Origin of the sequence: Flavobacterium soyae, from assembly GCF_021245985.1 — a bacterium.
GTDB classification, from domain to species: Bacteria; Bacteroidota; Bacteroidia; order Flavobacteriales; family Flavobacteriaceae; genus Flavobacterium; species Flavobacterium soyae.
Genome location: NZ_JAJQXA010000003.1, coordinates 287,900 through 345,570, shown reverse-complemented (window position 1 = coordinate 345,570; position 57,671 = coordinate 287,900). Strand labels below are relative to the sequence as shown.

Genomic DNA, 57,671 nt, shown 5'->3' with positions numbered 1-57,671 from the left:
GCCGGTTAAATTATTAAATCATTTTCAGTTTTAAAACAGTTACAGAATAAGCAGGAAGATTTAAATCTTGTTTTCCTTTTGCTATTTTATATTCACTTTGTTTTGGAGTTATTTTTTTTGGATCAGCAAAAGTATTTTCATCTTGTGTATTTGGACTTTCCAGTCTTATAATTGTCCCTTTTGATCCTAATTTTACTCCTTTTAAATCAACGCTGATATCTTCTGCTGATGCAGCTGTATTTACCAGTTTTACAATTATTTCTCTGCTGTTTATATCTTTTACTGCCGATGCGTATAAATTGTTTTGCCCCGTTAAAGCTTTTCCATCTTTATTAATACTTAACAAATCTGTTCCCTTATTGGTAGAAAATAATTGCTGCACATAATAATTTGCTGAACCATAAGATTCAAGATTGTTGAACCAAATCATATCAGGAGTCCACTGCCATGCATCTTCGTGAGCCATCAAAGGTGCGTAAGAGGTTAAGTGAACGACTTCTGCATTTCTTTCCAATCCAGTCATAAAAGCGGCCTCAGAAAAAGCACATTCCCAATTATTTCTGTTATTCGGATTGGCTCCTGAAACACTCTGCGCTGCATATTCTCCCGCAAATATTTTTGGGCCTTTTCTGTCATAATTATCATAGCGTCCGGCATTTTCTCTAAACCATTGCGGGCTTTTATAATAATGTTCGTCTACAAGTTCTGCATTGAGTTTTTTAAGTTCTTGCATTGCAAAATCAAAATGTTCACCATCTGGAGAAGGGCCGCTTCCAGACACAATAATGATATTTGGATATTTTGCTTTTATTGCTTTTTCAAAAACTTTGAATCGGTCAATATAATCCGGTCCCCATTGTTCGTTTCCAACGCCAATATATTTTAGATTAAATGGTTTTGGATGCCCCATATCTGAACGGATTTTTCCCCAAGTTGTCGTTACAGCCCCATTGGCAAATTCAATTAAATCTAAAGCATCCTGAACATATGGATCCAGTTCGTTTATTGGAGCCAATTCTCCGGTATTGTACTGACAAGCCATTCCGCAGCTTAAAATTGGAAGCGGTTCTGCGCCAATATCTTCTGAAAGCTGAAAATATTCAAAAAATCCTAATCCGAAACTTTGAAAATAATCCGGAGTTTGTTTGTGGTTGAATTCTACATTCCAGCGGTTCATCTTCGTTTTTCTCTCTTCTACATTTCCAACTGATTTTTTCCATTGATAACGGTCAGACAATGTTCTTCCTTCAACAATACAGCCGCCGGGAAAACGTAAAAAGCCAGGTTTCATATCATATAAAAGCTGTACCAGATCTTTACGAAGTCCATTTTTTCTATTCTTCCATGTATCTTCAGGAAACAGTGAAATCATATCTAAATCTATAGTTCCTGTCCCTTCAAAAGTAATTTTTAATTTTGCTTTTGCTTCGGTTTGAGTCGCTGTAATTTGCGATGTATAATTTGTCCATCGATCTGATTTTGGAACAATGCTTGTTTCTCCAATTACTTGCTGATCTTTATCAATAAGCTGAAATATAATCTTTTTGATTGCTGTATTATGATTAGATGCTTTTAATGAAAGGTTGTATTTTGCATCTTTCTTTACTCCCATTCCTCTAAAACCCTCATTTATTAAGGCATAACCTTTATCATTATTGATTTCTACTCTGCAAAAAACAGTATTGTCTGCCTCGATTTTGACTGGCGCAGCACTGCCCGATTCTTTGTTTAATGAAGATCTTTTTGTATTGGGCTGCTCCCATCCCATCAAAGGTTTATCAAATTCAAAAGATCTGTTTTTAATCAATTCGGCATATAACCCGCCGTCTGCAGCAAAGTTGATGTCTTCAAAAAACAACCCGAACATGGTAGGCTGAATTTTAGTAACAGTTTTTGAAGCATCTACTTCTAAAATTGTTTTTTGAGCATTCACACAAAAACTGCTTAGTGACAAACCACAAATGGTAAATATTGTAAGGATATTATTTTTCATACGTTTTGCAATGGAACTGATTATTTTTTTACTGCCTCTAATTTAGCAGGAAAAGCTGATTGTCCATCTAAGTTTGTTACAATTAATTCATCTACATTTTTACTTTCGACTGCGTATTTAAAATAATCAGGTTTATTTTTCCCCCATTGCACTGTACAATTTTGTACTTTAATACGTTCAGCCGAATCAAAATAAAATCCCGAAGTACTTCCTTTTACAAAACCTTCTACGTTAGAAGGGCGTCGGTCATAAACACCTCCGGGAAAAGATGTTGTTTTATCTATAAAAACACTCACATTGTCAAAAATAATATTTTTAATTTTATCTTTTGATTCTCCACTTACAAACACACCGTTTTCTCCTGTACACTGAATATTAGAGAAATAGATATTTTTTATTTCGCCCACTTTTCCTTCTGCTGCGCCTTTTGGAAAACGCCAGTTGGCATCTTTATGGTTTCCTTTTGCTCTGCTAAAAGCGGTTACATAAATGGGTTCTGCTTTTCCCCACCAGGTATCGGTATTCAATTTACTTTCTATAATGATATTTGAGAAAATAACATCTCTCACGGTTCCTTCATCTCTGTTCTGAATTCCTAAGGCACGATTGCTGTTTTTAATGATGCAATTATTGAATACCACTTGTCTAATCGCATCCATGTTTTCTGAACCAATTTTAATCGCGCAGCTGCTACTGGTCATGGTACAATTAGTAACTGTAATGTTTTCACAGGCACCAAATTCTTCAAATTCTCTTCGGTTTTTTAAACAAATGCAGTCATCTCCACTTTCGATATAACAATCGCTAATTCTCACATTTTTAGAATGATCCAAATCGATTCCGTCGCTGTTACGCACTTTTAAACTATTCAATAAAGTAATCCCGCTGATTACAACATCATTACAACCAATTAAATGAACTGTCCAATAAGCCGAATTTCCTATATGCACGTCTTTTATTCTAATGTTTTTTCCACCAATAATGGTCAATACGTGAGGTCGCGGATCTAAAACATTAAACGGTTTTAAAACATAAGCATCATCTTGCTCTTCGCCCATAAAAGATATTCCGTTTCCATCTATTTTTCCGCTTCCGCTAATGGTAAAATCTTCTATATTTTCTCCGCCAATCCAAATTGTCCCTTCTCCCGGATTGGTTCTAAAAGCACTTTTGGTATATAATTTTTCATCCGGACTTGCCAATAATTTTGCTCCTGCTTCAATATGAAGATCTACTTTGGATTTTACATCAAATGGTCCGGCCAAAAACGTAAACGGCGCCGGAATCAAAACTCTTCCGCCCGTTTTACTGCAGGCATCAATTGCTTTTTGAATTGCGGCTGCGTCATTGGTTTTTCCGTCTCCTTTGGCTCCATATTTCTTAACGTCGTAAACATTCTGTGCTGCAATGGTTAAGGAAATACAAAAAATTAGGATCGCGATTATAGATTTCTTTTTCATTTCTTTTATGTATTAAAAACTTTATCGAAGATATACTTCGCAAAGTTTTTGGTTTATTTATTTTAATCTCGCAATCCCGATAGCTATCGGGAGCAAAGACGCAGAGTTTTTTTTATTTTAAACATATAGATTAAACATATTATTTGTCATCCTGAGGAACGAAGGATCACACAAGAAACTCCATTTGCTATATCGCCAATCTTTGTCGAGTTTCGATTGTGATCCTTCGTTCCTCAGGATGACAAAACTGACGTAAAAACACAAGAATTTTAAAACTACCTAGCAGGTAATTCAAATTTATTTTGTTCTGGTTCTATTTTTCTTTTTAAAGATTCGCTGTCAAGATTACTCGATGAAACATCTTTAAAAACAATTTGATTCATTTTATCTGAAGGAATATCGATCGCTTTCATTGTCAGGTTTTTTACATCATCAAAAACAAAAGCGGGACGAAAATCTTCTTTCTCCAAAATCAGTTTTATATTTTTCATTTCGATTCCGTTTACGTGACGCACATAAAATCCCCACGAAGGCAATTCTCCAAACATGGTAAATTCAGGGTAACCGTTTATATTTTCTTTTACATCTTTCAATCTGCTTAAAGGATGATACGCCATTCCTTTTGAAGCTCTTCCCGGATACGTAATTTCAATATTTTCTAAAGTTACGTTTTCTATAAGATGTCCCGGAATTCCGGAAATAGAAGCAGGAAACGGATTATGGAAATAATCAACTTCTGGTCCGCGCATATCATAATCAATGTCTGGACGGCCAAAAGGAATTTGTGCTTTTAAGTTTTTAATCGATACATTTTTAATGTAACCCGGTTTATCTCCATTTCTGTGACCTAACCGAATTAATATCGCATTTCCTGTATTTACGGCCGTAATATTAGAAACTTTAATATTTTCAATTTCAGCTCCATCAACAGATTCAATCGCGATTGCCGATCTGAAAGTATCAAAAACCTTAATATTTTCAATCGTAACGTTTTTGAAACTGCCGTAAGAGCCTGTACCAAATTTAACTGCATTGGCGCTCGATCTGATCGTACAGTCTGCAATGTAAATATTATTGTTCTGCAATCCTGGTGATTCTGATTTTAGACAAATGCCATCATCTGCCGCATTTACATTACAATTGGTTATTCTAACATTTTCGCATCCGTCAACGTCAATTCCGTCATTATTCCAATAAGCGGTACTATTGACTTTCATAGAATCAATTACAATATTTTTACAATCTGTAAAACATTGTACCCAACCCGGACTGTTTTTTAATGTAATATTGATCATCGTTATAGAATCACATTTTACAAACGAAATCAGCTTTCCTCTATGGTCTTCAGGACGCATTCTTCTATAATTGTATTTGGGATCAATTAGAACTCCTGTATGATGCAGAGAATCAATTGCTAAAGCCAATTCTCTTCCTTGTCCGTCTATAATTCCTTTTCCGTTTACTGCAATATTTTTTGATTTATTAGCTATAATCAAAGCTCTTATTCCTTCATATTTCGGATAATCATCAGGATTGGTACTTCCTAACAAAATGGCTCCTTCTTCAAAAAACAATTCAACTCCGGTTTTTAAAACGATACTTCCGGATAGAAATTTACCTTTAGAAAAAACAACTCTTCCACCTTTGCTTTTATTTGCTGCGTCAATTGCTTTTTGAATGGCTTTTGTATTTAAAGTTTTGCCATCTCCTATGGCGCCATATTTTTTAATATCAAATACCTTTTGTGCCGAAACAAATAAGGAAATACAGAATATAAGTATCGCAATAATAGATTTCTTTTTCATTACTTTTTTATTTATTTAGTCTCGCAAAGTCGCGAAGTTTTTGTTTCACGCAGATGTCGTAGATTTTGGCAGATTTAATTCGATTTTTTTTTAGATATCTGCGGAATCTGCTTAAATCTTTTTTAAATCTGCGTGAAGCAAAAATCCTTTTTAATCCTACAATCTGTGGCAAAAAACTTTACGTTTCTGCGTCTTTTGAGCAATTTTGAATTATCTTTTTAAATAAACTTTGAGCCTTTGTGTCTTCGCAGCAAAATAAAATTACCAAAAAACAGTATATAAAGCCACTAATATTCCGCAGATAATAAATGAGCCGACAATAAATTCTGAAGACACTTTAAACATAGAGTTATCGACTTCTATTGCATGGATTTCAGTCTCTTGCTCTGAAAGTGGTTTTGCCAAACTAAGGCCAACCATTATAAACACAATTAAAAAGAAAACAATAGTCATTCTGTCTAAGAAAGGATAATCAGGAAAAGCGCCATCTGTCCACATTGGCAAGAATTTCAATATAGCCGCGAGTGGTACTGTTAACAATGCGCCCGCAAGTCCGGCTGATGGCGTTGTTTTTTTCCAGAACATTCCCAATAAGAAAATTGCTAAAACTCCCGGAGAAAAGAATCCCACATATTCTTGTATAAATTGATATGCCTGATCTAATGTTTTTAATGCCGGAGCTACAAAAGCTGCAATAATCATACAGACTACTACACACCATCTTCCTGTACGTACCAGTTTTTTTTCTGTTGCCTGAGAATTAAAATATTTTTTATAAATATCTAAAGAAAAAATAGTCGAAATACTATTTGCTTTTCCTGCCAAAGAAGCTACAATTGCCGCTGTCAAAGCCGCTAAGGCTACTCCTTTTAACCCAGCAGGAAGTAAATTCATTAAAGTTGGATAAGCCTGATCTGGTTTTAAAACCCCTGCGGCATCTACCATTTCCTGCTGAAACATTCCGTTTTCATGCATTACAAACATGGCAATACCCGGTAAAACGGCAATAATTGGAACTAATAATTTTAGAAAAGCAGCAAACAAAATTCCTTTGCGCGCAGTTTTTAAATCGGCACCTAAAGCTCTCTGAACAATATATTGATTACATCCCCAATAAGCCAGATTATTGATTAACATACCTCCAACCAAAACAGACATTCCCGGCAATTCATTATAATGCGGATTTGATTTGTCTAATATCATGTGTAAATGTTCCGGCGCTTCATCAGCAATGACAGCCAGTCCCTTTAAAATATCTTTTCCAAAACCAAACTGATCTGAAAGTAAGGTCAATGCCAGATATGTTGTTACTAATCCTCCAAGAATTAATACTATAACCTGAAACATATCTGTATATCCGATTACTTTCATTCCTCCTAAAGTAACAATAACAGAGAATAAACTTAATGCAATAACACAAAACTGAAAGCTTACCGGCGCAATTGATGAAATAGCCAAAGCCCCCAAATAAATGATAGATGTAAGATTTACAAACACATAGATTAACAGCCAAATAACAGCCATAATAGTACTTACTGTTCCGCTGTATCTTTTGGCCAGAAACTGCGGCATGGTAAATATCTTGTTTTTAAGATAAATTGGTAAGATAAACATGGCCACGATAATTAATGTGGCTGCTGACATCCATTCATAAGAAGCAATCGCAAGCCCGATTGCGAAGCCCGAACCGCTCATACCGATAAAATGTTCCGCTGAAATATTAGAAGCTATAAGTGATGCTCCAATTGCCCACCAGGTAAGTGATCCTTCTGCTAAAAAATATTCGTTGGAACTGGTCGCTGCGGTTTTCTTGCTTCTGTAAATATACATTCCATATGCCGTGACTATGACAAAGTAAATAAAGAAAACAATGTAATCTGCGGTTTGTAATACATTCATAATGGTGTGGTTATTGTGTGGTTAGATAGTAAAATGTATTTTAAAATAGAGCTTAATAATTTTTTAGACACATAGAAACATAGCTTTATAAACTCTATAAAGGCATTTCATTTATTCTAAATTCACATAGCTATGTGTGTTCTTATTTTCTCTTTTTTATTCTCTTGCATAAAAAATAAATCTATGTTTCTATGTGTTAAAAATTTTCTTTATTCTAAATTTTTAGAAACCATTTTCTTTTATATAAAAAGTACAGTAAAATAAGCTGTACAACTGTTACAGATAAAGCAGCAAACACTGGTTGCCAAATGAGCGGCAGAAAATTTATGAGTCCTCCAAAAACATAATCTGCCGTATGTTTAAAATCTACTAAACCTTCTGCGGCGATATAAATTAAAATAGAATTTGAACCGATTAAGATTAATGGGAATGCCCATTTATGAAATCCAAACAAATCAATTGTCAGATAAAAAAAGACAAAAAACAAAATACTGAATCCTCCAACAAAACATACAAATGAACTTGTCCATAAATGTTTATTAATTGGGAAATTAATGTCCCAAAATAATCCTGCAATAATCAGGATTACTGCTGTAAGAGCCATTAAAAGCAGCTTTACTTTTATCGAAAAAGGACATTTTGCTTTTAAAAATGTTCCTGTAAAAACACCCAATAAAGCTGTAGCAACAGCGGGTATGGTAGAAAATATTCCTTCTGGATCATAAACGGTACTGTGCAGTCTGCCCGGTAAAAGCAGGCGATCAATGTATCCTTCTAATGAACCTTCTTTAGTTAAAACTCCGGCACCAAAATCAGGTACTGGAATCCATTTCATTGCTGCGTAATAGCCAATCAAAATACCGACGAACCAGATTAATTGTTTTTTTAAATCAAAATTCAAAAAGATGATTCCGGCAAAAAACCAAGCCAGTCCAATTCTTCCTAAAACACTTGCAAAACGTGTATGATCGAAACCGTCAAATCGCAATAACCCATTTACTACAAATCCTAAAACCAGTAAAATACAGGTTCTTTTAAGCATTGATAAGTATATTTTTCGCTTTTCGTTTCCTGGTAAATCTTTTGGTGTTTTTACACCTGCCAGCTGCATTTTCTTTTCAAAAGAATACGGCATTGAAACTCCTGCAACAAACAGAAACACAGGAAAAATCATATCATAAAATGTAATTCCATTCCATTCTGCATGATGCAGCTGTGATGACATCCAGATAAAAAAAGGAATTGGGGCAGCTTTGGCCAGAGCATGAATAATATGTTCACCGCTCATAATCCAAAACATCACAAATCCGCGCAAGGCATCTAAAGAAATTAATCTTCCATTTGTAGTGTTACTCATTTTTTATAGTATTCAGTGGTCAGTTGATAGTGTTCAGTTTATATAGTGGTCAGTGGTCAGGTTTTTAGTGATCAGTTTTTTTATTAGTGGTCAGTTTTAGTCGCAGTTTTCACTGAAAACTGAGGCTGTAGACTGAGAACAGCAACTGAACACTGAAAAACTGAACACTGAACACATTTTAAAAAATTGGTTTTATAACAAATCCGTAGTTATATTCACTTTGGGTTAATACATATTGTTCGTGCGGTGGTAATCCCCAGCTGTTGTCTCCCCCTAATCCGCGCTGGGTTAAATCAACACAAACTACTACTTCATTTCTTGGAGTGATATCGCTTGAATGAATATTCTTTTTAGAAAGTCCTCCGTCAAAATCACTCGGATAATTGTTTAATGTACTCATGCCTAAAGGCTGCAGACCTTTTATTTCCAAGCCATTTCCTTTATTGGCTGACAATTTAAACCAGCGTATATCTGTCTTGTATCCATTTTCCTGCGGGCGTATATAAGGCACATACTGGTCTGCAACTTTACTGTAATAAATTCCTTTAAATGCAGCTGTTTTTCTGTCCGGATAGTTTTCTAAAGGTCCTCTTCCGTAATAATCCAGATTTTCAAACGTGTTTTTTAAGGTAAAAATCATTCCGAAACGCGGCAGTTCCGGTAACGGATTACTGCCTTTTTTATAAAACGATTGTATTTCTAAAGCACCATCATTTCCTAATGAGTACTTGATTGTATAATCAGAAGCAACATCTTTCAGTTTTAATTTAGCAATCACATATTGCTGCCCATTTTCCTCAGTCTGCTGAATATTTTCTAAATCGGTATTTTTACCCGCTGTTCTCCATACATTCGCTCTAATCTCCATTTTATTTCCCAAATCATTATCGGTTGGTGCTCTCCAGAAATTTGGTTCAGGGTATTGTTTAAAATACTCTTCTCCTTTAAAACTGTAGAATGAAATTAACCCGGTTGACTTACTAATTTTCACAATAACATTATCTGAAGTCAGCACAAACTGTTCTTTTTCATCCTGAATTTTTGCAGGATTAACTTTTTTTGATTTTACAAAATAGCTGGAGTCTTCAATTACAAACTGTTCTTTGGCAATTTCAAAATTCTGGGGCAGTAACTCTGAACCTGTTTTAGTGTAAGCAAAAACATTCAATAAATATTCTGTTCCTTCTTTTGACTGTAATTTTGGTAAATCAATCTTAAACTGTTTTTTCGTTTTAGGTTCTAAAGCAACAGCAATTGTACCTTCTTTGATTATTTTTCCGTTTTCTAAAACCTGATATTTGAAGTTGTATTTATTCAGGTTTGTAAATCCAAAATCGTTTATAATTTCAATTACTCCATTCTTGATATCAACTGCATTAAATAAAATATCCTGATATACTTTTTTAACCTCAAATGCACCGGGATTTGGTGTTCTATCCGGCATAACCAATCCATTATTGCAGTCATTTTCATCATTTGTATAATTCTGACTTCCCATATCGCCTCCGTAAGCCCAGTATTTTCTGCCGTTTTCATCTTCTCTCTCAAATCCCTGATCTACCCAGTCCCAGATAAAACCGCCCTGCATATTTTTACTGCCACGAATGATATCCCAGTATTCCTGAAAATTACCATTGCTGTTTCCCATTGCATGTGAATACTCACACATGATGTACGGACGAGTTACTTCTTTACGCGCCGCATATTCTTTCATGTAAGCAATTGTTGGATACATTGGGCAGACAATGTCAGTGTTTTCGTTTTCTTTTGCCTGTTCAAACTGAACTAATCTTGAATTATCTCTTTTTTTAATCCATTTGTATGCTTCATGAAATACAGGCCCATTGGCACTTTCATTACCTAATGACCAAATTATCACCGATGGAGCATTTTTATCTCTTTCAACAAGACTATAGATTCTATCCAGATGTGCTTCTCTCCATTCTGGAAGATGGCCCGGATTAGTTTTTGGATTCATCCAAATAAGAGGCTGTCCCTCTACTCCCATACCATGGCTTTCGATATTGGCTTCATCCACCAGAAACAAACCGTATTTGTTACACAATTTTACCCACAAAATATTGTTCGGATAATGACTGCAGCGTACTGAATTAATGTTCATCTGCTTCATCATCCTGATGTCTTTCATCATCGTAGCTTCGTCCTGATAATGTCCGGTTACCGGATTATGTTCATGAATATTTACGCCGCGAACCATCAATCGAACTCCGTTTACCAATAATTGCCCGCCTTTTAATTCTACTTTTCTGAATCCGATTTGAGAAGAAACGGTTTCTATAATATCACCTTTTGCATTTTTTAAGGTCAAAAGCAAAGTGTATAGATTTGGCGTTTCACTACTCCATAATTTCGGATTGGCTACAGTCTGAGAAAAATTAATGATCTGAATTTTAGACGCTTCAAAATTGACATTAAGCTCTTTGCTAAACACATTTTTCCCTGAAGCATCTACCAGTTTTGCTACTAATTTTTGATTGTTAACAGCAGTCGAGGTAAGATTCTTTAAACTTACTTCTATATTTAAACTTCCGTTTTTGTACTTCGCATCTAAATCAGGTCTGGCAAAAAAATCTGAAATACGAACATTATCTGTGCTGTACAAATAAACATTTCTGTCAATGCCGGAAAGTCTCCAAAAATCCTGATCTTCAAGATATGAGCCGTCACTCCATCTGTATACTTCTACAGCCAGATTATTTTTTCCGGGTTTTAAATATTTAGAAATATCAAATTCTGCCGGACTTTTGGTGTTTTCGGTATAGCCAACTTTTTCACCATTCACCCAAATATACATGGCAGATGTTCCTGCTTCAAAATGAAGAAAAACATGTCGGTTTTTCCAGTTCTCAGGCAGCACAAAATCTTTTTTATAAGAGCCTACAGGATTATCCGAATGATTGATAAAAGGCGGATTTCTTTCGAAAGGATAGGTAATATTGGTATAAATTGGTATACCGTACCCATTTAGTTCCCAATTGGATGGTACCTGAAGTTCCTTCCAGTTTAAAGTACTGAAATCTGTTTTGTAAAAATCCTTCGGGCGCTGGTCCGGTGTTGGCGACCAGGAAAATTTCCATTTACCGTTTAAAGAAAAAAACCAGGGCGAGTTTTCATATTTATCACTTATAGCCGAAGTTTCATCTGCATATGGAAGAAAAGCAGCACGAGCCGGTTCTCTGTTAATTTGAAATACATGAGGATTTTCCCAATCGTTACGATCTTTTTCCTGAGCCGAAACAGCGGTTCCGTAAAGAATCAGCAGGCATAATAAAAGTATTTTGGTTTTGGTTTTATGCATTATTTTGGTTTTAGATAGCTGGCAATTATTTTTCTAACACATAGAAACATAGTTTTCTTTGTCTCAAAAAGCGTTTCACTTATTATAAAAACACATAGCTATGTATGAGAAATTAGCTTCTTTTAATAGATCTTTATTATGCTCAAAAGAAAATCTATGTTTCTATGTGTTTATGTAACCTTTTTAAAACTTCAGCTTCTCAGGTAAATATTTAGCTACTAATTCTTTATAATAAGGAAGCAATGCTTTTACATCTGGTTTAACGGGAGCTTTAGTGTATAAATCGTACGGATTAAATTTTCTTACCCAGTCAAACATTTCGATATCTTTTTCATTCATTAAATGGGCATAAGCATTTTCTTTATGCTGTGAATAGAATGAATGATAACGAATCATATATAAAGCCGGATCCGGAAGATAATCTTTCATAATCTGATACAGATATTCGTCATGTCCCCAGCTCATTTTTACATTATCCAGTCCGCAGTTTTCTGTGTAAACACCAAATTTGGTATTGAATCTTTCGTCTGTATAATCGGGATTTTCTTTAAAAAACTCTGGGTAAACAATCTTATCTGAATAGGCACAGCCAACCGGGAATGTGTCGCCGACAACTGCCCACTGCGGTTCTCCGAACAAACATAAAATTTTACCCAAATCATGAATAAAGCCTGTAAGTACAAACCAATCCGGGTGACCGTCTGCTCTAATAGCTTCAGAAGTCTGTAAAAGGTGCTGTGTCTGATCTAAGTCAATATCCGGATCACTGTCGTCTACCAGCGTATTTAAAAAGTCAACGGCTTCCCAAATTGACATTTCTTTTTTATTGAATTGTAAAAACTCCTGTTCTTTGCTGCACACAAAATCATAAGTTTGATAGGTATGGTTTATTCTGTAAAACTCCTTAACCGTTTCTACTCTTTCAGAATCGACATAATTCCTGAATTCTTCTTTTGTTTTTTCCGGTGCACTTTCAGAAGGATCAGGATATCGCAATAACAAATCATCTTCCCATTCATCTAAATTATTCAACGGATTGTCTGTGTCTATATGCTTTTTCATAATGCTAAAAAGTTTAAAAGTTATAACACAAAAATAGAATTACATCTACCGTTCAAAATGGATTAATACATCAAAAACATGGATGATTTTGATTATTACAGGATTTTTCATGGATTATTTAGCTTTTTTTTGATTCCAGCGTATCAAGTATAGCCTGCGGTTTCAACCGCAGAAGACGTTATGAGAGAAATTAAATTGTTGATTTTTTTGCCACAGATTACACAGATTAAAAGGATTTTATTTTGTGCTGGAACATAACTTTTCAATATAGCCCGCGGTTTCAACTGCGGGAGATGTTATGAGAGAAATTAAATTGCTGATTTTTTGCCACAGATTACACAGATTAAAAGGATTTTATTTCATCTTGGAACATAGCTTTTCAATATAGCCCGTGGTTTCAACCGCGGGAGACGTCGCGAGGAAATTAGATTGCAGATATGCATTGTGTTCCCGTAGTTGAAACCACGGGCTATATTCTTCAAAATATTTACCAAAATAATTTGTGGAAATTCGTGTAATTAGCCGCGAAAGAAAAAATCCTTTTAATCTGTATAATCTGTGGCGATAAAAATTAATTAATAAGCTTACTCGGCGGGAAACCAAACTGTTTTTTAAAACATCTACTGAAATATAAAGGATCATTAAAGCCTACAAGATTGGTTACTTCAGAAACATTATATTTTTTAGTTTTGAGCAGTTCTGCCGATTTTTTTAAACGAATGGTTCTAATAAATTCGTTTGGTGCCAAATCTGTCAGTTCCTTAATTTTTCTATATAATTTTGAAGAACTCACGCCCAGTTTATCGCACAAAAAGTCTGTAGAGAGATCTACTTCACTTAAATTATCATTGATTAGATTAGTTACTTTTTCCATAAATTCTTCATCAATTGGAGAATGTGTAAGCATGCTTATTTTGCTTTCTATTTCTCCGGAGAATTTTTGTTTGAGTTCTAATCTTGATTTGATCATATTTTCAATAACCGTTTTAAGCAATAATGGTTCAAAAGGTTTAACCAGATATCCATCTGCACCCATGTCATAGCCCTTTACTTTATCCATATTTTCAGAAAGAGCAGTAAGCATCACAACCGGAATATGGCTTATAAATTCATCATTTTTAAGTTGTCTGCAAAACTCCAGTCCATCCATAACGGGCATCATTACATCGGCAACACATAAAATTGGTTTAATCTGCCTGCAGATTTTCAAACCTTCTTCTCCATTTTCTGCATCATAAACTTTGTAATAATCAGACAAATAATCAACCAGATATTTTCTAAGTTCACTATTATCTTCAATTACCAGTATTTTCTCTTTAAGATCTGTGTTCTGGATGGTTTTCTTAGCTGCTTTTTCTGGAATGAGCATACTCAGGTTGTCATTTTTAAGTGCATATTCAAACACTTCTTTATGTTCGTAAGAATTGCGGTCAATCGGAATTTCAACTGTAAATGTACTCCCTTTTCCTTGTGTACTTTCTACAGCAATAACTCCTTTATGAATTGCTACTAAAGATTTAACCAAAGACAAACCAATGCCCGATCCTGTATTATTGGCTTTACTGTTAGTTGCCTGATAAAATCGTTTGAAAATTTTCTCCTGGCTTTTTAATGGAATACCAATTCCATCATCTGTTACTTCGATTACTAAAATATCTTCGACTGTATCTTTCAGCCTGATATACAAATCGACGTTTCCATTTTTATTGGTAAACTTTAAGGCATTCGACAAGAGATTGTATAGAATTTTATCGTACTTATCATTATCCAGCCAGCCGTTTATTTCATCATCTTCAGTAATAAAATTGAGCTTGATCTTTTTATTATAAGCCATTTCCTTAAAGGAATCAAAAATATTTTTCGAGTAAGCCAGAATATCTGTTTTAGTTACTTTTAGTTTTAATTCACCTGACTGTGCTTTTCTAAAATCTAATACCTGATTTACAAGATTCAATAACCTGCTGGCGTTTTGATAAATCAGATTGTATCTGCTTTTTTCATAATCGGTTGCATTGCTGTTTTCATCTAACAGCTGTTTTGCCGGACCTAAAATTAGTGTTAACGGTGTTCTTAATTCATGCGAAATATTGGTAAAGAAACGTAATTTTTCATTGTTCAGTTTAACGTCGTGTTCTCTGTTTACTTTTTCGGTAAGGAGTTCTTGTTTTAAACGAATTCTGTTTTTTATCTCTTTTCTGATGAAATAAAAAATACCAAATAAAAGTGCTAAAAACAGTAAAAAAGAAGTTGGCGTAAGCCAGAAAGGCGGCAGGATTTTTATTTTATAAGAAACCGCTTTGCTCCAATATCCGTCGCTGTTGCTTGATCTTATTTTAAATACATAACTTCCCGGATAAAGGTTCGTATATTGAACTATTCTAGATGTACTGTTAGCAGTAATCCAATGTTTGTCAAAACCTTCGAGCATATATTGAAACTTATTCAGTTTTTCATTTGCAAAAGAGGGAGTTGAAAACTGGATCGAAAAATTGCGGTTTTTATGGGTAAGTTCTATCTCTTTTCCATAATTTAAATCTTTTGAAAGCGGGATTTCTCCATTAATCTCCATTTCCGGAAACACTTCTTCGTTCTGAATTTTAAATTCGGAAATAACAGGCAGCGGCGACCATTTGTTTCTTTTCATTCCCGGCGGCGAAAAAGAAATAATCCCATTTTTACCTCCCAGAAAAATATTAGAATTATTAAAGTAAAAAAAGCCGCTTGAACTAAAAACGTCCAATCTGTTGCCACTGTTTACATGGTAAATACTAATATCTTTTAAATTAGATTTAACGAAGGCAATATTATTGTTGTTGATATTCAGCCATAAGTTTCCATTTGCATCTGATAAGATATCGGTAATCCATTTACCTGAAAGCTCTTTAAGATTTTTTACAGGTTCAAATTCGTTCTTTTTGGAATTAAACAGACAAAGCCCAAAACGTGTTGAAGCCCATATTTTTCCCTTTACATCTACTAAAACATCACTTACATTTTCATCATGGGGCACTCCTTTTTCTTTTATAAAAAGCGACGAGTAGGTTTCTATTTTTCCTGAATTGATGTTGTATTTTACAACTCCGGTTTCTGTGGCAAACCAAACATTATTTTTAACGTCCCTTTCTATAGCATTTATCTGAAAACCTGGTAAAAGTTTCCCTTTAGAGGTTTGTACCTGCAGAGTTTTGGTATTTAATATTACTGCGCCTTCTCCAAAAGAACCTACAATCATAGAATCGTCTCCAATTTTTGCAAAAGCAAAAACGGGCGATTTTTCAAATCCTGCTTTTATTTCTCTGGAAGAATTTGTACTGTAATTGTAAACTAATATGTTCCCGTCCCAAAGGCCGCAATAAAAAGTCTTTCCATCATCAGAATAAATACTGGCGATATCTTTTCCTGTGTTGTGTAATGGAGTTGAACCTTTTGTATTCGAAATAAAAAGTCCGTTATGGTAGGTTGCTACAATCACTTTTTCGTCATACGTTTTGGCAAAACCTCTTATACGCGGTGCCTGATTACCTATGGAACGTGATATATCTTTGTTTAAAGTGAACTGATTTTCATAAGGGTCGTATTTGTCCAATCCGTCTTCTGTTCCAATCCATAAGACCCCGGAAGCATCAAAGTAAAGTGCTGAAATTAAATTATCTACAAGCGAAGTATCATCTGACAAAATTGAATAATACCATTTATAATTTCCTTTTTGAATGTCTTCTAATTGATTACAAACCAGCAATCCGCCTAAAGTCCCTACCCAATATTTTCCATCGGGAGCTCGGGCAACTGATAAAAAATACGGCCCTAAGGCACCTCTAACCTGTTTGTTTTCTATATACAAATTGACAAACTGATCGCTGGCTTTATCTAGTTTATATAAACCTTCCCGGGTTCCTACAAAAATATCCGATTTGGCGTCTTCGTAAATAAAATTGATGTATGGATTTTTTATGTTGGAATGCGGAACAGAAAGTGTGTAATTATTAATTCGTACAATTGCTCCTTTTGCATCCATCGTTATTTTTGCAACAGACGATTTTTCATAACTTCCAATCCAGACATTGCCTTTTTTGTCTTCAAAAATTTCTTTTACGTAATCGAAACCTTTAAGCTGAATTTTCTCGAACCGGTTTTCTTTCAAAAAGAACAGATACACTCCTTTTGTTTTAGTACCCACCCAGACTCTTTTAAATTTATCTACATAAACTGCTCTGACTTCATCATCGGGCAGACTATTTGGATCTTCTTTTTTATTGAAAAAAGTGGTAAAAACGTGGGTATCCATTTTGAAAAGTGTCAATCCTTTTCGGGTACCAATCCATAAGTGATTTGATGCTTCATCCAGTTCCAAAGCCGTTATGTCATCATTGTACAATTTATTCTTTCCCAGAGAAGAACTCATGTAGTTTTTGAACTGATAACCGTCAAAACGATTTAATCCTGAGAATGTTCCAAACCACATAAAACCTTTTTTATCCTGCACAATATGCCGCACTGAATTATGAGACAATCCGTTATTGTCATTATAATGCGCAAATTTTATATTCTGTGAATTAGAATGATAAAAAATGGCAAAAAACAAGAATAGTATTAAGGACTTTTGTCTCATGGAAATAAATTATAAATGCAATTTAATCTTTTTGATTTAATAAATATCAAAATTATTTAACAGATAAATTATCAATTTTGTTATTCTTCAAATCAATTTTAAAATGATCGGAAGGTTCCCCATTCATGGTTTTTAAAAATATTTCTGCCCATAAAATCAATTTTGGCTCATTTGATCTTTTTAACTGCCTGCAAACCAATTCATATTGTTTTAATTTCTTGTTCCCAATTTCTGAAATCGCCAGTTCATCGGCATTTTTTAAGCGGTAAAAATCGAAAATCATATCAAAACCAGTCCATGATTCAAAATCGGAAATCGTTAAAGAATTTGATTGCAGATCTTTATCAATTTCTGATGCATTTTTATTGATTTCTAATAAATTTTTGCCTGAAAGATTTACAATTGATTTTAAAAATTCGGCCGGAAAATCTTCGGGCAAGAACCTTAAACGTACTAATTCCTTTAAATGCCAAGCGGTAAATTCTTTATAATCTTTGGCTTTTAGGATTTCTTTATTCCAAATATGATCGCTTTTACTATTTTGCAAATGAGTATATTCTTCTTCATAAAAAGGGAATAAACTATTAAAATCAATGACTTTGCCAACTACAACAGTTTCAACTTCGAGTTCAGAATCAGAATGAATGGTCAATATTTTGTACGCCGGCATATATGCTGCAAGTGAAGGCGTCTGAATATTAAACAATGTATTACCTTTTGCTGATGTTCTTACACCCGTATCATTGATATGCATGTGTCCGCCAAAATGGACCTGAATGCCGGCATCTGCAAATTGCTGTGCTGCTGCTTCATCAGGAACTCGCTGCAATTGCATTTTATCAGCACCAAAAAGCTGTTTTAATTCCGGTGATGCATTGTCATTAAATTCAACCATCGGATAATGACTGAAAGCTATCAGTATTTTTCCTCTTTTCTTTGCTTCCGCAGAAACTTTTTTAACCCAGTTTAGCAGATGGCTTTTATAAATCAGAACGTTATTATAACCTGTATTGGCTCCCGAAAAATCATGCGGGTTATCTGGCTGGCCCGATAATTTCTCGTTCGGTACATAAGCGTTGGCATCTATTGCTAAAAGCCAGATTCCTTTAATTGGTTCGACAAGGTAACTCGCATCTGGAAGAAATAAACTGGTGTTTTTAATTGCATACGTTCTTTTTTCTAAAACTGATTCTTTTTGGGCTTCTTCAAAATTATAATGCTCATACCTGTAGTTAGAAAAAGGAGTTTCCCAATACAAATTGGTCTTTTTTGGAAAAAAACCAAAATCTCTCATTTCGTGAATGGTTTCCTTATAACCCCAGTTTTTTATATCGGCTGTGATAATAGGATCCAGTTCACTTTTACTTTTATTGAAATTGTTTTTAGAACTGCTGATGATTTGCTCTTTTCCGTCTTTACCCAGAAAATCAGTTTTAACGGCATCCTGCGAAAATGGTCTTACAACATCATGATTGCCGGTCGTTACAAAAAAGGAAATCCCGTATTTTTGAGAATATTCGTTGAGTATTTTTCTCAATCCGCGTACATGAACAGGCTGTCCGTCGTCGCTGAAATCGCCCGGAAGTACAACTTGTTTGATACCTCTTTTGACAATATCATTTAAGGCTTCTAAAAAGGCAAAATAATTTTCATTAAAAATTCTGGTTGAATGCAGCTGCGAATTCATCGTTCTGATATTGGCATATTCGCCCGTAACCGGATTTTTTATTCCCTGATAATTGTTGTCTTCAAATTTTGCAAAAATATCTTGTAAATGAACATCGGCTATAAAAGCGATTTGGGTCTTTTTCTCATCGAAATGCTGTTCTGTTTTACAGGAAATCAGAACTAAAAGTATCAATGAACAAAAGATATTTTTGAATGACATTTTTATTATTTTAATATTATCCTCTTAGGTCAGCTTTTTAATTTGAAACACATAGAAACATAGATTTCGGTACCGTTAAAAAGCGTTTCACTTGCATTAACACATCCCGATAGCTATCGGGATTATGTGCAAAAACTAGTTTTTTTAAAGTTCTTTTCTAAATTTCTAAACCTATGTTTCTATGTGTTTAAAATAAACCTATTTTTTTACTCCGTTACCTTTACCAAAGTAAAATTAATCCCTAGCGGATTTTTAGTTACTTTACAGATTAAAGGATATTCAGGATTTTTTACGATCCACATTTCAGTTTCATCAATCTGTGCGGTTACGTGTAACGCATCTATCCATTTTCCGTCAATGGAAACTCCGTTTTTATCTTCGTTTTTGTCCAGAACATAAGTCGTATTATTGTACACAAAAGAATTGTTTTTTACTAAATCCTGATAAGCCGACTGCGATATCATAAAAAAAGTTTCTGTGGGTTTTAAATTCAAAACCGGTGCGTATTCTCCCTGATTAAAACTTAAGGTATTTCCGTTTTTTACCGCTTCAGGAAGCATCACAATTTTGCTTTTTACACCTCTTGTTTCCAATTTGAAAGCCAGCGCATTATCTGCTGTTTCAGCCGTAAGCTGCAAGGTTCTGGTCTGTCCGTGAAGTTTGCAGACATAATGCAGTTCGGTATTATTTTTTAGTGTCGGAATGTAGTTCTGTGCTATTCCAGTTTTATAAACGGTACAAAAAAGAATAACTAAAATTATATTTTTCATCTTGCTGATCGTTTTATTTAGCCGGCGGTAAAACTGCAGTTCCCCAAGCCGAAGGTTTCGAATCCATTTCAAGAATCAATTCTCCTCCGTTATTAATATCATCATGTAAAATCCACGCTTTGTTATAGCTTTTTCCGTTTAAAAAAGCAGCTTTTATATATTTGTTTTTATCACTCATTTTTTTTGCTGTAATCTTAAACTTTTTACCGTTTTCTAATTGTATCGCCGTTTCTTTAATTAAGGGCGTGTTTATCAAGTAATAAGGCTGTCCGGCATTTGGATATAATCCCATCATGTGGAAAGCAAGCCACGAAGACATTGCACCTGAATCGTCGTTGCCGGGAAGTCCTTCTCTTGAAGTATTGAAATTATTTTTGATAATGGTTCTGATTCTGTCGCTGCTCAAATACGGTTTTCCGATCCAGTGATACAGGCAGGGCGTTAAAAACGACGGCTCGTTGGCAACATTATACAAATCTGAATTAAAGAAAGTATTCAATCTGTCTTCAAACGCTTTTTCTCCTCCTGATTTACGAATCAGTTCCGGAACATCGTGTGGAATGCTCAATGAATATTCCCATGAATTTCCTTCGTAAAAGAAAACGCACCAATGGCAGACATACCAAGGCGATTCGATAATTACAGGCGTATATTTAAAAGTAGGTTTCTGGATTTTTGATTCTCCGAAAACAACATCATCCAGCCATTTTCCGTCTTTGTCTTTTGGCATAATAAATCCTTTGGCTCCTTTATTTTCGTAATCAGAACGCCATAAATTCTGCCAGCTGTCGGCTTGTTTGATATACTGATTATACAAATCTGTTTTTCCTAATCCTTTTGCTACTACGGCAATATTATAATCGTTGTACGCATAATCGATTGTTCGGTTTCCTGCGCGGTCTGTGCCATAAGGAACATATCCTAATTTCAGGTAATCTATAAGTCCGCCTCTTCCTTCTTTTTCTTCATTTCCTCCCGGCGGAACTGTGGCGTCTTTGAGCATTGCCTGCAGTGCCAGTTCGTAATCTATTCCTTTTAAGTTTTTTACAAAAGCATCTGCTAAAACAACCTCAGCGTTAGAACCACCCTGAGTTCGTCCGTTATCGTTGCCGCTTCTTCCTTCGGGTAAATAACCTTCGCGTTTGTAAATGTTCAGCATGGCATTGATTATTTCTACTTTACGCTTAGAATCTATCAATGTAATTAATGGGCTTGAGGTTCTAAAAGTGTCCCAAATCGTATAAAAATCATCATAATAAGGTTCATCATTTGTCCATAACGGATTTTCTCCTGTCCGGTCAACCGGCATAATCATCGTATGATATAAACCAGTGTAGAACATTTTTTTATACTCTTCTGAAGTATCCTCAGATAATTTAATTCGGCTTAATAAGTTTTCCCATTTATTTTCTAAAGTGGATAAAACGGTATTAAAATCCCAATGCGGAATTTCAACTTCGATGTTATTTTTTGCTTTTAATTCGCTTAAAAATGAGATTCCGATTTTGACATTCAGTTCTTCTTTTCCTGTGTTTCCGAAAGAAAGCAAGGCTGCTGTTTTTTTTCCTGAATCAAATTGTGCTTTTTGATTGTTATAAAACTTTCCGTCTTTAAAGGTTACATATTTTGCAATTGGCTGATCGAAAACGGCCCAGAAGTAAACAGTATAAGCACGTCCGTTATTCCAACCTCCTCTTATTCTGCTGTATCCCCGAACTTCGGTGTCTGAAACAATTTCGATCTGAGAACCTACAAACTGCTGTGCTTCTCTGGCATCAGGAATTTTTTCTTCTCCCAGAAAAAATCCGGGGTCAATTTTTAATTCTTTGGATGTGTTTTTTGGGTAAGTAAATCTGTAAAAGGATACTTTTTCACCTGTAGTTATTTCGGTTTTGATTTTATTTTCTTTGAAAACGGTTTCATAGTACCCCAGTTTTACATTTTCTTCTGCCCTGAAAGAAGTCTGGTCCAGTTTATCTAAAGCACCGGAAAACGGCATTATCTGAATATTTCCGTATTTAGGGCCTCCGCCCGTTCCGCTCACATGCACCTGACTGAAACCTGTTACTTCTTTCGGTATTGGAAGCCAGCCGCTATTTGGACTCGAGGTACAGTCCGGGCTTGGTTTTACCATTCCGTAAGGACATGAAGGGCCAATAAAAACCCTGCCTACTCCTTCTGATCCAATCATTGGGTCTACATATTGATGTACTGTCTGCTGGGCATTAATGATTATTGTAAACAAAAATGATATTCCTAAAAGTATATTTTTACTGTATATTTTCATTACTTATTTATTTCTTTGAACTATTTTTTAGCCACAGATTTAAAGGATTACAATGATTTTAAAAATAATCCGAATAATCTGTGAAATCTGTGGCTAAAAAATTATTGCAAGCATTTAATTTGACATTTCTAAAATTAATTCACCTCCATTGGTGATCTCCTTATGCGAAAGAGTAAAATCTTTTACAATTTTATTGTTGTATTTGATGTCTTTTATATACACATTTTCAGGATTGTTATTATTTGCTTTTATCACAAATGTTTTACCTGTATAGTATTTCTGATTTAAGTCTATTGAAATTTTATTAAATATAGGGCTTCCTATTTGATAAACAGCATCTTTGTCTGTACCGCCATTCATTTGAAACAAACCCAATTTAAGCAATACATTCAGACTTCCCATTAATCCCTGATCTTCGTCTCCGTTATAACCGGTTGCGGGAGATAATCCGCTGAAAGTTTCTTTTACTACGTTTCTTGTCCAATACTGCGTTAAATCCGGTCTTCCTAATATGGTAAAAATATTAGATGTCTGCATAGAGGGCTGATTTCCAAAATTAACTGGAATTCTGCTAAACTCCGGGTGCAATTCTGCATCGTGTGATGTCCCGGAAGTATATTTTTGTTTTTTGGCTGTTTCAAACTGTGTGTTCAATTTTGCGACAGCTTTTTCTTTTCCTCCCATTAAAGCGGCTAATCCTTCAATATCATGCGGTACAAACCACGTTGACTGCGCTCCATTCGATTCTATAAATCCATTTTCGTATTGATACGGATCATAATCTTCACGCCATTTTCCTTCAACATTTTTCGGACGCATCCAGCCTATTTTTGCATCAAAAACATTTTTATAGTTTTCAGCTCTTTTCATAAAATAATTATAATCCTCTTCATGGTTTAGTTTTTTTGCCAATTGCGCCAAAGTCCAATCCTGATATGCATATTCTAAAGTCTGGCTTACACCGTCTTCATGGCTTCCGAAATTACCATCGGGAAGCGGGTACGGTACATATCCTTTTTCTAAATAATATTTTAATCCGCCGCCAATATTGGTATTATGTTCATATCCGGCTTTTTCCATAATACCGCCCGGCATATGATTTTTTTTGAGTGCAGTATAAATCCCTTCCAAATCTTCTTTGACTATTCCTTTTTGAATGGCGCTTACAATAAAAGGCGTTGCTGAGGCTCCTGTCATTACATAAGTGTCATTTCCGCCCGACGGGCCACGCGGAATTATACCGCCGTCTTTATAATACTGCATTAAAGAATACACAAATTCTTCCATAATTTCAGGATATACAAGTCCCCAAAGATTATTTATTGTCCATTGTGCTCCCCAAAAAGCATCTGAATTATAATGATTGAATTTTGGTTTTCCGTCAGCATTTAAAGGTAGATGTCCCACCCTGAATTTGGCACCTGTATTATCAGGATAAGCTCCATTTGCATCACTGATCGTTTTTCTTCCTTGCAGGGCATGCCATAGATCAGTATAAAATCTTCTCTGATCGGTTACTGTTCCTCCTTCTATTTTTATTCTTCCTAATAAATCACTCCATTCTTTTCTGGAATCAGAGATTGTTTTATTAAAATTCCAATGTGGTAATTCGGTTTCAATATTATTATTGGCATTTTCAATTGAGGTGTAGGATATTCCTACTTTCATCAATATTTTTTCGGCTGTTTTATGAAAATTAACCAAATAATTACCCGTCACATTATCTATTTCTAAAGAAGTAATGGGCTCATTTGTTTTAATTTTAAAAAATACTGTTAGTGGTTTTGGACGTCTAAAATTGGTACTCAAAACTAATGATCCGGAAAGTTCATAATCATTGTTTTTTTCTAATTTTCCGTTTGTATTTTCGCAAGGGCCTAAAATAGTGTTCAAATTAAAAAGAACTGCTTTTTGTGCCTTTATAGGAAAAGTATATTTATGAAAACCAACTCTTGGCGTGCTGGTTAATTCTGCAGTTATTTGATATCTATTTAATTTTATTGAATGATATCCTGGTGTTATAATTTCGGTTTGATGACTGAATTTGGAATAAAAATCTTTAAAAATAGTTTGTTTGTTTTCAGCAGAAACTGTTACGGGCATTACTGATACGCCTGACATCTGCCATTCGTGAATGTGGCTGAAACCTTTAACTGTATCTGTAGTATATTTATAACCGCCTCCCCAATCGCCGTTAATTTCGGTATCAGGATTTAAGTTTACCATACCAAACGGACGGCTTGCTGATGAAAAGTAAAACCATCTGGAATTTTCTGTGTCCAGCTGCGGATAAACCATATCTGATAGTTGTTTCTTTTTTAAAGAAACTTCTTTTGGGGCTTTACATGACACTAAAAAAATAAGAACTAAACTTACTCCAATGCGTCCTGTTTTATAGATTTTATTTAGTTCCATTTATTCGTTTTGTATTGTTGGGGCAATAGTTGGTTTATTTCTAAATCGAAAATATAAGGCACAGGATTTACCTGAGAATTGCTGGGTCTAATGTATTCTTAAAACATAAATTGAAGAATATTACAAAGCTTAATCTTTCATTCATTTCTGGAACGGCATTCGATTAAGCTTTGTGTTTATTCAAAAAATGAAACTAAACTGATTCTCACGATCAACTGAAAAAAGCAGTTTTCTTTTAGTAAAAAAGGAGAAGAATTTTTACTCTCCTCTCCTTTTCAAAATTTAAATTGAGCTACAATGTGTACTTAATTAAATTCATATTTTTAATATCCATCATTTTGGGTCAAAGCCGGGTTTAAAACCATAGCGTTGGTTGGGATTGGGAAAACACGACGGTAAACATCTGTATTGGTTTTGTAGCCCCATTGTCCTTCATATTTTCCAAAACGGATCATATCATTTCTATGCCATGCTTCCCAGGTAAACTCACGGCTTCTTTCTTTATAAAGTTCCTCTAAACTTACACCGCTCAAAGCTGCAGATGTTGTACGGTTAGAACGAACCATATTTACTAATGCATCAGCATTTTGTCCTAATGTTATACTTCCGCCGCGAAGAATAGATTCTGCTTTCATTAAAAGTACATCTGAATAACGCAAGAAAGGAACGTCGTTCTTTTGGTTACGATTTGTTGAAGTAGCATCCGGATAGAATTTAATATTTCTATATCCCATGTTCCAGGCAATTTCATCGTTTCCAAGATCAAATAAAGTTACACTTTGACGAAGCACAATGTTTGGTGTCAAGTCTACCTGATAGGTATATGCTGCACCTCCATCTGATCCTGTATAAAACTGATCGTATCCTTTTTTAGTTGTTGTAACCATTACCGGAGTAACACCATCATTCATGTATTGTGGACCTGTAAGCCATTGTTTGCTGCGTATATCATTTGCATCATTAAAGTATGCATAAAATTCCGGAAGAGTACTCCTAGGTGCACTTGGTGTAAAAGGAAGTCCAAATTTAGCTCTTTCAGAACGAGGCACATCGTAGCGTGCGTGATACATTTGTCCGTTAAAACCAACTGTAACTGCTGCCGGGTCATAAGGTACTGCAAAAATAAACTCTTTCATTAGCGGCCCGTTAGTCGGATAAAACATTTGAAGATAAGTTGCTCTTGGTTCAACAGCATATAAACCAGAATTAATTACCTGATCGCAAGCTGCAATACAATCATTATAGCGTTGTGTTCCTGTATATACCTCAGCGTTCAAATACAATTTAGCAAGCATTGCATTAGCAGTCTGCTTATTTGGTCTTCCATAAGTTGTAACTCCCGATGCAGCATTTAAACTAGGAACTGCATTTTTTAATTCTTTCTCAATAAAATTGAAAACGTCTTTTCTGGGAGTTTTAGCATGAGAAGAAAAATCTCCATACAATGTATCCAAAGGCACATCTCCATAACTATCCATTAACATGAAATAAGAAATAGCGCGCATTGTTTTTAATTCAGAAATCAAAGTTTGTTTATCTGAACCTTCAGGCATTGTCTGGTTCAAAATTGAAATTGCCTGATTACTGGTTCCGATAACTTTAGACGACCAGTCCCAAAGACTTCCTATGATACCATTATCTGCATTCCAGTCATGGTAATGCATGGCAATATAATTTCTGTTATCAAACCAGTTACCTCCTCTTGCCGGTAAAATAGCTTCATCTGTTGTTAAAGATTGTGACCACCACCAGGCAAATGAAAATTCACCGCGAAATGCTGTATAAACGGGCCCTGTAGTCTGAATGTACTGTGTTGAGTTTTGGGGAAAAACTTCGGGTGTTAATTGTGTTGTAATAGGCACATCTAGATCATCACAAGACCATATTAAACCAGTCATAAGTACCGGAAGCCCTAAATATTTTAATATCTTTTTCATAATTTTTAGCATTTAATTTTTAGAAGATCACATTTAAACCAAACATATAAGTTCTGGTTTTTGGATAGAAATTATTTGAATCTACACCTGGAGCTGTTCCTCCTTGTTCAACTTCCGGATCAATTCCTCTGTACTTAGTAATAACAAATACGTTATTTACTGTTTGGTAAATACGCACACTGCTTATATACCTGCCCACTTTACCAAAATTATATCCCAAAGTCATATTGTCTAATCTTACATAACTGCCGTCTTCTATAAAACGATCCGAATATTTATAAGAGTTTAAATCATTTGGTGACTCATTTCCTGCGTCGACTAAAATGTTATTGGTCATTGCAGTGCTAGGTCTGAATAAATCGGCACGCGTAGCATTGAAAATTTTATTACCAAAAACTCCTCTGAAGAAAATACTTAAATCAAATTTTTTGTATTGAAAATTATTTGCCCATCCTACTAATAATTTTGGCTGTGCGCTTCCTGCATAATGATAATCTACTCCAATTTGAGGTGTAGTAGTCAAATTACCATTTTTATCATAATACTGCGAAACTCCGGCTGCGTTTTTCCCTGCATATTTCAATGTAAAGAATTGTCCTAAAGGTTTTCCTTCTTTAAAAATCTGTAATGTACTTCCTGTTTGTCCACCACCGTCTGGCTGTACACGACGGATAGAATCTCCACCAACAAAGAATGGACTGGTTAATTTAACGATCTCATTCTTATTGTGTGCCAAATTCAGATTAGTTGTCCAGCTGAAATTTGCCGTTTTAACCGGAGTTGTGCTTAAACTAACCTCAATACCTTTATTAGACATTGTTCCTCCGTTTGCTACAATGTTTCCTACTGGTACAAGTACCGGATTTACGTTGTAGTTAAAAATCATGTCTGTTGTTTTCTTATCGTATACATCAACGGAACCTGATACTTTTCCTTTTAATATTGAGAAGTCAACACCAATATTTGCTGTAGCTGTTTTTTCCCATTTCAAATCAGGGTTAGCTGCCTGGTTAGGTCCATAAGCTCCAATTTGTTGTCCGTTATAATAGAAAGTTCCTAAACTTCCGGAAATAAACTGAGCTGTGTATGCATTAAATCCAGAAGAGTTTCCTGTTACCCCCCAGCTTCCGCGGAATTTCAAATCACTAAAAATGTTTTGATTCTGCATGAAACTTTCTTTATCTACTCTCCATGCACCACCTACAGAAGGGAAATACCCCCAGCGATTATTTGCTCCAAACATAGATCCGCCATCTCTTCTAAGTGATCCCTGTAAAAGATACCTGTCTTTGTAATTGTAATTTAAACGTCCAAAGTAGGATATTAAACGTGTTTTTTGGTATGCTTTACTGTCTCCAAAATTTACAACATAACCATTAACCGAAGTGTAATTACTTAAAGCAAGGTTGTTGTATCCTACATTATCTACCGGAAAGTTAGTTGTTGTAGCCTGAAATCCGTCTCCTAATGTATTTTCCTGCCATGAATAACCCACAACAGCTTTTATTTTATGCTCTCCTATTGATTTATCCCAAGTAAGGAAGCTTTCAATAATATTATTTCTGGTTTCGTAAGAATTTCTCAATGCTGAACCATTTATACCAAAATTAACCAATGTTTTTGTCAAAGGCGGATCTGGGTTGTTGTAAAAGTTGGCACTGTTGTATTGTGAATAATAACTGTCATAAAATTCTCCATGAGCCGACGTTAACCTTTGGTGTGCTAAATTCAAATTATAAGTAAATCCAAAAGGAAGTTTTACTTCTGCAGTAAGGTTACCTACAAGGTTTTCTGTTTTAGTTTCATCAGTACCATGTTCAATTAAAGCCACTGGGTTAAAATATCCCGGACTGGTAAAGTTTTCAAAAAAACTTCCATCAGCATTTCTTACCGGAGAAACAGGAAGATAGCTTGCTGCCTGCAAAAGAACAGTATTTCTCTGTGGTACATTTTTATATTTTGTACTAGAATTAGTAACGTTTAAACCAAATTTAACCTTATCATCAAAAGCAAATTGTTCAACAGATAAGCGGGCAATGATACGGGAAAAATCACTTTTCAGCATTATACCTTCTTTATTAAGCGAAGTAATACTTGCTGTATAGTTTCCATGATCTCCGCCGCCGCTCATCGATAAGTTATGGCTGCTTGATGCTGCATATCCTGATCTTAAAATTTCTTTTTGCCAGTTTGTATTAGCACCTTTGTCATTTTCCGGAGTAAAGTTCAAATTGTTTTTAGTTGTAAAAGCTCTAAGCTGATCTGCATCCATCATGTCCAGATTATTTGAAACTTCTTCCCAGCCAACATAACCATTGTATGCAATCTGCGTTCTGCCTTTACTTCCTTTTTTTGTCGTTACCATAATAACTCCATTTGCGGCACGGTTACCATAGATTGCCGTTGCAGCAGCATCTTTTAATACATCGATAGTTGCAATATCATCTGGGGCAATTACTGAGATATCTACTCCGGGAATACCGTCTATTACATAAAACGGTCCTTGAGAACTATTTAATGTTGAAGCTCCACGCAAAACCACAGAAGCTGTTTTTGTCGGGTCGCCGCTTGATGAAATATTCAAACCAGAAACTTTACCCTGCAAAAGCTGTCCAACATCACTGATTGCTCCCCTGTTTAAATCTTCAGCTTTAACAGAAGTTACAGCAGTAGTAAGGTTTTTACGAGATCCTTTACCATAACCAACCACTACTACTTGTTCTAAGTTGGTTGTCGTAGGCTGTAACTTAATGGTATAGTTTGTTTTTGAACCATCTAATTTTAGTGGTAAATCATTAAATCCCATAAAAGAAATAATCAGTACAGCATTTTTATTTGAGACTGAAAGTTTAAATTTCCCATCAAAATCTGTTGTTACAGTATTGGTTGTACCTTTTTCAAGCACATTAGCGGCTGGAAGAGGAATACCTTTGTCATCTAAAATTATACCGGACACTTCTGTTTTTTGGGCCCAGGTATTAATTGAGAAGCCAAGAAAGAAGGCTAATAATAAAAGTTTAAGTTTTTCCATTGTTTTTTTGGTTAATTGGTTAAAATAGTATTGACGAAATTAATGCTAAAGAAATGTTAACAAATGGACATGTTATTCAGAAACATGGATAATTTCTTTAAAGTCAATAACGACAAGGCCTCACAAAGTTGTTTTTCTAAAATTCTATAGTTAAAAACTTATTAATTAATCGATTTCGTAAAGATTTCATTTCATATATTCAGTATAGTTTAAGGTAATGGTTAAAAGTTTAAGTTATATTTTGCTTATATACGTATTAATTGCTGCCTTTGTATTTTATTTATTTACTTTCAGACCAATTAATTTCCCAATTTTTGATTAATTCACTTTCTTTTGTTTCATCAAATGGATTATTATTAACTGCTGATTTTTTTAGAGCCTCTAAAAACATTTTCCATCTTGGCCAGTAAAACCCTTTATACATTCCGTGCCATGATCTTGAAGCATAATCATTCAAATGTCCTTCTCCGCCCCAAAGTGTAATTAATGTTTTTGCATTTTTCACGTACAACTTAGATACCTCCGGAGAACTTCCGTATGCTGAGGCTGATTCTATCCAATTATCAAGACTGTTTAAAGGCTGCCCGATCATAATATTGTCAATATCCAAAGCTTGTTTTTCTATCTTTTTAAACAGCTGGTCTCCTTTTGTAATGTCTTTCTGCTGGTACGCTTTTACACATTCTATCAAATCTTCATCAATACAGAGTGAATAATAATGTCTTGAAACATCAATTAAATCGTATTGAATAAGATTCTTTTTATCGTACTTTTTAGCTTCTTTGGTTAAAATATCTAAAGCTTCTTTTAGTTTTTTCTTATCTCCGGGATTTCCTTTAAATTCTGTAATTGTCGCGGTCGGACGTTTAAAAAGCAAATACGCTCCAGCCCTATCATTCCACCAGCGGGTTTCCCAATATTTAATATTGTAAACAGATTCCAGCAATAATTGCCATGCCTGAAAAACAGAAGCAGAAGTCTTTTTCCCGTATCTCGCATCCAGATATTTATTGAGCCAGTCATCTATAGGCTGTTCTCCCTTACTCCATGCAAGATCATAGATGTATTCATAAACTATCGAATTATTATTTAAGCCTTCCGGCATAACTCCGTAGCCCACAACATTGCCTTTGTTTTTATTTTTTAGCAGACTCGTCAATTCATTTTTGTAGAAATTAAGATCTCCATAAACAGGATTTGATCCTCCATAATTATGTACATAACCATATGTCCATTGTTTTCCATAAAAGGCTTCCTGATTTTCCCATACTTTATATCTGTCATTGGCGTAGTCCTGAATGATTAGTCTGTCATTTGGTACTTTACTTAGAAATGCACTTGTGGCTTCTTTTGTCCAAAATTCTTTATCGTCTCCAAAAAGCCATCCCTGCATAACCCATACTGCACCAGGAGCTGCTTCATTAATAGTTTCATAAATTGTGCTTCCGTAATTTGAAAGTTCTTCATATTTATTATGTTCAGAAACCGGAGGCCTAATTTCATTAAAAGAATCTGCTAAATAAAAATTAGACTTTCCGTACATTTTAGTGTAAATTTCAATAAAGCGTTTTCCGATTTTTTTAAATAAAGGATCTTTAGAATCCAATAAAAAAGTACTTTCAAAACCGCCGCCAGACCATGATTTTAATTCACTTATTTTGGCTTCCGGGTGTTTTTCGGCAAAAGCTTTAGGCACATAACCACTAAAAGCAGGTACAACAGGATGCATGTCTAATGCTCTCATTCTGTCTAAGATTTTCTTTTGAAGCTCTTCTTTTTTACTGAACCATTCCTGCGGCAATGGCCCTTCAAGACTGTTGATGTTTCCCATACGCTGCCACGGCAAAAAGGCCGGTCCTGTAAAATGTGCTTCTAACTGAGTGCTGGTCAAACCGTACTCTTTCCATAATTCCTGCCACGCTGCTTCCTGGCCTTCCATTGCCGTTGGAAGATTAATGCCGTGCACTGCCATCCAGTCGATTTCCTGTTCCCAGCGTTTCCAGTCCCACCACGGAGTTGTGTAGCCAAAAGTACAGGCATTTAAATATTCTCTGTATTCAAATGGTGTATTTCCTTTTTTAGAATACTTTGGCCACGACTTTGGCAAATTGACTCTCTTTCCTTCCCAGCTTACTAAAACTGCACCAATATCCCTAAGAAAATTATAAGCGGCATAACAAATCGCAGTATTATTTGATGCTTTAATTTTTACCTGACTGCCTGTTGTTTCGATTTCAAACCAATCTGATTTATTATGCTCTTTGTTTTCAATAATACTTAATTCAAACTCGCTGGCACGATTACCTATAAGTCTTTCTATTACTGCTAATGCGCTTTTTGTTTTTTCTTCATTTTTGCAATACCCTTTGACCGCACAAAAAAACAGCAGTATAAAAATTGGTAAAGCCTTTTTTAAAGAACTATTCTTTTTAATTTTAAAATTCTCTCTTTTCATATAAATCATATATTTATTAAATCATCTCAGCCTAATACAAACAAGGGAGATTAAATAGTTAATTAATCTCCCTATCAAACAAAACAAAAATCTATTACTAGTAACTAACAATCTTATTCAATAAAACTCAAGATCAAACAACTGAGTCCTAAACTGAAAATAAAATTATACATAATGCCCTTTATTAAGATGGATTTATCAATCAAAAATATAGACATATTCTCTTAGAGTTGTTAACTTGTCACAAATAATTAATACTTTCCAGCTTTAATAATTTCCACAAAAAAGCCTGTAAACATTGAGTTTACAGGCTTTTTTTATATTAAAATCATATTTTTTGCAGCAAAAAAACATTGACTGTTCAATTGTGGTCATACAAACCTGCAAAGTCCTAAAAACAAAAGTTTTTCGAGCTTTTTTATTTTCATTTTATATCTATTTCTATCAAATTTATTTTTAATTTAGAATCAGCTGTAAATCAACAAATTAATTTCAAAATTAAGATAAAAATCAGATGCAGATTTTACCTTCCGCCAGTTTAGCTCCGTATATAAAGAATTATACTATTGTTACGATTGAAAAGGATCTTAACAATGAAGTATTTTATCCAAGCGGTTATGTAGACCTGATTATCAATATTTCTGAAGGAATGGCGGCTACTATTATCAATGGCAGACGAAAAGATACTCCGGCTATCGAGCTTCTGGGACACTTAACCCTTCCTGCCCGCCTTACCGTTGCAAAAGGGACTTCTGTACTTATAGCACGAATTTATCCGCATGCCAGTGCGTTGTTTTTCTCTGATCCATTATCAGAATTCACCAATTATGCTACAGACATGTACGATGTAGCACAAGTTGAAAACAGGGAGCTGTACGAAAAAATAATGGAGGCAGATGGACTTGCCTCCAAAATCAATATCTTAGAAAATCACTTTGTGCAGCAGCTGAAAAAATACGAAACCCGATTAAAGAAAGTATTGATGCTTCAAGGTCTCAATCAGAATCTTTTTGTTACTAATTCATTAGATTTACCTGCCTTAGCCCAAAATTCCGGATTATCAGAAAGATATATTCAAAAACTTTATCTGTCAAATGTTGGAATAAGTCCTTCGGCATTTACTTCTGTAATACGATTCAATAAAAGCCTGCATTTAGTCCTTAATACTTCTGAATCATTAACTACTATAGCCTGCGACTGCGGATATTATGATCAGGCTCATTTTATTAAAGAGTTTAAAAAATTTACTGGCATTACTCCTTTTGCATCGCGATCTTCACTGCTAAAAAATGGTGCCGATTTTCAAGAAGCTGTCAATGTTGGTTTTTAGATTTATTTTGCCGGATGGTTGCTGCTAAACATGTCGCGGTGCATTTTCCAGCCGTCTTTTGTATTCTTCCAAATAACAATCACTTTTCCATCGTCTATTTTTTTACCTTCCAGATCGGTCATCTCATAATAACTTTCTTCTGTTACAGCCGTTTTGCCGTCTCCATATAAGTTTTGAATGATAAACTTAACCTGTACTTTAGGCCCGTTTTTAAAGAATGCAGCTATTTGTGTACTTCCACATATAGGTGCAGCATTGGGCGGAAACAAACAGGCATCCTTAGTATATCTGGTGAGAATAGATCCGTCATTTTTGTTAGCGAGATCTGCATAAATTTCATTACTGGCTTCTATAATCTTTCTGACATTTTTCAATGCAGGATTTGAGGTTTGTGCATTACACCAAAAGGTAAGCATCAGTAATCCGTTTAAAATAAGTGTTCTTTTCATTTCTAATATTTTTTTTTCCAAAGTAATTCATTCCTTCAGACAGAAAATTGTAAAATAACGAACAACTTTTGTTTTCACTTTCAAACAAACTTAAAACTCAAAATAAGTTTAATTTCAACACTTAAAAAAGTATCACAATAAACCCCAAAAGTGAACTATTTTACTCCTTATTTTTCAGCATTTTTCTCTAACTTAGCGCTCTACATTTTGAAATGTAAGATTAAAATAAACTTTGTTTTTCTGCAAAACATTGATTGAAAAAGAATTACCATACTTTCTCTTACTTTTTTGCTGCAAAACATTCTTCTAATAATTTAGTTAATTAAAAACTATGAGCAAATTTGATTTTGGAATTGTAGGACTTGGTGTAATGGGCCGTAACCTACTTTTAAATATTGCAAGCCATAACTTCGCGGCGGCTGGTTTAGACTTAGACACGGAAAAAGTCAACTCTCTTCAGCAAGAAGCCGATTCTGATCATACAATTGAAGCGACTACAGATGTGAAGCATTTTGTAGAGCTTATTCAACAGCCAAGAGCGATTATGCTATTGGTTCCTGCCGGAAAACCGGTTGACAGCGCAATCGCAAGTTTATTACCCCATTTAGATAAAGGAGATATTATAATCGATGGCGGAAATACTTATTTTACCGATACTGACAGAAGATTTTTGGAATTATCTGAAAAAGGAATCCATTTCTTTGGAATGGGAATTTCAGGAGGTGAAAAAGGAGCTCGTTTCGGTCCTGCAATGATGCCGGGCGGTGACCAGAAAGCATACGAAAGACTTCGCCCTATTTTTGAAGCGATTGCTGCAAAAGTAGACGGTGAACCTTGTGTTGAATATTTAGGGAACGGTTCTGCGGGTAACTATGTAAAAATGGTTCACAACGGAATCGAATACGGAATCATGCAATTGATCTCTGAGATTTATGATTTAATGAAAAGAGGTTATAATCTGGATGACGAAACGATTCAGAAAACTTTTGAAGAGTGGAACCAAACGGATGATCTTAGATCGTATTTGATCGAAATTACCGGAAAAATCCTAAAACAAAAAGATGAAGACGGAAGTCTGCTAATCAATAAAATTTCAGATTGGGCAAAATCTAAAGGAACAGGAAAATGGACTTCGCAAAACGCAATGGATTTGCAGGTTCCGGTTCCAACTATCGATGCTGCGGTTAACATGCGCGATATGTCTAAAACTAAACCTGAAAGAATTGAAGCTGCTAAAAAATTAGTTTGGAACGCTGCAGAAAGTAATGTAAATACAAGCGAAGCAATTGCTGCCTTAAAATCGGCATTATACCTTTCTATTGTTGTGACTTATGCACAAGGACTGGCTCAGCTTCATACAGCTTCTAAAGAATATAATTACGGATTAAACTTAGAGACTGTTGCTAAAATTTGGCGCGGCGGCTGTATTATTCGTGCGACTATTTTAGAAGATTTCAGAAAAGCGTTTGTTACAAAATCAGATTTACCAAATATACTTTTAGATGCTGGAATTGCTTCTAAATTATCAGAAAACCAAGCCGGAATGAGAACTGCTGTCCAGTTTGCTGTTCAAAAAGGATTACCAGTTGCAGGATTGATGAATTCATTAGCTTATTTTGATGCTTACAGATCTGCAAATCTGCCAACAAATTTAATTCAGGCGCAGCGTGATTTCTTCGGGGCGCATACTTATGAGCGTATTGACAAAGAAGGCGTTTTCCACACACAATGGTCTGAATAAACAACTTAAAGCAACACAACTACACACAATGACTAAAAATAAACTTAAGAATCCAACAATCATTGTTATTTTTGGAGGAACCGGAGATTTAGCAAAGAGAAAGCTCTTTCCCGCATTTCAAAATCTGTACCTTGACGGACGTATGTCTGAAAAGTTTCAGATTATTGCTCTTGGAAGAGCAGAAAAAACTAATGAAGATTTTCGCAGTTATGTATTAGAAAACCTAAATACTTTTTCAAGAAGAAAAGGAGTTTCTGATCCTGAAACTGAAAAATTTCTTTCGCACATTACGTATCACAGTCTTGATATTGATAAAGAAGAATCGTATATCGGATTAAACGAGAAAATCAACAATTTTGATCTGGCTTTTGGCGAACGTGCTAATCGTCTTTTCTATCTTTCGATTACACCTTCTTTTATTTCGACGATTTCAAGCAATATCAAAAAGATTGGACTTGCTGCAAATCCGAAACAAGATCGTATTATTATCGAAAAACCTTTTGGTTATGATAAAACATCTGCAATCGAATTGAACGAAATGCTTTCTCAGACTTTCAAAGAAGAGCAGATTTACAGAATTGATCATTATTTAGGTAAAGAAACGGTACAGAATATTTTGGCTTTCCGTTTTGGAAATTCGATGTTTGAACCTTTATGGAGCCGTAATTTTATTGATTTTGTTCAGATTACCGTTGCAGAAGAAGTGGGCGTTGAAGAACGAGGAGGTTTCTACGAAGGTGTTGGTGCTTTAAAGGATATGATTCAGAACCATTTGCTTCAGATTTTATGTATGACCGCTATGGAAGCACCCGCATCATTAAGTGCAGATGACATTCGTAATCGTAAAGCTGATGTTCTAAAATCGATTCGCCGTATCAAACCCGAGGAAGTAGATCATTATATTGTAAGAGGCCAGTATGGTGCAGGTGAAATAAAAGGAATTCCGGTTCCGGGATATCGTCAGGATAAAGGAATTGCCCCGGATTCTAATACCGAAACTTATGTAGCGATGAAAATTTATCTGGACAACTGGAGATGGCAGGGAATTCCGTTTTATCTGCGTTCCGGGAAAAGAATGGAAGAAAAACAATCTTCTATTATTATACAATTTAAACCAGTGCCGCATTCTTCATTTTCTTATGGGAAAGAAGGAATGACACCAAACCGGCTAATCATCAATATCCAGCCTGCAATGGACATTAAACTGCAGTTTATGACCAAAAAGCCTGGGCTTTCGCTTTCGTTAAGACCTGCAGAAATGGTATTTGACTATTTCGCTTGTTCTACGATGTCGCCGGAAGCTTATGAAACATTAATCGCCGATGCTTTAGCAGGAGATCCTACCCTATTTATGCGCTGGGACCAGGTGGAAGAGGCCTGGGACGCTATTGACACGATTCAGCAGGTATGGAAAACTATTGCGCCAGCCAATTTTCCTAATTACAAAGCGGGAAGCTGGGGGCCAGAAGAAGCAGACGAATTATTGGCGCGTCAAGGGCATGCCTGGATTCCAAATACACAAATAATAGAAGAAATTTTAAATGATACAGATATACAATAATATAGAAGAAATTAATAGTAAAGCTGCAGATCTTTTTGCAGCATCTGCCCAGAAAGCTATTGCCGAAAAAGGCAAATTTACAGCTGTTCTTACCGGAGGTTCTTCTCCTGCAGGAATTTACAAGTTATTAGCTTCTGATGCTTACAAAACAAAAATAGACTGGAGTAAAGTTTATATATTTTGGGGAGACGAACGCTGGGTTCCGCTAAATGATGATTTGAGTAATGCAAAAATGTCTTACGCAACATTATTAAGCCACGTTCCTATTCCGGCAGAAAATATTTTTGAAATGTATAAAGATGGTGTTACGCCAGAAGATTTTGCGGTTACTTACGAGCAGTCTATTAGAACTGTTTTAGGTGATGAAGGAAAATTTGACCTTATTTTATTAGGTATGGGAGACGACGGACACACGGCTTCTCTTTTTCCTCGTGAAGCGGTATTAGACGAACAAAATAAATGGGTTGCTGCTTATTATTTAGCACCGCAAAGTATGCACCGCATTACGCTGACTGCGCCATTAATCAACAAAGCCGAAAAGATTATCGTAGTGGCTTTTGGAGAGAAAAAAGCACATGCTTTAAAAGAAGTAACAACCGGGGTATACAATCCTTCAACTTACCCAATGCAGCTGATTAAACCCGTATCTGGAGAATTATTATTTCTTGTAGATAAAAATGCTGCGGGAGCAAATTAAAATTTGTTTTACAAAATACTGAAAAGCCTGTGAACATAATGTTTACAGGCTTTTTATATTAAAATATATAATAATCTAATTTCCTAGCTCTAGTTGATTTTTTACTAAATTAAAATAATCTGATTTATTAAAAACTAATTCAGAATGGCTGCCCTGTTCAACAATTTCGCCATTTTTAAGTACTATGATATTATCTGCATTTTTTACAGTACTCAATCTGTGTGCAATAATAACAACGGTTTTTCCTTTAAAAAATTCCTGCAGATTATCATGTATAATTTTTTCGTTTTCAGCATCAAGTGCAGATGTTGCTTCATCAAAGAAAATATAATGCGGATTTTTGTAAACAGCTCTGGCAATTAAAATACGCTGTTTTTGACCACCAGAAATTCCATTTCCTGATGCCCCAATTTTTGTATTATACCCAAGTGGTAATGTTTCAATAAAATTTTCAATATTGGCAATTTTTACTGCCCTTTTCATTTTTTCCCGATCAATAATTTCTTCACCCATTGCAATATTTCTTTCAATTGTATCTGAGAAAATAAACCCTTCCTGCATAACAACGCCACAGTTTTCACGCAAACTTTTGGCCGAAATATTTTTTACATTTTCGGATTCAAATAACAGCCTGCCTTTTGTTGGTTCATAGAACTTTAATAACAATTTTAGCAAAGTAGTTTTTCCGCTCCCACTCGCACCAACAATCGCTGTAATTTTACCTTCAGGAATAACAAAATTAATATCTTTTAATACAAAGGACGATTGAGGTCCTTCATACTGAAAACTTAAATCCACCCCTCTTATTCCTAAAGGAAATTGAGTATTAATATTATTTATTTTTAAAAGATTATCATCTCCTTCTTCTGTTGGATGGTTTTGTACCTCATTCAATCTTTCTAAGCTGAGTTTTGCATCTTGAAAAGAACGAAAAAAACTAACAAGTTGATTTATTGGACTATTCATTTGTCCTACTATATAAGATACACTTAAAAGCTGCCCTAAAGTCATTTGTCCTTTTATAACAAAACTTGCTGCTAAAAAGGTGACTAAAATATTTTTAAATTGATTTAAAAACTCAAAGCCAGACAACTGGAATTGGTTTAGTTTTAAAATTCGGATATTTATTTTAAATAATTTCGCTTGGATTTCTTCCCATTCTTTTCGCTTAAAATATTCAAACTGATTTAATTTCATTTCAGTTACTCCATTGATGATTTCTAAAATGGATTCGTGGTTTTGGCTTCGCTGCTGAAAAAGAAAATAATCTAGAATTTTTCGCTTTTTGAGCCAATAAAAAGACCAGCTGATAGACATTACAGTAAGAAAAAGATAAATGATAAGAATTTTAACATCATAATAACAAAGAACTCCAAAGAACACCGAAAATGTAATCATTGAAAAAAAAGTAACTAAACTTTGAGAGGTCAAAAAATGCTCTATACGCTCATTATCTTGTATACGCTGAGTAAAGTCGCCGGTCATTTTAGTATCAAAAAACTTAATTGGCAATTGCAGTAACTTTTTTAAAAAATCAGATATAATGTTAATACTAATTTTTGTTCCTATATAAAGCATTAACCAGTTTCGAATTATTTCGATCGTTATAGACCCAAAAAACAAACCTAGCTGAGCTAAAAGAATAAGACTTATCAGGTTTAAGTTTTTCTTGCTTACACCATTATCAATAAGGCTTTGAGTTAGAAAAGGAAAAACTAAACTTAAAGCGCTCCCTAATAAAAGCATTATAAAAAGCCAGATTAATTGTTTTTTGAATGGTTTCAAATGATTAAAAATATATTTAATCTTTAATCTTTCTTCTTTAGGCGGAGTTAATTCATAGAACTTTTCAGTTGGCTCAAGAAACAAAGCAATTCCATTATTTTCATCAGATAACCAAGACTTTACAAACTTTTCTTCATTTAATACAATCAAACCGTAGCCCGGATCAGCAATTTTATACGTTTTTTTTCTTGTCAGTCTATTTTTTTTTATTTTTTCAAGGACAACGAAATGATTTTGATTCCAATGAAGAATACAAGGCAAAGGCATTTGATTAAGTCTTTCAATAGTTAATCTACCAGAAAGGACTTCAAACCCTATCTTGACCGCGGCCTCTGCAATACCTAATAAAGAAACTCCTTCCCGAGTTATAAATGAATTATCCCTCAAGTATTGTAATGAATATTTTTTACCATAAGTACTGGCTGCCATACATAAACAAGCAGGTCCGCAATCCATTTGGTCTCTTTGAGGGGTAAAAATCATAATTAACTAATAGCTACTAAAAATTTATTTTTTACAATTTCTAACTTCTTACTTTCATCAAAATCATTAACACAATAATCTTTTCCTAAATTTTCAAGTGCACTTTGAGAACATCCGCCGTTGCAGATAGGCATTATTTTACATTCTAAACAAGGAGGGTTTTTAAATTTAGCATTCATTCTTAAATCAAATTTTTCATTCCACTCAATCATTCCTTCCTCTTGTAAATCGCCTTCTTTATTTCCTGAATTAAAATCTCTTGCAGTACATTTAAAGACCTCTCCATTATAATTTATGGTGGCTTGATGCCTTTTATCTGCGTAACAAGAATCTCTTACAGAATCTATGTCTTTATTATAAGTTACATTAAAATTATTTTGCTTAAAATAAGTCATTGCATCAATCATTGCCTGATGCAAATCTTCTTTTTCCTGCCAAACACGATTAAAAGAAAAATTTAAAAACTTACGTGCAGCCTCATCCAGATCAGAAAAGTCATCTACAATTTTATTAAGATCTTCTAAAGTTTCTTTTGATATATTTAAACGACAAGTAATTGTTATTCCATTCTTAAGGGATAATTTGATGTTTTTAATGATTTCGTCATAAGAACCTTTTTCTTTCGAAATAAAACGCACCTTATTATGACGTTCTCTATGTCCATCTAGCGTAATCTGCATATGTTTTACTCCAAATTTTACGCACTTATCTAATAAATCCTGATTTATTAACAAGCCATTAGTCGTAAAATCAGAGAGCATTTTTACACCTTTATCCTTGCACAAAGCGCTTACTTTTTCTAAAATTGGCAAAACAGTTTTATTGAAATACAATAAAGGCTCTCCTCCAAACCAAGAGAGTGAAAATTGTTTTAGGCCAGGCTGATTTAAAACACGGGTTATAAAATTAAGAGTCTTTTTAATTTCTAATTCTCCCATCTTCGAATCTTTGATATGAGTTTCATAGCAATACCAACATTTGAAATTACAATTCATAGTAGGATTGATAATTACATGGAAATTACCATTATCTGCCTGATCTATTTCATAAACTAAAGATTTTACTTGTTCTAATTCGTTTACATCTTTTGAAATTACAAATCCCTTTTCTTGTAAATGGTTATAAAAATCGGGATGAACTTCTTCTAATTCAGTAATATTTTCTCTTTCTGCAGCTTGAAACAAATCATATAATTCAGGGTCAAGGATAGTGAAATCATTTTTATAAGCATTATATCCTATAATTTTATCTTCATATGGAAAAAACGAATTGAATTTACTTGTCTTCATAGCTTAATAGTTTTAATTAAAATGCGAAGGCTTTAAGCCCTCGCATTAAGGGTTATTAGTTATTACAATGTGCAACTGAATTTGTACAGTTACAATTATTACCACTGTCAGGAGCAGTTCCTCCTTTTATTTTATTTAATTGATTTGTATCTAAGGATGCAAATCCCCCAGAAAATTTCCCTTCTTTTAAAACTAATTTTTGAGGTTTATTTTTTGAATTTTTCATAATATTTAATTTTAAGGTTAAAGTTTTACAGAATCATCTTTTAGAGTCATCTGATTTCGATGCAGACTTTCCTTGCAAGGGTATTAATATTAGTTATTGCAATGTGCAGCTGAATTTGTACAGTTACAATTGTTACCACTATCCGGAGCAGTTCCTCCTTTTATTTTATTTAATTGATTTGCGTCTAAGGATGCAAATCCCCCAGAAAATTTCCCTTCTTTTAAAACTAATTTTTGAGTTTTATTTTTTGAATTTTTCATAATGTTTGATTTTAAGGTTAAAATTTCATGAAATCATCTTTTAGAGTCATATGATTTCTATATGGACTTTCCTTGCAAGGGTATTTATAAAACTGTTCTTTTGTCGTGCACTACAAATTACTTAGTTTCGATAAATTCAATAAATTAGTTGGCTCTATTACTTTCTTCTGTATTTCCTCCTTCTCTGTTTCTGACCTTTATAGATTTATTTCCGAAAGTATAATTAATAGAAAATCGAACCGATTGTGAATCATTATAAATATTGAAAGTGTATAATGTACCCTGAGTGTTTCTGGTACCTGTTGTTTTATAGGAACGAAATAAATCTCTAAATAAAAGGTTCATCTGAATTTTTTTATTCAGCATGCTGTATTTAAACCCTAAGTTCATATATGACCTTCCTTGTCTTGTATCGTAGGCATATTTATTAGGAAAATCGTAATGGTAAGTTAATTCTGCATTGAGACTTTTTTCTTGATTTAAACTAAACGTATTTACTGCATTTATGTCTCCTCCCCATCCTGAATAATAAGCTTTTAAATAGCTGCTTGTACTCTTGTTCTCCGTATAATAAACATCTACACTGGCAGTAGACGACCACCAAGGAAAAACATTAAAAGAAACATACTCTGACCAGCCCGTAGATAATGTATTTCCAAAATTTTCGCGAATACTTAATATTGTATTCTCATCTTGATTAATAGTCAGCTGTCCAGACTCTCCTTTTGTAACTGACAGCCAAAGTTCTGTATTCAGCTTATTTTTATAACTATGATTAAGTTCTATATTATGACTAAATGAAGGCTGTAAAAAAGGGTTTCCATAATTAATGAAATTTAGATTTGTGTACCACCTTGCAGGATTTAGTTCCCAATAAGCAGGTCTTTTAATCCTTTTTGAATAATTTACATTAAAATTATTGTCATCATTATGAATATAAGATATGTAAACAGATGGAAAAAACTTTATGTAATCGTTTTTATTAATAAGATTTTCGGGTTGAGAAATTCCTTTTGTATAAGTTGCTTCTGCTCTCAATCCTAATTTTACATCCCACTTTTTATTCAGTTTTCGTTGAGCAGAAATATAAAATGCCTGGTTATTCTCCACGTATTCAAAATCATTCATTTGATTTAAATAGGGTTGGTTTTCTCCCGAAATTATTTCGTAAAATTCGCCTAAAGCATTATTCTTTGTTTTTGTAAAACTAATTTTTCCTCCATAATTCAAATTTGCCCATTTAAAAGGCATATCAAAATCAACTTTAAATGAAAAATTATCTATATTCTGATGACCATAATTATAAGTATAATAATCATTAATTTCTGAATTTATATAATTCTCATTCGTCGTATAAAATGGATTATTTTTCTTTTGATCTCTTTTAAAATAATCTACATCTAAAGTAACTTGTCTGCCAAGAGTATCAAGTTTATGGGTAACATTAAAATTAAATGTATTATTATAACTATCTATATCTGAATCTCCGGTTGAATGATAGTATTTATCCAATTCTGATGATGATGAATAAATTAAGTTTTTACTTGTTTGATAATCATTTGCATTAAAATTGAATCCATTATAAAATGCACCAATTTTAGTTTTAGGAGTCAGCTGATAATTAATTTGAAAATTACCCGCTATGCTTTTTGAATTAGATCTGGTATAATCCTCTTGATTCCAGGTCTCCTGAGTAAAATAAGCATTAGGGGTGTTAGTATTAATATTTTTTCTAAATGATGATGTAATGCTAGTCGAAATATCTACTTTATTTTTCTGATATAAGAAATCGCCTCCTAATGATTCAGAAAAATAAGCAGCCTGAGTTGAAGTACTTCTCACTGTTCCATTCCAGCTATTTTTTTTAGTTTTCTTTAATATTATATTTACAATTCCGCTGTTTCCTTCTGCATCGTATTTTGCCGGAGGAGTTGTTATAACTTCAATACTTTTAATATTAGCAGATTGAATTGTTCTTAAAAAAGCAATTAAATCTTCTCCAGAAAGTTGTATCAATCTATCATCAACCATTACAGCCATTGCCTTTTTTCCTACCATAGAAATCCCATCATCCTGAACCTTTAAACTTGGCGTAACCCTCAAGGCATCAATTGCATCACCGCCAGCTGCCGAAATAGAATTTTCTACATTAAAAACTAATCGATCTATTTTTCGTTCTATAACCTTTTTTTGACTTTTTACTACTACTTCACTTAGTTTTTCTTCTTTCTCTGTTATTTTAATAAACCCTAAATCAATATTATCATTAAGTGTTATTCTTTTTTTCCATAAAACAACACCCATTTGTTTTATTTGTAAAAGATAGTTGTTCGCTCCTGCAGATAATACAAAATCACCATTACTATTAGTCATCTCGCTCATTATTGCAGTTGAATCTTTATCTATCAACAAAACTTCGATAAGCTCTATAGGATTATTTTTAGTATTGACCACTTTACCGGTAACTTTTACCTGTGCAAACAATACTGAACTATAAAGCAATAAAGAAGCAATTACTATTATTCTTGTCATTCCTAATTATAAATTATATCTTTTATTATGAGTAATTTTCTAAATCCAAAACTATATTAACAAAGGCTCTCAATGCAAATGGTGTATGTCTACATTTATAAATATCGTGGGTTATTTTATAAATTCCGGATAAAAAAAACACCAAGAACTTGTTTTTCAACCAATTAACAAATGTGTTTTATTTAAATATTTCAGTCATATTTTCACATAAAATGATTCAAAAATGTATAATTTTGGCCACTTTTTTAATTGTTCGGTACCTGTTTAATAACTAATATGTCAAAACCAGAAATAGATTTTACTTTTTTTTCTTCGTTTATAATTCGTACTCCCGCTTACCCTATTCATTTTTATAAAAATCTTACAAAAGGATTTTCAATTAAATCTGATACTGTAAAGGATTTAGTAAAAGACCCTCAAATTAGTGAAGCTCTATATTTAGCCTCACCAGAGTTATTTGCGGAAATTCAAAAATGGTGTACACAAGAAAATTACCCAATTCAAAAAGGTGAAAAAATTAAAATATCTGTATTAAAATATCTAATTCGAATGTCGACCAGATGTACTCCGTTTGGGCTTTTTGCGACCTGTGGTGCTGGCAGATTTAGCGATTTTACAAAAATCAATATCGAAAAAAATAGTCCAGCTGATATTCTCGCTGGCAAAAAAGATCCTTTTTATAGAAGAACCCGTTTAGACATGCAGTTTCTGGCTAATGTATCGACTCAATGGAGCAAAGATCAGGGCATTCAAAACGAATTACTTTTTTATCCCAATTCTACACTATATAAATTAGGTGATTTTTATAGATATATAGAATATACCTTTGAAAAAAGCAAACGCAAATACTCTCTTGAAGCATTAAAAAGAAGTGATTATTTAGACTTAATACTAGAAAAAGCTGTTGCGGGCTTAAATAAAGATAATTTAGCTGCACATTTAATAAGCGATGAGATTAATAAAGAGGAAGCTTTAGAGTTTATCGACGAATTAATTTCGAATCAAATTCTGGTATCAGAATTAGAACCCACACTCACCGAAAACTCAATAAAAAAAGAGCCTAAAAAAGTCCTAAAAATTGAAACTTTCAATAATGAAATTAACAATAAGCTGCTAAAAATTGATGCAGAGTTAGGAAACCAAATCGCTGCTTATGAAGCCATAATGGAAACCCTGCAGAAAGAAGAAATTGCTTTTGATAAAAAGTATCTTTTTCAAACTGATTTATTTCTTAATTCTAACGATTTTCAACTAGATAAAAAATATACTGCTGTATTATACAAAGCAATACATCTTTTAAACCAAATTTCTGAAAAACCTAAACAGACGCCTTTAGAAAACTTTAAAAAATCTTTTCTTGAAAGATATGAGCATGAAGCTGTTCCGTTAGTTAAAGCACTAGACATCGAAACGGGAATTGGATATTTGCAGAATACTATTTTTGACCCTACTCCTATATTAGATAGTATTGAAATCAAACCCAAGACAAATACTGATCAGCAAATAAACTTAAATGAAGCTCAAAAAATTGTTTATAATAAATTACAAAATGCACTGCAGAATAACGAGACAAGTATAAGTTTAAACAATGCTGATTTTAAAGAAGTTTTTTCGGCACATAACACGTCGGATACATTTTCGTGTGTTTTTGAAATCATCGAAGAAGACGAAAAAGAATGGATAGCAATTCAAAGCATTGGAGGCTCTAGTGCTGCAAATTTACTAGCCAGGTTTTGTTATGGAAATCCGGAAATAAGCAATTTTGCAAATGAAATTACGCAATTTGAATCTGAAAGTATTACAGATAAAATCATTGCCGAAATAATTCATTTACCAGAGTCAAGAACAGGAAATGTATTAAGAAGACCAAGTTTTAGAACTTATGAAATTCCTTATTTAGGACAGTCGAATCTTCCAATTTCGAATCAAATAAATGTTGAAGATTTATGGTTATCCATAAAAAACAACAGATTAGTTTTATGGAGCAAAAAACATGACAAAGAGGTTATTACAAAACTGACCAACGCTCATAATTACTCTTATAATGCTTTACCTATTTATCAATTTTTGTGCGATATGCAATTTGAAAATCACAAATCGGCATTAGGATTGAGTAATAAGTTTGAAAAACTTTTTGATTATTTACCAAGAATTACAATTGGAAATTGTATTATTTCAAAAGCAAAATGGATTTTTAATAAAAAGAAACATTCTGATTTTTTTGAAATATTGACTTCAAAAAATGATTTCAATCCTGAAATAATCCGTTCAGCACTTCTTTCTATGAACATTAAAAAAAATCAATATGTATCGTTAATTGATGGTGATAATACATTGGTCATTAACCTTGAAAATGACACTTGTATTCAAATGCTGGCTGAAACAACAAAAAGCAGAACACAATTTATTCTGGAAGAATTTTTATTTCCTTCAACTAAAATCGTTACAGAAAAAACAGGCTGTTATGCCAATCAATTTATTGTGGGTTTAAAAAAAAATAAAGTATAAAAATGAATCAGCAGTTAAAGAGAACTTTTATTCTGGGAGAAGAATGGCTTTATTATAAAATTTATTGCGGAAACTTTTCTGCCGACAGCATTTTAGCAGAAAGTATTTTACCAATTGTGACCAAGCTTCGCAAAAAAAAACTTATTAAGCAATGGTTTTTTATACGTTATAATGATCCTAAAAATCATATAAGGCTTCGCTTTAAAATAAAGGACTCCAAGAATATTCAGAAAATAATACTATTAATTCAGGCTCATTTTAGAGAGTTGATCGAAAAAGATTTAGTAAATGATATTGTAACGGCTACTTACAAAAGGGAAATTGAACGATATGGAGAAACTACAATTGAGCTGGTTGAAAAATTATTTTATCATCAAAGTAAAAAAACACTAAAACTTATTTGTAACACAACTACGCAGGATGATGAAATAGCCCGAATATTTGCCTCGTTACAAATGATCGACGATTTGTTAGAGCATTTTCAGATTTCTTTAGAAAACCGAATTCATTTTGTAAAATCAATAGAACAGGCTTTCAAAACCGAACATGCAATAGAAAAAGAAAATAATAAAAAATTAGATCAGCTGTATCGAACATATAAAAAAGAAATAGGATTATATTTACAAGAAAAACAAGAGCCTTTTTATTTAGAAGGATTAATTAAATTATTTAAAACAACCCAAAAAGAGATTGCGATAATAAATGATATAATAAATAAGAAACCATCGATTCCTTTAGAAAATATTATTTCCGCTATTATCCACATGAATATTAATCGAATCTTTAGATCAAAACAAAGACAATACGAAATGCTTTGTTATGATTTCATGACCAGATATTATAAAAGCATAGCTGCCAGAAAATGAAAAATACGACCCTGATTTTTTTACTGTTATTTACAACGGCTTTATTCTCTCAAAAAAAAGAAACTTTTATTATTCCTGATTCGCTAAAAAACACATCTTTTACCGAACTGGAAAAGCGTTATGAAAATTCTTTTATGAATAAAAAAAACAAAAAGCTTTATGCTAATGTTTATTACCAAAAATCTAAACTTCAAAATGATAAAATAATACGTGCCAACGGATTATACTTTTTTGCTATAGCAGTAGCCAGCGATACTATTGCAATGCAGTGTTCAGACTCAATTATTACACTAACTAAAAATGTTGATGATTTTAATTATCCTGCGAGGGGTTATATCTTAAAAAGTAGTTTTTTAATGAAAAATATGGATTTAAGATCTTCTTTAACTAATGTCCTGGAAGCAGAAAAATACTCTTTGAAAAAAGGGAACATTGAGCAAAATTTATTGGTAAATCAACAAATTGCCCTAATTAAAATTGAACTGGGAAAACCAAAAGAAGCTTTACCTCTTATAATTAAAAATTACAACTATTTTAAATCAAAAAAAACACATTCTATTGATTATCTATATACTACCTGGATTTTATCAGATATATATATTCGTTTAAAGAAAATAGATACTGCCCTTTATTACATTAAAATTTTACAAAATCAAATCAATTTAGATGATCGGTTTTATAAATACTCCATTATGTATGAAGGTATTTGTTATCACTTTAAAAAACAGTATACTAAAAGTAACCCTCTTTTAGATAAAGCTCTTGTAATGCTGGGTTCAGGCGATGATAAATTAAATTTAGCTATTAGCTATTATTACAGAGGAGAAAATATTTTACAAAATGAAAAAAATATAATTAAAGCGCAGAGTTATTTTGAAAAAGCAGATTCTATACTCGTTAAAAGCGGATCCAATACAGCCGATTTACAAAATAATTGTATTCGCCTAATTGAAATCAGCAAAAAACTAAAAAATAACGAAAAACAGTTATATTACTTAAATCGCTTAATTGAGATAGATTCTTATTTAAATAAAAATGGGATTATTTTAGAAGAAAATATCAATAAAAATTATGAAAGACCTCATTTATTATTAGAGAAAGAAAAAGTAATTGCAAAAATAAACACAGAAAAACAGCTTTACATTGGTATTGGTTTTATCATTTTTATAGGCTTAGGATTTTCTCTGTTTTATTTATCAAAAACAAAAAAACAAAATAAACTTTATGAAAATAGAGTGAATGAATTAGTTCAAATATACAATGAGGAGAATAAAACTCCTGACATACAAAATCCTATTTCTGAAACTATTATTGAACCAAAAGAAAATACGGTAAAAACGGTAGACCTTTCTAAAGAAAAAGCTGTTGAAATATTAAAAAAATTAGACGAATTTGAAAAAAATAAAGGCTATCTGGAACCAAACATAAACCAAATTGATTTTGCACGAAAACTTGAAACCAATAGTACTTACTTATCAAAAACCATTAACCAGTATAAGAATAAAAATTTCAGTCAATACATAAATGATTTAAGAATAGAACATACTATTGCAAGATTAAGCGGCGATAAAAAATTTAGAAATTATTCTATCAAAGCCATCTCAGAAGAAGTTGGTTTTAGTAACTCTGAATCTTTTTCAAAAGCTTTCTTGAAAAAAACAGGATATCAACCCTCCTATTTTATAAAAAACAGCGAAAAATAATTCTTTTTAACACCATAGTAATTAGCCCATTATAAAAATTAAGAGACGATATATATAAATCTCGAGAATAACAATTTTTAACTGAAGGCAGCAGGCAGTACATTCGCTTAAAATTAATTTTAATATTTAAAAACTATGAAAAAGAAAGAAGTTAAAACGGCTAAGAAATTATCATTAGATAAATTTAAAGTAGCTGAATTTAAGAACATGCGTGCAATTATTGGAGGAAATGCTGATAATGAAGATAAAGGCGGAACAATTACACCCCCTACAAATTCAGGACAGGTAAGCAATTAAAATTCTTTAAAAGTGCAGTAATTGTAGTCAAATATTTAAATGTTTATAATGAAATTATATTTTTTAATCTGTGCTTTTGTTTATACAAATATTTTAGCTGGTCAAGAAATTACTTTGACAGAAAAACCATTTACTGACAATTATTATGGCAAAGTCATTAGTGATCCGTATCGTTATATGGAAAACACAAATGATACATTGGTACAAAAATGGTTCAAACAAAATAGCATAGAAAGCAGAAAACTTTTAGATAATATTTCAGGCAGAAAAGAAATACTTGAAAAATTACTTGAATTAGAAAAAAGAAATTCATTTGATATAACCTTACTTAACATTGCTGCAAACAATTACTCTTTTTACTTAAAGAAATTAAATAGTGATAAAACAGGAAAGCTTTATTATAAAAGCGGGGAAAAAGCAAAAGAAATTTTGCTTTTTGACCCTGCAGATTATAAAAAAGAATCTGGCAGTAATTATTCAATAACTTACTTAAAACCTTCCTGGAACAATAATACAGTTGCTATAGGTTTGTCTAAAAAAGGAGAAGAAATAGGCGAAATAGCCTTTCTTAATGTAACCACTAAAACTTTACATCCTGAAATAATTACACATTGCTGGCCAGCTGCATTGGCAGGTATAAAATGGCTTTTGGATGATTCTGGAATCATTTACATTCATATACCCGTAATTGATACCAAAGACAAAAATTATATATTAAATACAGAATCTGTAATCTATAAATTAGGTGATAATCCAGATAAGCATAAAATAATACTTTCAAAAAGTAATAATCCTGAAATTGAAATCACAGATGCCGATTTTCCTGTAGTATATGATTTTAATTCTAATGATAAATATATAACAAGCAGTTTAAGCGGTGCAACAACCTATGAAGATTATTATTACGCCAATATTGAAGAATTAAGCAATCAAAAAATAAACTGGAAGCCTTTGTATAAAAAGGAAGACGGACTCTTAAATCCAAAATTAATTAATGACAATTTATACTGCGTTTCATCAAAACGCACCCCAAACTTTAAGATTATCAAAACCAATATTACCAATCCTGATTTTGAAAATCCAGAAGTTGTCGTAGCCGAAAATAAAATAGAATCTATTGACGATTATGTCATAAATAATGAAGGTTTATTTTACTCTACTACTAAAAATGGAGTTGAAGCCAAACTTTACCAGAAAAAAGATAACGTAATAAAACAAATACAATTGCCAATAAAGGCAGGTGCTATTTCTATACAAAATAAAAACAGTGCCAATCCTGGCTTATGGGTAAGCATTAGCGGATGGCTGAATTCTAAATCCAGATATAGCTATGACGCCGCAAAAGAAAGCTTTACTGAAGCAAATGTTACAACACCAATTCTTTACCCGGAGTTTGAAGATTTTGTTGTAGATGAGATTGAAATTCCATCACATGATGGCGCTATGGTTCCTGTATCATTAATTTACAAAAAAGGCCTTAAAAAAGATAAGATGAACAATATTCTTATTGATGGATATGGATCATTTGGAATTTCAATGAAACCAAGGTTTAGAACCTTTTATCTATCGTGGGTTTTAAACGGTGGTGTTTTTGCAGAAGCACACGTAAGAGGCGGTAGTGAAAAAGGCGATGATTGGTATAAAAACGGATACAAATCTACAAAACCTAATAGCTGGAAAGATTTAATCGCTGCAGCAGAATATTTAATTAAGGAAAAAATCACATCAAAAGAGCGAATTGCCATAACCAGCGGCAGTGCCGGAGGTATTTTAGTAGGCAGAGCTATAACAGAAAGGCCTGACTTGTTTCGAGTAATGATTTGTAAAAATGGAGAATTAAATACAGTAAGACTTAAAGAAACTCCAAACGGGCCAAACTGCATGAAAGAATTTGGTAATCCTGAAATAAAAGAAGAACTTGATGCTCTTATTGAAATGGATTCTTACCTGCACATAAAAAACGGAGTTAAATATCCTTCATGTTTAATAACTACCGGCATGAATGATGCCCGTGTAGCTCCTTGGATTTCAGGTAAGTTTGCAGCAAGGTTAAAAGCTTCAACCGCATCTAAAAACCCTATTATTTTTTCAGTAAATTATAATACTGGACACGGACTCGATAATTCAAATCTAGAATTATATAATGATTTTGCTGATCAATTTGCTTTTGCATTTTGGCAATTGGGGAATCCAAAATTCAAATTAATAAACTCAGATTAAATCGATTTGCCTGAAAATATTTAAAAAGGTAATACATTAGATTCGGAAAAAGGCTTGTAAACATTACGTTTACAGGCTTTTTTTATTCCAATCACTTCAAAAATCATTAAACAGTATTTCTATAATTCGTAAAAAGAATACAAATAGCCCGAATTAGTATTATTTGTAACCAAGCTTCTGGTTAGACCTTTACACCATTAATTTAATAGCTAAAAAAAATGGACAAAACAATTTTAATTACAGGAGCAGGCAGCGGTATTGGAAAAGGAACTGCAAAATTATCTACGGTTTTAAGTCCGCCGTAATCTTTCATTTGGGTTCCGGCAAAATAACGAAATGCATCGGCAACGTTATGGCTCGCTAAATTTTCGAGCAATTTATCCGAAAGTGTCTGCACCTGAATTGCTTCCTGATAGGGTTTTCCTTTTAAGATTATTTCTTTTAAAACCCGCAAACTATCAGCTTCTACTTGCGAATTAAGTACAAACGGAGCAAAAAGTATAAAAGCGAATAAGAGTATTTTTTTTCTATGACTTGTTCCATCTTTAAAACAGCCTTCTCATCCCGAAAATGGGACAATGGCAATAGTAACGTTTAAAGACTTATATAGAACTTACAGTAGCGGGTCTGTTCAGGAATTACACCTGATTCCTTTTAACTGTTTTTTCATAAAACCTGAAAAAACAAACCAAAATTTGGCGCAAAGATGGAACTATCCCGATAAAAACAAGATAGGAATGTTTAAAATTGTATTATTTAGGAAATTATGGGAAACCGTAAATTTCTTATTCCCAAAGATTTTAGATTTACAATGTTTAACACAATATAGTATTCTAATGTTTGATCCAACTAATACCCGCTATCGATATCTAAATCTAAAAAATGATAAATCAGTTCGCCGATATTCAAACTCCTCATCTGGAATTGAAAAAATAAATGGCATTAGTAAATCAAGTACTGAATTACCTCATGGAAGCTATGGAGCTTTGTTATTTCGATTAGAATGGCAAACAAAAAGAGCTGCAATTATTGAACGAGACAAATGTTGTGTCATTTGTCAAAATACAGAAAGTCTACAGATACATCACAGACAGTATCATTTTGTAGTTGCCGAAAACAAATTTAAGCTGCCTTGGGACTATCCTGATTTTTTACTCATCGCTTTGTGTGAATCATGCCATAGAAGAGGACATGCCAAATTTAAAGTACCAACAATAAACATCTAAAAAATTACATAAATGGGACTATTTAATTACTTTAATCGAAATCAACCAAAGATCAATAATTCTAATGAAAATATTGAAACCGAACCAAAACAAACTTATCCTGAAATCTCTGAAAAAATTTTCATTCAAACAGAAAAATTCCCTGAAGGTATTTCAAAGGAACATCCTGTAAGTCAGGAAAATGGAATAAGCCTTCTTTTTGAATTTCTCGAAAAAAATTATGAAAGCAAAGGGTATGATGATGCTTTAATAAATCCAGACAATACGCATCTTGAGCAAAATATTGAAGCCTTAAAGAGTGATCTTGAAAGAACAATAAGAAAAATCAAAACTTACTATCAGGATTTTATTCGAGAGATAAACTTTCACATTGAAAGCCGTGCCAGAATAGGAATGATTGACACTGTAGAAGAATTAAGTGTAAAAAAATATACGGCAGAAGAACATATTGGTCAAATTTTAGAAATTGAATCCGATGCTAAAAACAATACTGGTTTAGGACAGGGTATGCTAATTAGTTATACCAGAGGTTTTCGAAATGGTCTTGCTGCTATTTCCAATCATTCGATAATGAAAAAAACATTTTGATATGAAAAATTGGTGGATCAAATTCGGATGTATCCTTACGGGATACAATTACAATATTGTTAAAAATTCAAGTGAAATTTCTGTTAAAGCAGTTAAACGATACACTGCCGCAATACTAATAGTTTGTATACTTTGGGCTTTTATAGGTTATTCTTTTACTAACAGATATCTGCGTGGTAGTGAAATTATGTCATCGATTGGGGCTTGCATTTTTGTAATAATAATTATACAAATAGAAAGACAGCTTATTCTTTCTATAAATCCGTCAAAGTGGTTAATTATTGCTAGAGGAATAATAGCTTGTATGATGGCTATAATAGGGTCTATTATTATTGACCAAATCATTTTTAAGGAAGATATAGAACTTGAAAAAATCACTTTCATTGAGGAAAGAGTTCGAAAAGCAATAGAACCAAAAACAAAAGATTTAAGAGATCAGATTGAACAAATTAATAAAGCTATATCCGAAAAAGAAGCAGAACGCTTAGTACTTATTGAAAATATTACCAAAAACCCTAATATGACGGTATTTTCTACACAGGCAATTACCACAAACACAAAAAGCAGTGAAGAAAATCCTGAAACCGGAAAACCTGTAACGGTTGAAAAAACTACGCCCGTTATAGTAACAACAAGATCAAATATACCTAATCCAAAAATTCAAATGATTCCCGCTATTGAAAAAACAATTAGCGATCTTAGAACCCAAAAAACTGAAAAAGAAACCGCATTGATAAATATCAGGCCTAAACTTGAAAAAGATATTAGTTCCAAGGTTGGTTTTTTAGATGAATTAAAAGTAATGTACAGCATACTTAGCCAATCTATGATTGCATTGGTTATTTGGTTAATATGGTTCTTCTTTTTATTAGGCCTCGAAATGCTGGTACTTATTAGTAAAAAAAGTGAAAAAGAAAATGATTATGAGAGAACTGTTCAACATCATATGGATCTTCAATTTAAAAAATTAGAATTATTTGCTAAGATGGGAGAATTCAAATAACTGAAACATTAAATAAATAATCCAAAAAAAGGGGAAAGATATTCGATATCTTTCCCCTTTTTATAACTAACCTTTGTATTTAAAAAGTAACAAATTTTGCACCTAAACTGAACCATCTTGCTGGCAAAGGAAATGCTCCAATTTCATAATAAGTAGTATTGAAAATGTTTTGTCCATCAATAAAAATGGTAAACTTTTTAATAGACTGACTAATTCTAACGTCGTTAATCCAGTAAGAAGCTCCGGTAACTCTTTCGTTAAAACGAGTGGCCAATAAAACAGAGAAATCTTTATGCTGAAAATCTATCGTATTGGTTACCTGATGTTTTAAAGATGAAATTAAATATTTAGAATAAGGCTCTTCGCGGGTATCTTTAAATTTAGAATCTAAATAAGAATATCCTAAAGTGAAATTTAATTTTGAAGCTTCAGAAAGATCAAATCTGTATGATCCTCGCATATTGACACCGTTTGTAATTAAATCACCGTAGTTTTGACTTTGCCACGGCACCGTTGTTACCATTCTTGTCCAGTCAATGTAATTGCTTATTTCTCTGTAAAAATAATTCACATTTAAGTTTAAAGATTTTCTGTTGAATTTAAACCCGAATTCGCTTTGAAAAGCATTTTCTGCTTCCAGATCAGGATTTCCAATATTTCCCGGACGCTGATTTAGGTATAAATCTGTAAAGGAAGGAATTCTTTGACTAGTTCCCACATTAGCAATAACCTTAAATTCGTCTGTCAATTCATAACTCGCGTCAATGCCTGGGTAAACCTGCCATTTATAATCTGAATTATAATTAAGATAAGTTCCTAAATTTACGTTCAGTTTTTCAAACAAATACGTTTTGTATTCTGCATAAATCCCCACATTTTTACGATCATGATCGCCAATATTTGAGGAATGAATATCTTCATTTCTGAATTCGGCACCAAAACCAATTTCACCTTTTTTCGTTTTGATCGAAGAATTTAATTCTGCCGCAATAGAATTGGTGTAATGCCGGCTTCTTCCAACATTCAGGGTATTGTTTCCTAAATATCTGTAATCATCATAATTATATCTGTACGTTACTCTTGGCATAATTTTCCAGTTATCCGTAATAAAATGTTTCGACTGAATATTAGCAAAAGTTGTCTGTACCACTTCTGTAGAATTTTTATCTCCCGGTGCAGCATAAAATCCGTTGGCTCCAAAACCGTTATTTACATAACCAAAAGAACCTAAAATTTCGTTAGAATCATTCACCTGAACATTTCCCTGATACAATATTTTATTGTTTTCAAATCCTGTATTATAACGATATCCGTTACTTTTATCGTGCGATGCAAAAATAGAATGCTGGTGTTTTTCTTTTCCTAAAACAGCTCCAGCCTGAACTCCGGTTCCAAAAAATGTATCTCCAGAATCATCAGAATCTTTCTCAAAATTAGAACCCGCATATGTACTTAATAAAACTCCAGATTTTGTTGGCTTTTTAGTAATAATATTAATTGCTCCAGTTAAACTGTTGATTCCAAAAATTCTCGCAGCCGGACCACGCAAAATTTCGATTCTTTCAATTGCTTCAACCGGAAGCGGCAGATTAAGCATATTATGAGCCGTTTGAGAGTCAATTATTTTCGCACCATTTAACAAAACAACAGTCTGCTCAAAACTTCCTCCGTCTACACTTATATCAGCCTGTCCTCCAAAAGGTCCTCTTTGTCTTATATCAACTCCGTTTGCATATTGTAAAACTTCCTGAAGCGTTCTTCCCGGTAATTTTTTAATCGTTTCGTTACTAATAACATAAACGTTTCTGTTTTGTTTTGAAATTGGAGTGCTTAAGCGGTTTTCATGGATAATAACCTCATCAATTTCTATAATCGAATCCCTTTTTGTCTGGGCATAAAAGTTTGAACAAATTAATGCTGCAACAGCAAAATAGATTTTTTTCATTCCGGGTTTATTTTTTTTGCAAAAGTAGTACCTTGCCGTACTAATCAAGTATACCAGTTTTGTAATTATGAGTGGTCCGGTTCAAATTCCTTTTAAAAGTTTTATTCGGCTTAAGCCTGAAGAAAACACGGCAATTTACCTGCAGATCGTTTTTGAATTTATAAAAGCGATACAAACGGGATTTCTTCCAGAAGGAACAAAACTTCCGGGAACACGTATTTTATGTAAACTTTTAGCGGTAAACCGAAACACTTTAATAAAGGCATTTCAGGATTTAGAATCGCAGGGCTGGATTGAAACACTTCCTAATAAAGGAACTTTTATCCTTTCTCAGCACAAACAAAAAAATAGTGCCGAATTTATAGTTCCAAAGGAAAATAAAACACAGGAAATCAATATTGGTTTTGAATTCAAACGTTCGACGATTCTTGAAAATCCTACCGAAACCAGCAATCTTCCCTATCAGTTTAATGACGGAATGCCGGATTTGAGACTGGTTCAAAATGATATTTTGGCTCGGCTTTATGTTTCAAAATTAAAGAGGCAAAAAACATCCAAAACATACGAGCAAATTCAAATTCGTTCGCATTTAAATTTTAAAACTCATTTCTCGAATTACCTCAATCTTACTCGCGGTTTACGCATTGCTACGGCAGATTTATTGACAACGAGCAG

At 33.4% G+C, this 57,671-nt stretch carries 36 protein-coding genes and 1 riboswitch (1 of these 37 cut by a window edge); of the genes, 13 read left to right on the top strand and 23 right to left on the bottom strand.

Annotated elements, in window-relative coordinates; translation table 11 throughout:
- Nucleotides 1–13: 13 nt before the first annotated feature.
- From LUU93_RS05875 to LUU93_RS05805, 15 genes are all read right to left on the bottom strand, one after another.
- Nucleotides 14–1,993 carry an alpha-L-arabinofuranosidase family protein gene (locus LUU93_RS05875; RefSeq protein ID WP_232679283.1) on the bottom strand — a complete coding sequence of 660 codons (1,980 nt, stop codon included), beginning with the start codon at nt 1,991–1,993 and terminating at the stop codon, nt 14–16.
- Nucleotides 1,994–2,013: 20 nt separating this feature from the next.
- A complete protein-coding gene (locus tag LUU93_RS05870; RefSeq protein WP_232679282.1) occupies nt 2,014–3,453 on the bottom strand; it encodes a glycoside hydrolase family 28 protein in 1,440 nt (479 codons plus the stop codon).
- Between the two features lie 275 nt (nt 3,454–3,728).
- The gene (locus LUU93_RS05865) at nt 3,729–5,258 is read right to left on the bottom strand and encodes a glycoside hydrolase family 28 protein (protein WP_232679281.1); all 1,530 of its coding nucleotides are present in this window, start codon (nt 5,256–5,258) and stop codon (nt 3,729–3,731) included.
- A gap of 261 nt (nt 5,259–5,519) precedes the next feature.
- Nucleotides 5,520–7,157: a sodium/sugar symporter gene (locus LUU93_RS05860; RefSeq protein ID WP_232679280.1), complete on the bottom strand. Its 1,638-nt coding sequence runs from the start codon at nt 7,155–7,157 to the stop codon at nt 5,520–5,522.
- A 214-nt stretch (nt 7,158–7,371) separates the two neighbouring features.
- Nucleotides 7,372–8,514: an acyltransferase family protein gene (locus LUU93_RS05855; protein ID WP_232679279.1), complete on the bottom strand. Its 1,143-nt coding sequence runs from the start codon at nt 8,512–8,514 to the stop codon at nt 7,372–7,374.
- Between the two features lie 178 nt (nt 8,515–8,692).
- Nucleotides 8,693–11,833: a beta-galactosidase, LacZ type gene (lacZ, locus tag LUU93_RS05850; RefSeq protein ID WP_232679278.1), complete on the bottom strand. Its 3,141-nt coding sequence runs from the start codon at nt 11,831–11,833 to the stop codon at nt 8,693–8,695.
- 183 nt (nt 11,834–12,016) lie between these two features.
- The gene (locus LUU93_RS05845) at nt 12,017–12,895 is read right to left on the bottom strand and encodes an inositol oxygenase family protein (protein ID WP_232679277.1); all 879 of its coding nucleotides are present in this window, start codon (nt 12,893–12,895) and stop codon (nt 12,017–12,019) included.
- Between the two features lie 571 nt (nt 12,896–13,466).
- Nucleotides 13,467–17,504, bottom strand: coding sequence for a hybrid sensor histidine kinase/response regulator transcription factor (locus tag LUU93_RS05840; protein WP_232679276.1), 4,038 nt, complete (start codon nt 17,502–17,504; stop codon nt 13,467–13,469).
- A 52-nt stretch (nt 17,505–17,556) separates the two neighbouring features.
- On the bottom strand, nt 17,557–19,392 hold the full coding sequence (locus LUU93_RS05835; protein ID WP_232679275.1) for a metallophosphoesterase family protein: 1,836 nt from the start codon (nt 19,390–19,392) through the stop codon (nt 17,557–17,559).
- Between the two features lie 206 nt (nt 19,393–19,598).
- Complete coding sequence (locus LUU93_RS05830) at nt 19,599–20,162, bottom strand: hypothetical protein (RefSeq protein ID WP_232679274.1); 564 nt, start codon at nt 20,160–20,162, stop codon at nt 19,599–19,601.
- 13 nt (nt 20,163–20,175) lie between these two features.
- Nucleotides 20,176–22,449, bottom strand: a complete 2,274-nt coding sequence (locus LUU93_RS05825) for a GH92 family glycosyl hydrolase (protein WP_232679273.1) — start codon at nt 22,447–22,449, stop codon at nt 20,176–20,178.
- 114 nt (nt 22,450–22,563) lie between these two features.
- On the bottom strand, nt 22,564–24,864 hold the full coding sequence (locus LUU93_RS05820) for a GH92 family glycosyl hydrolase (RefSeq protein WP_232679272.1): 2,301 nt from the start codon (nt 24,862–24,864) through the stop codon (nt 22,564–22,566).
- Nucleotides 24,865–25,187: 323 nt separating this feature from the next.
- Complete coding sequence (locus LUU93_RS05815) at nt 25,188–26,801, bottom strand: RagB/SusD family nutrient uptake outer membrane protein (protein ID WP_232679271.1); 1,614 nt, start codon at nt 26,799–26,801, stop codon at nt 25,188–25,190.
- Between the two features lie 19 nt (nt 26,802–26,820).
- Nucleotides 26,821–29,832, bottom strand: coding sequence for a SusC/RagA family TonB-linked outer membrane protein (locus LUU93_RS05810; RefSeq protein WP_232679270.1), 3,012 nt, complete (start codon nt 29,830–29,832; stop codon nt 26,821–26,823).
- Nucleotides 29,833–30,112: 280 nt separating this feature from the next.
- The gene (locus tag LUU93_RS05805; RefSeq protein ID WP_232679269.1) at nt 30,113–32,287 is read right to left on the bottom strand and encodes an alpha-N-acetylglucosaminidase; all 2,175 of its coding nucleotides are present in this window, start codon (nt 32,285–32,287) and stop codon (nt 30,113–30,115) included.
- A 514-nt stretch (nt 32,288–32,801) separates the two neighbouring features.
- On the opposite strand from LUU93_RS05805, the gene LUU93_RS05800 reads away from it, so the two are divergent.
- A complete protein-coding gene (locus LUU93_RS05800) occupies nt 32,802–33,617 on the top strand; it encodes a helix-turn-helix domain-containing protein (RefSeq protein ID WP_232679268.1) in 816 nt (271 codons plus the stop codon).
- Nucleotides 33,618–33,619: 2 nt separating this feature from the next.
- Here LUU93_RS05800 and LUU93_RS05795 read toward each other — a convergent pair whose 3' ends face one another.
- Nucleotides 33,620–34,066, bottom strand: a complete 447-nt coding sequence (locus tag LUU93_RS05795; protein ID WP_232679267.1) for a YybH family protein — start codon at nt 34,064–34,066, stop codon at nt 33,620–33,622.
- A gap of 331 nt (nt 34,067–34,397) precedes the next feature.
- Here LUU93_RS05795 and gnd point away from each other — a divergent pair, with 331 nt between their 5' ends.
- From gnd to pgl, 3 genes are read left to right on the top strand one after another with little or no spacing between them, the layout of a single operon-like run.
- Nucleotides 34,398–35,807, top strand: a complete 1,410-nt coding sequence (gene gnd, locus LUU93_RS05790) for an NADP-dependent phosphogluconate dehydrogenase (protein ID WP_232679266.1) — start codon at nt 34,398–34,400, stop codon at nt 35,805–35,807.
- A gap of 28 nt (nt 35,808–35,835) precedes the next feature.
- Complete coding sequence (zwf, locus tag LUU93_RS05785; protein ID WP_232679265.1) at nt 35,836–37,368, top strand: glucose-6-phosphate dehydrogenase; 1,533 nt, start codon at nt 35,836–35,838, stop codon at nt 37,366–37,368.
- Complete coding sequence (gene pgl, locus LUU93_RS05780; protein WP_232679263.1) at nt 37,349–38,065, top strand: 6-phosphogluconolactonase; 717 nt, start codon at nt 37,349–37,351, stop codon at nt 38,063–38,065. Before zwf ends, pgl begins: the two co-directional genes overlap by 20 nt.
- 75 nt (nt 38,066–38,140) lie before the next feature.
- Here the strand turns inward: pgl and LUU93_RS05775 are convergent, their stop codons facing one another.
- The 5 genes from LUU93_RS05775 to LUU93_RS05755 all read right to left on the bottom strand — a co-directional run bounded on the left by LUU93_RS05775 (nt 38,141) and on the right by LUU93_RS05755 (nt 44,640).
- Nucleotides 38,141–40,333, bottom strand: coding sequence for a peptidase domain-containing ABC transporter (locus tag LUU93_RS05775; protein ID WP_232679261.1), 2,193 nt, complete (start codon nt 40,331–40,333; stop codon nt 38,141–38,143).
- 2 nt (nt 40,334–40,335) lie between these two features.
- Nucleotides 40,336–41,622: a radical SAM/SPASM domain-containing protein gene (locus tag LUU93_RS05770; RefSeq protein WP_232679260.1), complete on the bottom strand. Its 1,287-nt coding sequence runs from the start codon at nt 41,620–41,622 to the stop codon at nt 40,336–40,338.
- 55 nt (nt 41,623–41,677) lie between these two features.
- Nucleotides 41,678–41,848: a hypothetical protein gene (locus LUU93_RS05765; RefSeq protein ID WP_232679258.1), complete on the bottom strand. Its 171-nt coding sequence runs from the start codon at nt 41,846–41,848 to the stop codon at nt 41,678–41,680.
- 89 nt (nt 41,849–41,937) lie between these two features.
- Entirely contained in the window at nt 41,938–42,108 is a 171-nt protein-coding gene (locus tag LUU93_RS05760; protein ID WP_232679256.1) for a hypothetical protein, read from the bottom strand.
- Nucleotides 42,109–42,252: 144 nt separating this feature from the next.
- Entirely contained in the window at nt 42,253–44,640 is a 2,388-nt protein-coding gene (locus LUU93_RS05755) for an outer membrane beta-barrel family protein (RefSeq protein WP_232679253.1), read from the bottom strand.
- 276 nt (nt 44,641–44,916) lie between these two features.
- Here LUU93_RS05755 and LUU93_RS05750 point away from each other — a divergent pair, with 276 nt between their 5' ends.
- The 5 genes from LUU93_RS05750 (at nt 44,917) to LUU93_RS05730 (ending at nt 52,234) form a co-directional block, all read left to right on the top strand.
- Nucleotides 44,917–47,148, top strand: coding sequence for a lantibiotic dehydratase family protein (locus LUU93_RS05750; protein WP_232679251.1), 2,232 nt, complete (start codon nt 44,917–44,919; stop codon nt 47,146–47,148).
- A gap of 2 nt (nt 47,149–47,150) precedes the next feature.
- On the top strand, nt 47,151–48,014 hold the full coding sequence (locus LUU93_RS05745; protein WP_232679249.1) for a thiopeptide-type bacteriocin biosynthesis protein: 864 nt from the start codon (nt 47,151–47,153) through the stop codon (nt 48,012–48,014).
- Complete coding sequence (locus tag LUU93_RS05740) at nt 48,011–49,717, top strand: helix-turn-helix domain-containing protein (RefSeq protein ID WP_232679246.1); 1,707 nt, start codon at nt 48,011–48,013, stop codon at nt 49,715–49,717. Before LUU93_RS05745 ends, LUU93_RS05740 begins: the two co-directional genes overlap by 4 nt.
- Before the next feature lie 135 nt (nt 49,718–49,852).
- The gene (locus tag LUU93_RS05735) at nt 49,853–50,014 is read left to right on the top strand and encodes a hypothetical protein (protein WP_232679244.1); all 162 of its coding nucleotides are present in this window, start codon (nt 49,853–49,855) and stop codon (nt 50,012–50,014) included.
- A 48-nt stretch (nt 50,015–50,062) separates the two neighbouring features.
- The gene (locus LUU93_RS05730) at nt 50,063–52,234 is read left to right on the top strand and encodes a prolyl oligopeptidase family serine peptidase (protein WP_232679242.1); all 2,172 of its coding nucleotides are present in this window, start codon (nt 50,063–50,065) and stop codon (nt 52,232–52,234) included.
- A gap of 202 nt (nt 52,235–52,436) precedes the next feature.
- Here the strand turns inward: LUU93_RS05730 and LUU93_RS05725 are convergent, their stop codons facing one another.
- Nucleotides 52,437–52,688 (bottom strand): hypothetical protein, encoded by a 252-nt coding sequence (locus LUU93_RS05725; protein ID WP_232679240.1) that lies wholly within the window; start codon nt 52,686–52,688, stop codon nt 52,437–52,439.
- Between the two features lie 51 nt (nt 52,689–52,739).
- Nucleotides 52,740–52,933, bottom strand: a riboswitch (cobalamin riboswitch).
- A 38-nt stretch (nt 52,934–52,971) separates the two neighbouring features.
- On the opposite strand from LUU93_RS05725, the gene LUU93_RS05720 reads away from it, so the two are divergent.
- The 3 genes from LUU93_RS05720 to LUU93_RS05710 are packed head-to-tail and all read left to right on the top strand — an operon-like array spanning nt 52,972 to nt 55,051.
- Nucleotides 52,972–53,460 carry an HNH endonuclease gene (locus tag LUU93_RS05720; RefSeq protein ID WP_232679238.1) on the top strand — a complete coding sequence of 163 codons (489 nt, stop codon included), beginning with the start codon at nt 52,972–52,974 and terminating at the stop codon, nt 53,458–53,460.
- Nucleotides 53,461–53,472: 12 nt separating this feature from the next.
- Entirely contained in the window at nt 53,473–54,048 is a 576-nt protein-coding gene (locus LUU93_RS05715; protein ID WP_232679236.1) for a hypothetical protein, read from the top strand.
- A 1-nt stretch (nt 54,049) separates the two neighbouring features.
- On the top strand, nt 54,050–55,051 hold the full coding sequence (locus LUU93_RS05710) for a DUF4407 domain-containing protein (RefSeq protein WP_232679234.1): 1,002 nt from the start codon (nt 54,050–54,052) through the stop codon (nt 55,049–55,051).
- 79 nt (nt 55,052–55,130) lie between these two features.
- Here the strand turns inward: LUU93_RS05710 and LUU93_RS05705 are convergent, their stop codons facing one another.
- Nucleotides 55,131–56,996, bottom strand: coding sequence for a TonB-dependent receptor plug domain-containing protein (locus tag LUU93_RS05705; protein WP_232679232.1), 1,866 nt, complete (start codon nt 56,994–56,996; stop codon nt 55,131–55,133).
- Between the two features lie 67 nt (nt 56,997–57,063).
- On the opposite strand from LUU93_RS05705, the gene LUU93_RS05700 reads away from it, so the two are divergent.
- Nucleotides 57,064–57,671, top strand: the start of a protein-coding gene (locus LUU93_RS05700) for an aminotransferase-like domain-containing protein (protein ID WP_232679230.1). 874 nt of this gene lie beyond the right edge of the window; the window shows 608 of its 1,482 coding nt (coding positions 1–608); its start codon is at nt 57,064–57,066; the stop codon falls past the right edge of the window.

Coding starts and splice junctions, on each gene's coding strand:
- LUU93_RS05845 (WP_232679277.1), bottom strand. CDS start 12,895: ATGAAAAAGCATATAGACACAGACAATCCGTTGAATAATTTAGATGAA.
- LUU93_RS05815 (WP_232679271.1), bottom strand. CDS start 26,801: ATGAAAAAGATATTAAAATATTTAGGGCTTCCGGTACTTATGACTGGT.
- zwf (WP_232679265.1), top strand. CDS start 35,836: ATGACTAAAAATAAACTTAAGAATCCAACAATCATTGTTATTTTTGGA.
- LUU93_RS05770 (WP_232679260.1), bottom strand. CDS start 41,622: ATGAAGACAAGTAAATTCAATTCGTTTTTTCCATATGAAGATAAAATT.
- LUU93_RS05740 (WP_232679246.1), top strand. CDS start 48,011: ATGAAAAATACGACCCTGATTTTTTTACTGTTATTTACAACGGCTTTA.
- LUU93_RS05730 (WP_232679242.1), top strand. CDS start 50,063: ATGAAATTATATTTTTTAATCTGTGCTTTTGTTTATACAAATATTTTA.
- LUU93_RS05870 (WP_232679282.1), bottom strand. CDS start 3,453: ATGAAAAAGAAATCTATAATCGCGATCCTAATTTTTTGTATTTCCTTA.
- LUU93_RS05840 (WP_232679276.1), bottom strand. CDS start 17,504: ATGAGACAAAAGTCCTTAATACTATTCTTGTTTTTTGCCATTTTTTAT.
- LUU93_RS05865 (WP_232679281.1), bottom strand. CDS start 5,258: ATGAAAAAGAAATCTATTATTGCGATACTTATATTCTGTATTTCCTTA.
- pgl (WP_232679263.1), top strand. CDS start 37,349: ATGATACAGATATACAATAATATAGAAGAAATTAATAGTAAAGCTGCA.
- LUU93_RS05825 (WP_232679273.1), bottom strand. CDS start 22,449: ATGAAAATATACAGTAAAAATATACTTTTAGGAATATCATTTTTGTTT.
- LUU93_RS05875 (WP_232679283.1), bottom strand. CDS start 1,993: ATGAAAAATAATATCCTTACAATATTTACCATTTGTGGTTTGTCACTA.
- LUU93_RS05805 (WP_232679269.1), bottom strand. CDS start 32,287: ATGAAAAGAGAGAATTTTAAAATTAAAAAGAATAGTTCTTTAAAAAAG.
- LUU93_RS05760 (WP_232679256.1), bottom strand. CDS start 42,108: ATGAAAAATTCAAAAAATAAAACTCAAAAATTAGTTTTAAAAGAAGGG.
- LUU93_RS05855 (WP_232679279.1), bottom strand. CDS start 8,514: ATGAGTAACACTACAAATGGAAGATTAATTTCTTTAGATGCCTTGCGC.
- gnd (WP_232679266.1), top strand. CDS start 34,398: ATGAGCAAATTTGATTTTGGAATTGTAGGACTTGGTGTAATGGGCCGT.
- lacZ (WP_232679278.1), bottom strand. CDS start 11,833: ATGCATAAAACCAAAACCAAAATACTTTTATTATGCCTGCTGATTCTT.
- LUU93_RS05745 (WP_232679249.1), top strand. CDS start 47,151: ATGAATCAGCAGTTAAAGAGAACTTTTATTCTGGGAGAAGAATGGCTT.
- LUU93_RS05860 (WP_232679280.1), bottom strand. CDS start 7,157: ATGAATGTATTACAAACCGCAGATTACATTGTTTTCTTTATTTACTTT.
- LUU93_RS05830 (WP_232679274.1), bottom strand. CDS start 20,162: ATGAAAAATATAATTTTAGTTATTCTTTTTTGTACCGTTTATAAAACT.
- LUU93_RS05800 (WP_232679268.1), top strand. CDS start 32,802: ATGCAGATTTTACCTTCCGCCAGTTTAGCTCCGTATATAAAGAATTAT.
- LUU93_RS05775 (WP_232679261.1), bottom strand. CDS start 40,333: ATGATTTTTACCCCTCAAAGAGACCAAATGGATTGCGGACCTGCTTGT.
- LUU93_RS05720 (WP_232679238.1), top strand. CDS start 52,972: ATGTTTAAAATTGTATTATTTAGGAAATTATGGGAAACCGTAAATTTC.
- LUU93_RS05820 (WP_232679272.1), bottom strand. CDS start 24,864: ATGGAACTAAATAAAATCTATAAAACAGGACGCATTGGAGTAAGTTTA.
- LUU93_RS05795 (WP_232679267.1), bottom strand. CDS start 34,066: ATGAAAAGAACACTTATTTTAAACGGATTACTGATGCTTACCTTTTGG.
- LUU93_RS05765 (WP_232679258.1), bottom strand. CDS start 41,848: ATGAAAAATTCAAAAAATAAACCTCAAAAATTAGTTTTAAAAGAAGGG.
- LUU93_RS05810 (WP_232679270.1), bottom strand. CDS start 29,832: ATGGAAAAACTTAAACTTTTATTATTAGCCTTCTTTCTTGGCTTCTCA.
- LUU93_RS05835 (WP_232679275.1), bottom strand. CDS start 19,392: ATGTCATTCAAAAATATCTTTTGTTCATTGATACTTTTAGTTCTGATT.
- LUU93_RS05705 (WP_232679232.1), bottom strand. CDS start 56,996: ATGAAAAAAATCTATTTTGCTGTTGCAGCATTAATTTGTTCAAACTTT.
- LUU93_RS05735 (WP_232679244.1), top strand. CDS start 49,853: ATGAAAAAGAAAGAAGTTAAAACGGCTAAGAAATTATCATTAGATAAA.
- LUU93_RS05750 (WP_232679251.1), top strand. CDS start 44,917: ATGTCAAAACCAGAAATAGATTTTACTTTTTTTTCTTCGTTTATAATT.
- LUU93_RS05710 (WP_232679234.1), top strand. CDS start 54,050: ATGAAAAATTGGTGGATCAAATTCGGATGTATCCTTACGGGATACAAT.
- LUU93_RS05755 (WP_232679253.1), bottom strand. CDS start 44,640: ATGACAAGAATAATAGTAATTGCTTCTTTATTGCTTTATAGTTCAGTA.
- LUU93_RS05715 (WP_232679236.1), top strand. CDS start 53,473: ATGGGACTATTTAATTACTTTAATCGAAATCAACCAAAGATCAATAAT.